Here is a 56,181-nt window from a genome sequence, read left to right as displayed (position 1 = left end):
GGTTGTCACTGTCACCGTCCTCGAAGTCCGCGATGGCGGCCTCGAAGTTCAGGTCGGCGAAGATGGCGCAACTGGCTTCGTCAAGCGTTCGGACCTCGGCCGTGATCGTGACGAGCAGCGTCCCGATCGCTTCCAGCCGGGTGCGAAAATCGATGCGATGGTCACTGGTTTCGACCGTTCGAAGAAGCCTACCTTCTCGATCAAGGCGCGTCAGATCGCCGAAGAGAAGGAAGCAGTTCAGCAGTTCGGTTCGTCGGATTCGGGTGCGTCGCTTGGCGACATCCTCGGCGAAGCGCTGAAGAAGAAGGAAGACTAAGCTCGAAAACGAGCTCCTTCGGGTACGCAGAAAGGCCCGCTTGCCATACCGGCAGGCGGGCCTTTCTTATGCGCCGGATCAAGGTTAGGCTGCGCGTTGAGTTTCCGAAAGCGATAGGGCAGCCCGACCACCATGCTTGAAGTCCACCAGTTCCCTTGCCTGTCCGATAACTACGGCTTCCTGGTCCATGATCCGGATAGCAAAGAGACCGCCGCAATCGATACGCCCGACGGTGCCGAATACCTCAAGCAGGCCTCGCTCAAGGGCTGGACGATTACCCAGATCTGGAACACCCATTGGCATCCGGACCATGCCGGCGGGAACAAGGTGATTGTCGAAGCGACTGGCGCCGCGATCATCGCCCCGCAAGAGGTGGAGAAGCTTTCCCCCATCGACCGCGTAGTGGGCAATGGCGACACCGTCGCACTGGGCGATTGGCAAGCACGGGTGATCGACGTCTCCGGTCACACCAACGGGCATATCGCCTATCATCTTCCCAAGGCCGACATCGCATTCGTCGGTGACAGCGTATTCGCACTCGGCTGCGGGAGAATGTTCGAAGGCGAACCACATCAGTTCTGGAACAGCCTCGACCGTATCCGCCAATTGCCCGCAAACACCCAATTGTTCTGCGCGCACGAATACACGGCGGCAAATGCGAAGTTTGCGCTCCATGCCGATCCGGACAATGCCGAACTGCGACTCTATGCAGCGCGCGTGGAGGAAAAGCGTGCGAAGGGCGAACCGACAGTGCCCACCCTGCTCTCCCGCGAACTTGCGACAAACCCTTTCCTCCGCGCCGACAACGCCGATTTGCGGGACCGCTGGGGCGGCAGCTCACCGGCAGAGACCTTTGCCGCGCTCCGAGCGGCCAAGGATGCGTTCTGATTACAATGAAGGCGCTCACGGTTCGGATGCTGTCAGACGACCTGTCAGGCGCAGCTCTGGAGGACCTGCCCAAACCTCAACCGCTTGAAGGCGACGTTCTGGTCCGTGTCCGGGCGGCCTCGCTCAACTATCCAGACCTCTTGATGACGCGCGGAGAATACCAGTTCAAGCCAGCGCTCCCCTTCGTGAGCGGGCTGGAGATGAGCGGTGAAGTCATCGAAGCATCGGCAGGATGCGAATTTTCGAAAGGCGAGCGGGTAATGGGCGGTGCAAAAACCGGTGCCTTTGCCGAGTTCATCGCCCTTCCCGCACAGTCACTGCGCACTGTGCCCGAAACCCTAAGCTACGAAGAAGCGGCGGCAATGGGCGCCGCCTATCACACAGCCTATGTCGCACTGGTCGAACTAGGCGGTCTGGAGCCCGGGCAGACTGTCCTGATACACGGCGCGAGCGGCGGAGTAGGCCTCGCCGCCTGCGATCTGGCGAAGGCGCTGGGCGCGCGAGTGATCGCGGCAACCCACAGGGCTGACAAGCTGGAAGCGCTCAAACGCGCTGCGAGGCCCGACGCGGCAATCTTGAATACCGGACGGTTCCGCGACGAAATCGCTGATTTGACAGATGGCCGCCTGTGCGACCTGGTTTTCGATCCGGTTGGCGGAGACGTGTTCGACGAGAGCACACGCTGCGTAACATTCGGAGGCAAGCTGCTCGTCGTGGGATTTGTAGCGGGACGCATTCCGGAAATTGCAGTCAATATCCCGCTGATCAAGGGTTTTTCCGTCGTGGGAGTCCGAGCAGGTGAGTACGCTCGACGTTTTCCTGAACGCGGTAAACGGATTGCTGAAACCCTGGACGCACTGGCAAACGATAGGAAAATTACACCTCACATCGATAGCACGCTGCCCCTCGCCAAATGGAGAGAGGCGTTCGAAGCGATGGACAGGGGCGAGATCATCGGAAAAATCGTGCTGACGCCCTGAAGCCTCAGCCCAAGGCAACAAATCCAGCGAATGCAGCAAGCCCGACAATGCTCGACCCGATAGTCAGCTTGCGGAACGCCTTGACCTGAAGGCCCATGATTAAACCGCTGAGAACAAGCATGAACAGGACAACCGCGAGCAGTGTTGCATAGACCTTGAAGACTGTGCTGCCCTTTGCCTTGTGAAGCTGGACCAACCAGCGGTGGAAGGTCGCTTCCTTGATTGCAACTTCGGCCACCATCGGATCTTCAGTCGCCGTGACAGATGCCTCGCTGCGCGCGCCGGTCCACGCGAGCGAGATATCATCGCCTTCGCCGCTTACGCTCGCTGACCCGCTCGGTGCTGGCAGGCCCCTTTGCGCGAGCGCTTCGATAGCTATGCCCCTAAGTGCCGCTTCGTCTGCCTGCGCTATCGGTTGCTCGAGGGTCACCATCACGGTGTCCTCGCGCCATTCGCCCTTGTTGCCCCAAGTGTAGAGAGCGCCAGTAATCAGGAACATCAGCACCGCAGGAAACATGAAGGCGGCTGCTATTAGGTGGAGTTTGGTCAGGGTTGCGCGATTCACGTGGAGCCTCTTTTTTGATAACGCCTCGCAATAGCGAGAAATCGAACTATGGAAAGAAAAAAGCGCGCGATACCCACAGGCAGCGCGCGCTTCTATAAATTTCGATTAGTTATTGCCGCTTAGATGTCGGCGATCACCTTGTCAGCCAGTGCACGATCAGCAGCAGCGTCATGCTTTTCTGCGATCAGCTTGCGGCTGGCCGAAGTCGCGGCCATCGCAGCGCGATTACGCACATCATCAATGGCTTCACGTTCCGCTGCGGAGATCTTGTCTTCCGCCATACGCTTACGACGCTCGACCATCGCCTTGCTGTCGGCTTCCGCCTTTACGAGCAAAGCGTCCGCTTCATGCTGGGCATTTTCCAGCATGGCTTCCGCGTCCTTTTCGGCGCCAGCAATCTTGTCAGCATACTCTTGACGAAGAGCCTCGGCCTCGGCCCGGAGCTGCTTCGCTTCGTCGAGCTGCTGCTTGATCGCTGCGATCTTGCTGTCGAGACCGGCGGCGATCGTCTTGTGAACCTTCGCGCCCAGGAAAGCGATAGCCAGCAGAACCAGCATCGAGATCGAGACCCACTGGTAAGGCGCCAGGCCCAACAGTTCGGGTTCGACATGTTTGCCTGCACCGGCATCGACTTCGGTATTTACCTGAGCCGCTTCGGTGGCGAACACTTCTGGCAGTTGGGTATTAGCCATTGGCCATCGCCTCCTTGACCGCTTTGCTGGCGGCGGGCTTGGTTACAGTGACGCCGGCAAGCGTTTTTACGATGTCCTGCGCCGCCTCGACAGCAACGTTTTCAACTTCGGTCAACGCTTCGCTGCGAGCCTCGTCGATGCGGGCTTCCGCGTCGGCGAGCTTCTTGTCGATCCGTGCCTGTGCAGCCTTTAGCTTCTTGTCGGACTTGGCAGCAGCCTCGTCCTTGGCCTTGGCAACGATTGCCTGTGCGGCAGCACGGTTCTCGTTCTCACGCACACGCCACGCTTCTTCCTGTTCGTCGGCTGCATCGCGCGATGCCTTGGCAGCGGCGAGGTCCGAAGCGATCTGGCTGTCGCGCTGGGACACGGTTTCCATTACCTTGGGAACCATGGTCCGGCCGACGACGAAGAACGTAATGCCGAAGAACACCAGCAACCAGAAAACCTGGCTGGACCATGTGTCGGCAAGCTGTGCTATCTGTGGCATTGCAGCTCTCGAAAAGCGGGTACGGGAAATTCAATGCACCGGCCGGGAATATCCCGACCGGTGCGATCACGATTGTCGTCGATTAAGCGACGAAGATCAGGATCATGGCAACGACGAACGCCAGCAGGCCGAGAAGCTCGGCAGCGGCGAAGCCGATGAACAGACGGCCCTGCTGGCCGTCGGCAGCGCCAGGATTGCGCAGCGCGCTTTCGAGGAACGAACCGAAGACGTTACCAACGCCGATCGCAGCCATACCGGCACCGATTGCAGCAAGACCAGCACCGATGAGCTTTGCAGCTTCTTGTTCCATGACAAACTCCTTTGGGAAAAACTTTGGTTAAATTAGGATCTTAGTGAAGGTTTTCGGCGTCGTTGATATAAAGTGCAGTCAACAACGCGAACACGTAGGCCTGGATACCGGCAACGAGCAGTTCGAGCGCGCAGATACCGATCATCAGGATAAAGCTTGGAAGGCCGACAAGCAGGCCAAAGCCTACACCGGCATTGGCACCGTCAATCACGAAGCTGGAGAGAACTTCCAGCAGGACGTGGCCGGCCATCATTGCAACAAACAGTCGCAGGGCCAGGCTGAACGGACGAACCATGAAGGAGATGAACTCGATCGGCGCGATGATCGGGATCATCGGCAGCGGCGTGCCTTGCGGCACGAACAGGCTGAAGAAATGGAAGCCATGCTTCCAGAAGCCGACCAGCAAGACGATCGAGAAACTGATAATCGCGAGCACGCCGGTGACGGTGAAGTGGCTCGTGAAGGTAAAGGGATGCACGCCTGCGATGCCCAGCGGCAGGAGGCCGAGGAGGTTCGCAAACAGAATGAACATGAAGAGGCTGAAAACATAGGGCACGTATTTGCGCCCGGCTTTGCCAATGTTCGCCTCGAGCATGTCGTCGATGAAGCCGGTGAAAGTTTCCACCATCATCTGCCAGCGCCCGGGCACCAGCTGGCGCCTCATGCCGCCAAGCACGAAGAGAAACAGCACCACCGTAGTGATGAGCATCCACCACGCGCTGTTGGTGAAAGCGATGTTGTAACCCGCAACTTCCCAGCCATCAGTGCCGGCGAGCGGCTTGATGGTGAACTGGTACATCGGATCGACTTTGGCCTGTTCGGCTGCCACGTCTTTAAGGTCCCTAAATCCTGTAACTAACGCCCCGAAAACCCCTTGAGGGTTATTCATCGGGACGCCGATTTGCCGCGCGGATGACGTTCCTGAAGGCGACGATTATCCCAAGGAACAATCCCACCAACAGACCCCACGGATTGGTGCCGGTAAAATAGCCAATGGCATAACCGATCGCCGTTCCGCCAAGAATCCCCCCGAGCAGGTCCGCCAACACCCGATTGCCGCTGCGATAGTTCGCGTCAGCTCCAGAGCCTTGCGGGCGGTTGCGTTGCTCTTCGCGCTGCTGGGCGGCTGAAAGCCGCTTTTCCAGCGCGTCGATCCGCGCATCCTCCTCGATTGGTTCCCGTGCGGGTTTGTCATCGCTCATGCCATGCTCCTTTTTCTAAGGGGTTTGCGCGGCACGCGCAGGGACTTGCCCGCCAAGGGCGCCGCCCCCTTAGAAGGGGGGCTTTTGCGAGTCAACATGAAGGACCCGCGAATTGCGCCTTTCTGAAGGTTGCCACGACGCTGCGCGACGAAGACGAGCCTGCCCCACTTACCGGGAATGACTACGGACAGCGCGAATCGCGCATCGGGGCGGCGCTGGTACGCGTCTGCCAGGTGCCATCAGGCGCCTGGTATTTTTCGCCCGGTGTCGTCGCCAGAATTGCCTGGCAACCTGCCGTCAGGGCATATTCTTCAAGCGTCGCATTATTAGCCTGTGCGCGTTCCGCATAAACGGCACGCCGCTTGATGTTGATGTCGTTGACGACCCGGCGGAGTTCGGGCGTTTCAGCGCCGACAATACCCAGATATCCGTCCATCTTCTCGCCAACCTGGCCAGATGCACGAGCTGATGCATAGGCCGGATCGCGCTGGGCGAAAGCCGGGGATGCAATTCCGCCCAGAGCCACAGCCAGTGCCGCAGCACCCAATGCTGTCCTGGTAATCGACTTGCTCATAAAATCACCCATCAGAAAATATCCGCATTATCTTCGATCGTATTGCCTGCATCTTCTGCGAGGCGGTAGATCACTTCCTGCCGGATATTGACGTTAAGCTCGATCACGATCGGCTCGTCGGGGGCTTCGATAGTAATGCACCCGGCCAACGCGAGCGGGAATGCCGCAACCGCCAATTTCCGCCAACTCTTCATCCCTTGTGCATTCTGCATGGCGCGTCTTGTTGCAAGGGGCGAAGGGTCAGTCAAATATGCTCGTATCATCGCGCATCCTCGCTTTCCTGGTCCTGAATGGTGGGTTCATCCGGAATAATGTCTTCCGGGTCGATTTCGGGTTCGGCTTCTTCGCCGGTGATTGAGCGGCGAAGGAAACGTGTGCCATCGTCACTGAGCAGGCCCAATTCGCGCGGGTCACGCACCGCAGATGGGTCGTACAGCGCCTTCATGGAGGTCAGCAGTTGATAGAATTGAGCGCGGATATTGATCCGGAACTGGATGGGTAGCTTGGCAATCTGCCGCGTGATCAGATTGCTGTCAGCGCCCTCTCCCTGCCGCACACCATCGAAGCGAACGCGGGTCACGATTTCACCCGCCAGCGGGCCTTCCATGACGACGCTCATCTGGGAATAATCCATGCTGCGAAGCGCCTGGAATGCATAATTCGCGATGGCAGACAGGTCTTCGTAGGTGAGTTCGCCCACATACGACAGATTGCCGCCCGGCGCACGGGAGATGAGCACGCCCTGATCAATGCGACCATTCCCGTCGGCGTCGAATACGATCGGCACCGTTCCATCGAAAATGCCGGTCGCCGAAATGTTCTCAAGCTCCATCTCGGCAACGAACTGCGCAGCATCGAGTCCGACGATCTCAAAAACGTAATTGCGCTCTTCACTTACACCGAAACGGAAATCCACTTCGCGCAGGATGAGCTCGCCGCCCATGAATGGCCAGCGGCCTCCTGCCACTGACAGGAGCTCGCCATCGCGCAAATCAAACTCAATTTCGCCGCCGAGCACCTCGATACCCGGATTAACCGAAGCCACCTGCAAGGTCTGGCCGGGTGCCGTTGTCAGGCCCAGCAGGTCTGTGAACCGGATCGTCCCGCTTGCGCCCTTCACCGGACCGAACGCGGCCGCAAAGTCGACGCCGTCGCTGGAGAATTCTCCGGTGCTGGTCACCTCACCTTCGCTTGACCAATTAATTTGCCCGTTTCCGGTTACGGTGCCTTCGGCATTGGCGATCACGCCGAGCGCCAGAGGTGTCAGGTCGACCGGCTGAAGTCCGTCATCGAACCGCAATCCGGGCACATCCAGCAAAGCATATCCCGCCCCGCTCGACAGATTGTGCTCAAGATCTACCGTGGTAACGAGCTGATCGCTTGCCGGGTGATACAAGGCAGCTTTCGCCGTGATGATATTGTCCATCAGGACGAGCGATGCATCGCGCGCAGAAAGCGGCTCGAACCGGTCAGGCTCTTCTTTATCCAATAACCGGAAGGAGGCTCCTGCGATCGTGAAGCGGCTGTCGGTATAATCCCACTCGCCCGAGGCATTCGCGATGTCCAACGGCACCGATGAGAGGTCGATTTCTGCGTCGGAGAAGGTACCGGCAATATTATCTCCCAGCGTCGCATCGAGATCGGTGATCGCAAAGCGGCTCGCGGAGTCGGATGGGCCGAGCGTGATTTTCAGGTCGCGGGCTCGCAAGGTGCCGGGCCAGGCAAAGGCCACCGGCCCGCTGGCAATCCGAACCGGCGTTTCTGCAAGGGAGCCAGCCAGCTCGAGCGAGGGTGCTCCTACCGCAAGCTGTAATCCATTCGGTCCATAGCGAAGTATGGTTCCTCCAGGTGGCGGGCACAGTGTCAGCCCGGGACCGGCAATGTTGAGGTTGGAAAATGCAAGCCGTCTGAAGGAAACGCGCGTGCAATCGCGCCATAGAGCCAATGCGCCGCCGGGATCATATCGTCCGCTTACCGGAAGCGACAAGCCATCGACCATACCGCCCTGAAGCGGACCGCTCGCCTCGATTGATCCGGCAAAGCCGAGCGCCCCATTGGCCCCCTGCGAAATGGTCATGCCCGGTATCGCCAGCCTGGAACCGCCAGCTTCGTATGGCATCATGGAAAGGCGGAATACCGGCCCTGCCGCGCCAGCGCGTTCCATTCTGCCGGTGATCCTGGGGAGGCCTGGCCCGGCCATTGCAAGATTGCCCGAATAGCGCGGCGCATTGCCGGACTTTGCACTTAACTCCACTCTCGACAGTGACGCGATCCGGGCGCCGGTGCCGCCAGTAAGCTCGGCTTGCGGCACGACCAGCGAGTATCCCTCTTGATCCGCCCTGTAACGCACCCTTGCCTGAAGCGCGCTCCCGCGGGTCTGGGCTTGCAAGGCCGAAGCCATTTGCTTTGCGAGCGGTTCCAGGAGAGTGCCCTCGCCTGATGTCGCCAGACCTTCGACACCGGCGATAAAAGTCCGGCCCGGCCTCAGCCCATTCCCTTCTATGTCTCCGTCCAGGTCTATGCGGGAAAGGTCGGTACGGGCACGCAGAAGACCCTCAGCCGTGAGGACGGCAGCATTCGCATGAGGCGTCTCGACGCCGCGAGCCGCGATAGAATAGCGTGTCGTGGCTGTTTCATCGCCAAACCGCATTCGCATATTACCCGCGAGGGATTGGATATCGACGCCTGGAACGCGGGCCTGCTTGGTTCCGATACGGGCCCGGAGCTGCGGGTCGGCAAATTCTGCATCAGTCTCACCCACCAATTCCGCGACGAGGCCGCCGAGCATGACATTGGAAGCCGGACAACGCAGGCTATCTTGCCGCAGAGGACCCTCGAACCTTGGGCGTCCGGAGCTGGTCGTTATCTTGCCATACAGTGTGGTGCCTTGCGCACTACATTGGCCGAAGGACAGCTCTGGCGCCGTTGCAGCCAGAATGCCCGCGAAACCGTCGTCAACGCGGCCCTGGCCTTCAATCTTGAGCCCGACGGGCCCGTAGTCCGTTTCGATCAAGCCCCGGCCATCACGGATGGTCATCTCTAATGCGGGTAGTCCCGGCTCGTCGCTCCCCTCACCGAACACGAACGGGTCAAGCGAGCCGAAACTCAGCGTTCCGTCCACGAAGGTCCCGTAAAGCCGCGGCTCGACCAAGGTTATCGATCCGATTTTCGGCAGTCCGAACTGGTGCTCCAGTTCAACAATAACCTGCCGTGCAGTCAGGTCGGGCGCATCTGGGTCGCCGACAAGCAGATTGGAAAGTACCTGCGTTTGACCGCCGATCCGTTCAATTTCGTACTCAGCGGGGATGCCATACGCATCCAATTGCTGGCGTATCAGGTCGTCGGCGATCGTCTCCCTACTCGACCACGCGGTGAGCGAGAGCGCGACCAGCAACAAGAAGGTCAAGCCGGGCACGGCATAACGCTTCTTGCGCCAGCGCGGCCGGTAATCAGATCCTGAGTCTTGCGCGACCTCTTCCATCGCGTGCACACTTGCGCGCATCGAGCTGCGAAGGCAATGCAAGCCTTTGTAAGAGCGCAAGATGGGGTCGAAATTTGTCAGACAGCGGGACTAAGCTGAAAGACCACTCGGGTGCCGGGCATAGGGAACGGCTGAGGCAGCGCTTGCTGAAAGGCGGCGCAGAGGCGCTCGCCGATTATGAACTGCTCGAATATCTCCTGTTCGGCGCCTTCCGCCAAGGAGACACCAAGCCGCTCGCGAAGCGGCTTATCGAACAATTCGGGTCATTTTCGGGCGTTCTCAATGCGGACCCGCAAGCGCTGGCCCGGGTGAAAGGCATGGGCGAATCGAGCGCGGCGACACTGAGTGCTGTTGCTCTATCCGCACGCCGAATGGCGCGCGGTCAGATCGAAGATCAGCCCGTTCTCGGCAGCTGGCAATCGCTGCTCGATTATCTTGCGATCGACATGAGCCATTTGAAGCATGAGCGCGTCCGGGTGCTGTACCTCGACACGCGCAACCGCCTGATCCTCGATCACCTGGCTGCCGAGGGGTCGGTCGATGAGGCCGCGATCCATCCGCGCGAAGTGATCCGCAAGGCATTCGACATAGGGGCGACCGCACTGATTCTCGTACACAATCACCCAAGCGGCGATCCTGAGCCGAGCCGCGCCGATATTCAGATCACCAATCGGATCGCGGAAGCTGGCAGATTGCTCAACATCACGGTCCACGACCACGTCATCGTAGGGCGCGGCAGTCATGTATCCTTGCGAGCGAAAGGACTCATTTAGCCCCTCGGCTGGAAGCTCTACTTTTTCGGTGCAACACCATGAGCTGCATAACGTTCGGCCAGTTCAGGTGCCATACGCAGCGCGCGCTCGACATCGGTGCGGCCATCCTTGTCGCCCTGCTCGAGACGCACGATACCGCGAAGGTAAAGCGAGGCCGACAGTGCCGGCGCCAATTCCAGCGCGCTATCGAGGTCCTTCAGCGCCGCATCGTAATCACCCATGCGGTAGCTGACCATCGCACGGCTATCCAGCATCGGAGCGCTGTTTGAAGCGCGCTCTATCGCCTTGGTGCACGAAGCGAGCGCCCCTTCCGGCTGGACATTGAACAGTCCGCGGAACCAGCAATCGGCATTCAGGACGGAAGCGTTGGTCGGCTTTGCCAAAACCTGCTCCGACAGGATCGCCAAGGCATCATCGGTTCGGCCCGCAAGACCGGCCACCGTCGCATATGTGCTGGCGTAAGAACCTTCTTCTTCATCGCTGACAGGCACCGTTTCCAGCAGCGCGAGAGCCTCGTCGCGCTGGCCGCCATAGGCCATCATTTCAGCCAGATTGAACGCATAGGCGCTTGATGGATCGAGATCATAGGCGGCACGGGCATCCACAATTGCCATGTCGCGATTTCCCAGCGCTTCATGGACGGCTGCCCTCCAACTGTGAAGATACGCGCTCGGCTGGTTTTCAATGAGCGTCCCGAGATCTTTCAGAGTGCCTTCCCAGTCAAAAACCTGCGCGCGGAAACTGGCACGTTGTGTCAGCGGTCCCCAATCGTCTTCATCTGCGAAATCGACAGCGTCATCATAGGCTGCGAGCAAAGGAGCCGCGCGCCTGGCAAGTTCTTTCGGCTCAATCTCCCAACGCCACGCGAAATCTTCAGGAGCGATCAATTCTGCATTGATTGCGTTGATCTTGCGGACCTTGCGCTTTTGCTCGGGAATATCTGCGGCGGAAACTTCGCCGAGGTCTTGCCAAATATCGACCGTCGACAACATTCTGTTGCCGTCAAAGACCGTCTTCGTCTTGAGTGAAGTGTTGGCAAAGCCGTCTTCAAATTCAGCGGGGCCGGTATTCTCGAAACCATCCAGTCCTTCGGGGAGGATCAAGCCAATCTGCATACGGTTGTACTGCGGTCCCGGCGTCTGAACCGGTATGCCGCGCCATTCCGAACGCGCACGGTCAGGGTTGAACGAGAAGCTTTGTGTCTGGTCGCCAGACATCCGCATCCGGCCCTCGCTCCAAGCGAAATCACTTGTCGTGATGCCTTCGACTTCCACAATGCCGACCGCTTCTTCATCATCATATGAGAGAGACACGGAAGTCACTGCACTTCCTTGCCCAGACGCAAAATTCTTGCCGAGCTGCTTCAGGCGCTCGTCATTGGCTTCGTCGGCAGCAGCTCGCAGACCGGCGCCTTGCGTGCCGTAAATCTTGACCTTGAGCGTGAACAAAGCGGGGAAATCGATCCCGGCGGAATAATCGCTCGTCAGGTCCATGGAGACATCCGGCGATGTCTGACGGCGCTGGGTCATGGGGACGAGGTCTGCGCCGGCGGCGGTAAGCGGCAGCGCGTGATAGAATGCAGGCACCTGGGCAATATTGCTCAGGCGCGTTGCCGTGCTGGTCCCATCCAGCCAGTAGTGTGTTCCATCGATCGTCGCACGAACAATCATGTGGTTGAAGACGCCGGGTATCGGGAGCAATTCAGGCAGCGCATCTCCGCCGCCCGTCACGACGAGGACAGGAACCGCGTCGATCCCCATGCGCGACAGCAGAGAGAACAGCAGGACCGACTTGGCCTTGCAGTCTCCATAGCGCTTTTCCCAAGTGTCAGACGCACTCTGCGGCATGTAATTGCCGCCATCCAGCCCGTTGAGCAGGTAACTCACCTCATCCTGCACCAATCGCAGGGCAAGGGCTGCGCGTTCAAGCGGATCGGTTGTCTGAGCCATGATTGCCGCGGCCTTCGCTGCGACTTCGCTGTCGTCCGCAACTTGCGCAGCTTCGGCGTAGTGGGGTGCAAACGAACGAGACAGGTCCTGCCAATCACGGTAGCTGCCAACCCTAAGAATAGGATCGCGATTGAAGCGCGAGGGCGCATCGCCCGGCATTTCCTTGAACTTCTCGATGGGCAAATCGACCGTCATTTTACGGTAGCCATTTTCGACGATCGGAGGCTGGATAATGGCTTCCTCTTCCGCACGCCAATAAATCTCGGCGTTCTCGGGCCAGCTGAAGATCGCCCGCGAGAAGCCAACCTGCCAAGGCTCCTGGATGAGGTATTGCGAGGCCTGCATACCGTCGCCCAAAGCCTGGTCGTCGATTGTCTTGGAATGCGTGACGCGGAGGATGTCACCGACCTGCAGGCCCGGAACTGCGAGAGTGGCGGTAAGCTGGCCATCAAGCAGGCGCTGTTCGAGGCCCTGTTCGCGCCGGATCACTTCAAATTCAGCGCCGGTGGAGATGACATCGATCGATTCGTCATCGCGCAGGATCTCTACCTTGTGGACGGTCAGATCGCCCTTGTCCGGCAGCCAATCGAGCGAGATCGTGCCGTGCTGCATGAGCAGATCAGGATTATCGATCCTGATCGCCACGTCGAAATATTGACTCACAACGCCGTTTTCGAGGCGGTGCTGCCAGTCGTAAATCAGCGCAGAGGGATCATTTTCCAAATCGACATCGGATAATGATGCCGCCTCCACCCAAGTCGGCGGCATATTATAGAGAATTTCTTCACCGGCATTGGCCGGAGCAGCTAGAACCACCAGCATGGCTGCCGATGTCGCAAGAGAAATACGTGATGCGGATAATATCGATTTGTCGCTCATGTAGAACAACTTACCGCAATTCGAAGTACTTGCAATGATAGATAGGTGCTTCTGGAAACTCTGTGTTGACCGTAATTGGTGGGCCATGGTGGAAGCGCCCTTGCCAGCGCCAGCGCCGCCCCCTAGCGCGCTGCGCGAACCCCATTTTTCCTCAATCGGAGTCGACCAATGGTCCCCCGCTATGCCCGCCCCGCCATGACCGCCATCTGGGAACCCGAAGCGAAATATCGCATCTGGTTCGAGATTGAGGCGCATGCCACGGAAAAGCTTGGCGAACTGGGCGTGGTGCCGAAAAGCGCGGCAAAGGCACTGTGGGACTGGTGGGCCACAAATCCCAAGATCGATGTCGAAGCGATCGACGCGATCGAGGCTGTGACCAAGCATGACGTGATCGCATTCCTGACCTGGGTTGCCGAAAACGTCGGCGATGAAGCGCGCTTCATGCATCAAGGCATGACCAGCTCTGACGTGCTCGACACGACCTTGGCCGTTCAACTCGTCCGCTCGACCGACCTTCTGCTCGAAGATCTCGACGCGCTGCTAGCCGCGATCAAGCGCCGCGCGGAAGAGCACAAATATACGCCCACCATCGGCCGTAGCCATGGCATCCACGCCGAACCGGTGACATTCGGACTTAAGCTCGCACAGGCCTATGCCGAGTTTGATCGCTGCAAAACCCGCCTGATCAATGCGCGAGAAGAGATCGCCACCTGCGCGATCTCGGGAGCCGTCGGCACATTCGCGAATATCGATCCGTCGGTTGAAGAATATGTTGCCGAGAAACTCGGCCTGAAAGCAGAGCCAGTCTCTACTCAGGTTATCCCGCGCGACCGGCACGCCATGTATTTCGCCACGCTGGCAGTCATTGCCGGATCGATTGAGCGCGTCGCCGTAGAAGTGCGCCATCTTCAGCGCACCGAAGTTCTCGAAGCAGAAGAATACTTCTCGCCCGGCCAGAAGGGTTCGAGCGCGATGCCGCACAAGCGCAACCCGATCCTGACCGAAAACCTCACCGGACAGGCACGCATGATCCGTGCCTATGCCTTGCCCGCGCTCGAAAACGTAGCGCTGTGGCATGAGCGCGATATTTCGCACTCCTCGGTTGAACGCTTCATCGGCCCCGACGCGACGATCACGCTCGACTTTGCCCTCGCGCGCCTGACCAGCGTGGTCGACAAGCTGCTGATTTATCCGGAGCGAATGCAGGCCAACATGGACCGGATGGGCGGGCTGATCCATTCGCAGCGCGTCCTGCTCGCGCTGACCCAGAACGGCGTTAGCCGCGAAGATGCCTACCGCCTCGTCCAGCGCAACGCGATGAAAGTCTGGGAATCCGACGGCAAGATGATGCTGCTCGATCTGCTGAAGCAGGACGAAGAAGTCACGGCAGCTCTGACCAATGAGCAGCTCGAAGAGCGCTTCGACCTCGACTACCACTTCAAGCAAGTCGACACGATCTTCGACCGGGTGTTTGGCTGAACTTGCCGCAACCTGCCTGCACGCCTAGCATCAAATAAATCGACGAAGGGTATCGAAGATATGCAGATCATCAGGACGCTCCTCTGGATATTGCTGCTGGTTGGAGTGCTTGCGTTCTCCTTCGGCAATTGGGACAAGCAGATTGATGTGCGCATCTGGCCCGGCATTGTCTGGGACACCCGCGTACCCGCCTTGGTCATCGTGTCTTTCCTGATCGGCATTGTGCCTATGTGGCTGTACCACCGCGGTGTCCGCTGGCGCCAGGAGCGGCGCATTTCGGCGCTCGAACAGGCCACAACCACAATGGCCGGCAACAAGGCCGTTGCCACCGCTCCAGCTGAAACCGCAGCGGCCCCTGTCGCGGCCCCCGCGCCTGACACTGCCTCAGCTGAGCCATCAAATCCGGTCGATCCGGAGCCACAACCGAAAACATGACCAATCCCGTCTATCTCGCTCTCGACGTTCCGCGCCTGCGCGACGGCGTCGACCTGGCCAAGAAGGTCAAAGCCCATGTGGGCGGAATAAAGCTGGGGCTGGAGTTCTTTTGTGCCCACGGGGCGCACGGCGTTCATATGATCGGGCAACTGGGTCTGCCGATTTTTCTGGACCTCAAACTGTACGATATCCCCAATACAGTTGCAGGTGCCATGCACGCGATCCATGCTTTGGAACCTGCTATCGTGACGATCCACGCAAGCGGCGGGAGGGCGATGATGGAAGACGCCAAGGCCGCCGCGGGAGAACATACCAAGGTTGTTGGTGTGACGATGCTTACCAGCATGGACGACCGCGATCTCCAGCGTACCGGTGTAGACGGCACCGCCCACGACCAGGTCATGCGTCTGGCCGAACTGGCCAAGGACAGCGGGCTCGACGGGATCGTTTGCTCGGGACACGAGGTCAAGGCGGTCCACGACCAGTGGAGAGACGGCTATTTCGTTGTGCCGGGCCTCAGGCCGGCCGGAAGCGCTGTCGGTGATCAGAAACGCGTGGTGACGCCGCGCCAAGCACGCGACGATGGGGCCAGCGTCCTTGTTATCGGTCGCCCGATCAGCCGAGCCGATGATCCGGCCGAAGCTGCGCGCGCTATCGAAGCCACTCTTTAAGCGATTACTGTCATGCTGATAAAAATTTGCGGGATCTCTACCCCTGAAACCATGGATGCCGCTGTAGAGGCAGGCGCGACCCACGTCGGCCTGGTCAATTTCGAGGCTTCGCCGCGCCATGTCACGCTGGAGGCCGCAGCCTCTCTCAGGGCGAGAGTCCCTGCTGGTGTGAAAGTGGTTTTGCTGACAGTCAACATGGCGCCCACCGATCTTTCGCGGGCGGTCGATCTCGTGCAACCGGATGTCCTCCAGTTTCATGGTAGGGAAACCCCTGATTGGTTGGCCAAGCTGCGCGAGACCTTGGAGTGCGAAATCTGGAAAGCGGTCGGGCTTCGCGATCAGGGCACGCTTGAACGCTGCCGCCAATGGATCGGCAAGGCTGACCGGATCCTGTTCGACGCTCCAGCAAAAGCGTTGCCAGGAGGAAACGGAGAGGCATTTGACTGGCAGTTGCTTGCAAACCATGACCACAAGATGGATTGGGGGCTGGCAGGCGGCCTCGGGCCGGATAATGTCGCGGAGGCGATACGGCTGACGGCTGCGCCCCTAGTGGACACATCATCAGGGGTTGAAACCGCGCCCGGCCAAAAGAACCCTGCGTTGATACAGTCTTTCTGCGAAGCTGTCCGCGGCGCTTGACGCGCTGCACAATCCTGCTATTCGCGCGCCTTCGTTAATTGGCTCCGCACCCCGGTGAAGCGGTAGCCGCGCTGGAACAACCTTCCAGCGGAGCGATGCCGGGTTGAATGGCCACGCTCGATTCGATTGGCGGATCGAGGGATGGCTCAGCAAATTGAAGGAAAGACTTATGTCGAAGCGCAAAAGCGCCAAGTACAAACTCGACCGCCGGATGGGTGAAAACATCTGGGGTCGTCCGAATTCCCCGGTAAACAAGCGTTCGTATGGCCCCGGCCAGCACGGTCAGCGCCGCAAGAGCAAGATGAGCGACTTCGGCCTGCAGCTGCGCGCCAAGCAGAAGCTCAAGGGCTACTACGGTGACGTTACCGAGAAGCAGTTCAAGCGCACCTACAAGGAAGCGTCCGCGATCAAGGGCGATACCGGTCAGAACCTGATCGGCCTGCTCGAGCAGCGTCTGGACATGGTTGTCTACCGCGCCAAGTTCGCTCCGACCATCTTCTCCGCCCGTCAGATCGTGAGCCACGGCCACATTTACCTCAACGGCGTGAAGACCAACGTGGCATCGGCCCGCGTCAAGGTTGGTGACGTTGTCAGCCTCGGCGCCAAGGCCAAGGACATGGCTCTCGTCATCGAAGCGCAGAGCCTGCCCGAGCGTGAAATTCCCGACTACGTCGCGCCCGACGGCACCGACAAGGTGACCTTCACCCGCGTACCGAAGCTCGACGAAGTGCCCTACCCGGTCACGATGGAACCGAACCTGGTTGTCGAGTTCTACTCGCGCTAATCGGTCCACTACGGAACAAGAAAGGGCGGCCTTGCGGGGCCGCCCTTTTCGTTTGTGCCGCCGATTACGGCCCAGTCAGCGCCGGTGTGCGACACGCAATGACCAGAACACCATCGCTGCGATCATCGCAGAGATCACTCCGCCCCAGAACCAGTACGGCAGGAACAATGCCTGGGCGATGTGACCGGTATCGGAGATCTGCGGCATCCCGCCCAGCATCCCGCCTTCACTGAACATATACCCAAAGTCCCGGTAGATGCTGATGCAGCCCTGGACACCGATGAACTGTACAGCAAAGTGCTTGTGTTGTGCGCTGGCAAAGAAGGCGAGCCACAAGCTAAACGCCCCGAGTGCCGGCAATACCAGCCAACCAGTAATCGACCGGACCCAGATCAGCGTCGAGCCGAGCAGGACTGCGCCTAGAACTGCGAGCGCGACCTTCGTCGCGCGCTGCGTCCGTGAGGCGAGTATCAAGAGGCACCCGGCAACCGTGGGGCCCAAAAGACCGGCAGCCGCGATCGACGCCATCGCGATCCGCGGCGGATCGCCCTCGGCAAGATGGAGCGCATATCCCGAACCGTCGGGATAAATTACCAGGCGTTCGAACTCATGGCCAAAGGCCATGGCCGCAAGCCCGTGACCCATCTCGTGAAACCAAGTCGACAAGATGGTGAAAGGATAGAGCAGGTATCCGCCGTAGGGGGAATGCCACAGCAAGACCGTAATTACGGCAATCACCACTAGCGCCGTGATTTCTTCACGGTCTGTCCGCGATGAGGCAGAACCGAACCCCGCGCCTGTTCTGCCTCCCCAATTTGCCATATATCAGGCTGTCCTTACTTACCGAGCGACCGAGCCAGGAACCCGTCGATCGCGATCAACATTTCGGTACGCACCTTGCTGTCACGCAGGCCATGGCGCAAGCCATCATATTCGGCATAGGTAACTGACTTCCCCGCATCCTTGAGCCGATCGGCCATGGCACGCGAATGGCGGACATCCACGTTCACATCACGCTCGCCGTGGAACAATGCAACCGGTGCCTTGAAGCTTTCGGAATGCTGCAACGGACTGCCTGCGACGATATGCGGGCCGCTGCCAAGCTGCTTATCGCGCAGTTCGTAATGCGTGTAGGCGCGGGCATCTTCGCGAAGATATTCCAGGTCTGTCACCGGCGCGATGGCGACGACCGCTTGGTACAGGTCCGGATCGACGACTTGCGACTGCAATGCCGCATAGCCTCCGTATGACCAGCCAACGATCGCCAGCCTGAAAGGATCGGCAATACCCTCGGAGATCATCCACTTGCCAGCGTCATTAACATCGCCGATCGCGACATCCCAGGCACGGTAGCCATTATTGCCGAACCAAGCCTCGCCATATCCCGCCGAACCGCGATAGTTCGGCTGCAAGACGGCATATCCGCGCGCCGCGAAGAATTGCGCCAGCCAGTCGAAGCCCCAAGTGTCCCGGGCAGCCGGTCCGCCATGGGGCAATACGATGGTCGGTAGATTCTTGCCATCCGACCCCGAAGGCAATGTCAGGTAGCCAGGGATCTGGGTTCCGTCCGAAGCGGGAAACGAAATCGGTGTGACCTTGGCCAGTTTCTGATCCACCAGGAACTCGCGCACTGCCAGCAGCTGCTCCAGCTGGCGTGTGCCTTTGTCATACAGGTACACCGTGCCGGGATCGGTATCGCTCGACGCAATCAGGAGCAATTTGGATTCGTCCGCGCTGGCGCTGACAATGCTGACCAGCGGTTTGTTCGGCAAGGCGTTTCCAAGCGCCTTGGACAGCGCATCCAGTTCGCTGTCGAAATACTGGATCGTGCGCTTCTCTGTCTGGAAAGTACCGCCAACAACCCGCTTCTGCCGTCCGATCTGGATCAGAGATCCGACATCGACATCATCGCGGGCCATGATCACCCGACCTGTGTTGCTCCCGTCTAGGGGCACTTCGATCAAGGCAGAATAGCCGTTCAGCGTTTCATAGCCGTATGCGACGTTGCGCGGACCATCGACTGCCACCGGCTCGAATTCCTTCAGCGGTTTTCCGTCGACGATGATTTCACCCATCATCTTCCAGCTCCGCTTGCCGGGCTCCCGGTACATATACACCGTCTCGCCTGTAAGAACGCCGCGATTGTCGGAAAGCTGGCGAACCTTCAGACGAACTTCGCCATCCTGGTCTGCTACGTAAGTTTGGGCCATGGGATCGGGCTGTTCCGCCACCTTGCTGCGGCCGTTCAACACGTCAATCTCGTCCACGCCAAGGCCGTCCTTGTCATTGGCCAGCCTCGTGCCAATGGTGCGTTCCTTGACGTACTGTTTCGTCATCAGGATGCTCCCATCATCGCCCTCGATATCGAACGCGATGACATCGCCACCGTCTTGGCGAAAGTAGAGCTGCCGATCGCTCGTGCGCTCGGAAAGCTCCAGCACTTCGCTGCCATCGTCGTTAATGGCGAGCATTCGTGTAAATGGCAGCAGAACAGAACCCCGGCGGCCTATGCCGTACAATCTGCAGACCAGCCGAGTTTCGGTCGCCCATTCGCAGTCGTCGAGGTCACCGTTCTGTTCGGTGTTCGAAATGATAGTGCGGATGGCGCCCCCGTTTCGCAGATCGACCACATTGAGCACTTCGCTGTGTTCCGCACCGGGTGCGATGAATGCGACTTTCGTCCCCGACGGCGAGAGCGAAATGTCCATGACCGACTGACGGATACCAAAACGCGCTGCAGTTTCCTCAACCGTTTCCGCAGCGGCGGGTACATTAACGGCCAGCGCGCCAAGAGCGACGCCAAGCAACAATTTTTTCATGGAAAACGACCCCCAAAATCCAAATTCGAAGGGTCAGCCTAGCAAGAACACACCCCCTTACAAGGACCAAGTGCCCGCATTGCTCAAACTCGTCAGTTAAATGCAAAGCATTGTATAAAAACGGCAAATCAGGGGGCGATCTCCTCGCCGTCATAGGCAAATAACTTGCCTGACTGCTCGTTGGTTATCTTGCCGAGCGTTGCAAGGAGACTGGCGGCAGAGTGCTGTGCAGTGAAGAGCTTCCCATCAGGCACATTGCGCTGAAACGGCTCGCTGAGAGCGGTGTCGACGGTGCCCGGATGTATTCCGACGCAAAATGCATCGGGCTTCTTGCGCGCCAGTTCTACCGAAAGGGTGCGTATGATCATGTTTAGCGCAGCCTTGCTTGCGCGGTAGGCATACCATCCGCCGAGCCGATTGTCGGATATGCTCCCGACGCGGGCGGATAATGCCGCAAATCCCGCCCGCCCGTGGTCGGGGAGGAGCGGCAAGAAGTGTTTGGCCACTAGCGCGGGGCCAGTCGCATTGGCCGCGAAACTTTTCGCAAAATTGTCGGCGGAGAGTTGGCGCCAGTCCTTTTCAGGGCCTTCTCCGTCTTCATGCAGGAAACCCGAAGCCACAATGATAAGATCGACATCGCCGCCTGAAGCTGCATGCCGAGCAGCGGCCTCGATACTTGCTTCATCCTCCAGATCAATTCGAGCTTCCGGATCCTGTGCAGATCTGGAGTATCGCAGTACCTCAGTCCCGCCAGCTTCCAACTGCAGGGCCAATGCAGCCCCGATCCCGCCCGATGCCCCGATAATGACGGCACGACGCCAGCTCATGACTTTCCTGTCTGCTGGTATTCACGTCGGAAATCAGCAGCAAAACCGGCAAACGTCCCTGCCGAAATGGCGCTGCGCATTCCTTCCATAAGCTGCTGGTAGAAGGCGATGTTATGCTCGGTCATCAACATAGCCCCCAGGATCTCGCCAGCCTTCTGCAAATGATGGAGGTATGCGCGCGAATAGTTCGCGCAGACCGAGCACGCGCAGCGATCATCCAGCGGCGCAGTATCTTCTGCGAAACGCGCATTGCGCAGGTTTATGGGACCGTTCCATGTGAAGGCCTGGCCGTTCCTGCCCGAGCGACTGGGAAGGACGCAGTCAAACATGTCTACGCCCCGTTCGACCGCTCCCACCAGATCATCGGGCTTGCCGACACCCATGAGATAGCGCGGCCGATCCTCGGGCAGCTGCTGCGGAGCAAAGTCGAGCGTGGCGAACATCGCCTCCTGTCCCTCGCCTACTGCCAGGCCGCCGATGGCATATCCGTCGAAGCCGATGTCGGCGAGTTTCTGTGCGCTGATTTTGCGCAAATCTTCATCAAGCGCGCCTTGCTGAATGCCAAACAGGGCTGAACGCGCGGCGTGTTCACCGCCAGCGTCGAATCCTTCGCGGCTACGCTTTGCCCAGCGCATGGACATTTCCATGCTGGCAGCAATTTCGTCGCGCGGGCGGTCCGCGCGGGGGCATTCATCGAATGCCATCACGATATCCGAACCCAGGAGCCGCTGGATCTCCATCGAACGTTCCGGTGTCAGCATGTGCTTTGAACCATCGATATGGCTCCGAAACTCGACACCCTTTTCGGTCAGCTTGCGGAGGTCAGAAAGGCTCATCACCTGATAGCCGCCGCTATCGGTCAGGATGGGCCGATCCCAGTTCATGAATTTGTGCAGGCCGCCCAGCCGGGCAACGCGCTCGGCTCCGGGGCGAAGCATCAGGTGGTAGGTGTTGCCGAGAATGATGTCGGCACCTGTCGCGCGGACAGTCTCCGGCTTCATAGCCTTGACCGTCGCCGCAGTGCCTACGGGCATGAACGCAGGCGTGCGAATATCGCCGCGCATCATCGAGATACGTCCCGTGCGCGCTCGCCCGTCGGTCGCGTCGATCTTGAAGGAAAAGCGTTCGCTCACATCAGAAGCCGTAAATCAGAGTTGCACGGGCCAGGGCATCGGTAGACACCTTCCCCACCGGAGGGTTGCTGTCATAGTCGATCTGGTAGGAAAAACGCGAACGCAGGCGGTCGCTGACCTGGAAATCGAGCCCGCTCACGAAAGTGAGGCTGGTGTTCGAGCCGTCGACGATAAGCTGTGCCTCGCCCCCGGTCTCCGCAAGGGCGCTGGCATCCTGGGTGAACGAAAGCCGCTCGAATATCTGCCAGTCGAAGTCCAGGCCGGCGAGGCCTGCAATCTGCTTTTCTGTTCGGCCATCGGTGTATTCGGTAATTCGGTATGCAGGTCCGGCCTTCAACGACAGCGACACTGTGTCGCTGTCCAAGACCTTGTATCCAAGCCCGCCGGATACCGCGTACCGCCCCGAGAACCCCTGGATTCGGTCGCTCTCATATTGGGCAAGCCCATAAATGAACATCCGATCATCGAATTTCCACCGGGGCTCGTAGGCAAAGAGAAATTGTTCACGGCTCGTCTGGCCGTTCTGGCGCTGGTAGTCCGCACGCCCTGTCAAACGGTGGCTCCATTCAAGCCCTTCACGCTTGAGCTTGAGCGAGGCGGTTACGCCAACACTCTCGGTATTGCCGGCGGACTGAAAGCCGCCAAGTTCGCCCTCGCCCGTCCACAAATCGAACAGTCCCGCCTGCTCGATATTCGCGACCCTTTCGGCTTCTTTCGCGGCATCCATTTCAGCCTTCGCCAGCTTCCATCCGCTTTCCAGAGCATCAATTTCAGCGGAGTCATCAGGAAAGGAAGTCCGCGCCACGGCAAGGACCGCATCAACCTTGACCGGATCACCCGTGGCAATAGCGGCTTCGATCAGCGTGCGAGCGCCTTGCGGCAGTTCGGCATGCGCAGGTACCGTGATGAATGCGAGCGCAAGTGCGGAGGTTATGAAGCGTAGCGTTGTCATGCCGCCAGCGCCTAGCGTGTCATGCGCGCAGTCGCCAGCCTGTCTTGAAAATGTAGGCAATCACCGCCGTGCAAGCTGCGAGGAAGGCCAGCGTAATGCCAAAGCTGACCCAGATGTTCACATCGCTCGAACCATAGAAAGTCCAGCGCAGGCCGCTGACGAGGTAGACGATCGGGTTCAGCAACGCGATCGTGTCCCACGGCTTGGGCAGCATATCGATGGAATAAAAGGTCCCGCCCAGGAACGTCAGCGGAGTGAGGAATAGCATCGGTATGATGCCGAGCTTCTCGAAATTGTCGGCCCAGATACCGAGGATGAAACCGAACAGGCTGAATGCTGCTGCCACCAGCATGATGTACACCACGGCAAGCAGCGGATGAGCGATCGAATAATCCACGAACAACCGCGCAGTGAGCAGGATGATCGCGGCAAGGATCAGGCTCTTGGTCATGGCAGCGCCAACAAATCCGATGAGGGTTTCAGCGACACCGACCGGCGCGCTCAGCAGCTCGTAAATCGTGCCGGTGAAACGCGGCATGTAGATACCGAAACTGGAGTTGCTGGTCGTCTCGCCCAGCAGGGTCAGCATGAGCAGGCCGGGAATGATGAATGCACCGTAATCGACCCCGCCAAGATCGGGCATACGCGATCCGATGGCAGCACCGAAGACGATGAAATAGAGCGACGTCGTAAGAACTGGTGCCAAGACCGATTGGAATGCGGTTCGCAGGAAACGCATCAGTTCGCGGATGTAAATCGACCAGGTGGAGCGCCAGTTGATCATGCTGCGTCCCTCTCTTCTCCGAGAAGGGAGACGAAAATGTCTTCCAGGCTGCTCTCCCGGGTTTCAATGCCGGTATAGTCGATCCCTGCCGCAATCAGCGCCTTGGTGAGGTTCGCAACCTCGGCCTTCCCCTTGCCCGTACCATCGCCGCCGCGATAACAGAGCGAGGTTCCGCCTTCTTCCAGATCGATGGGGAATGCGGCCAACGATGCCGGTAATTCAGCGAGCGGGGATGCCAGCGAAATATGCGCCTCCGTGCGCCCGAGACGCGCCATCATGGCCTCTTTTTCATCCACCATCAGCAGTTTGCCGGCGCTGATGATCCCGACCCGGTCAGCCATCAATTCGGCTTCTTCGATGTAATGGGTCGTGAGGATCACGGTCACACCCTTGTCGCGCATCTCGTCGATGATCCGCCACATGCCCTTGCGCAATTCCACGTCGACACCGGCAGTGGGCTCATCGAGAAACAGCAGGTCGGGTTCGTGCGCCAGTGCCTTGGCGATCAGTACGCGCCGCTTCATGCCGCCGGACAGCGCCATGATACGCTCGTCACGCTTGTCCCACAGGCTGAGCGAGCGGAGGATTTCCTCGATCCGTGCAGGGTCAGGCGCGAGGCCAAACAGACCCCGTGAATAGGCAACAGCGCGTTTCACAGGCTCGAACATGTCGGTGCTGAGTTCCTGAGGCACCAGCCCGATACGGGCGCGTGCAGTGCGCCAATCTTTCTGCATGTCATGACCGAACGCACGCATCGTGCCCGATGTCGGCCTCACCAGGCCGCAGACGGCTCCAATCAGCGTAGTCTTGCCGGCACCATTGGGTCCAAGCAGCGCAAAGATTTCACCCTGGCGGATTGTCAGGTCGACATTGTCGAGTGCCTTGAGGCCGCCGGAATAAACCTTCGTGAGGCCTTCAAGCTCGAGGATGGGTTCGCTCATTCCCATCGACTAGGGCAGGAGGAGGGACGAGTCACCATAGGAATAGAAGCGGTACTCGTTCTCGATAGCGTGCGCATAGGCAGCCATCATCCGGTCGCGGCCCATCAGGGCGCTGACCAGCATCATGAGCGTCGATTTCGGCAGGTGAAAATTGGTCATCAGTCCGCCGACTGCCCGGAATTGATACCCCGGCGTGATGAAAATGTCGGTGTCTCCGGCGAACGGCCTGACTACACCGTCCTCGCCAGTCGCGCTTTCCAGCAGGCGCAGGCTGGTCGTACCGACCGCGATTATCCGGCCGCCCTTCTGCTTCACGGCATTCAGGCGATCAGCGGCTTGCGGTTCGATGCGTCCCCATTCGGAATGCATCGCATGGTCATCCGTATCATCAACCTTGACCGGCAGGAACGTGCCGGCACCCACGTGCAGCGTGAGCGTTTCGCGCCCTATGCCGGCTTCATCCAGCGCCGCCACCAGCTCGGGCGTGAAATGCAATGACGCAGTGGGCGCTGCCACCGCGCCATCTTCAGCTGCGAACATGGTTTGATAATCTTCGCGGTCCTGCGCGTCAGTGTCGCGCTTGCCTGCAATGTATGGCGGCAGCGGCATCCGCCCTGCCCGTTCCAGCAAGACCTCGACTGGTTCTTCACCTTCGAATGCGAGGATGAAACTACCGTCGAGCAATCGCTGTTCGGCAATAGCAGTCACGCCGCCGCCAAATTCGGCGCGGTCACCCGGGCGCAGGCGCTTCGCATTGCGGATGAATGCCTGCCAGCGCCGCAGATCGACCCGCTTGTGAAGGGTCGCACCGATTTTCGCTTCACCGCGCCGCCCTTCAAGCTGAGCGGGAATGACGCGAGTATCGTTGAAGACAAGCACATCACCTGCACGCAGCAGGCGCGGCAGATCCCGTACACCGCAATCCGCGAAGGGAGTGTCCGCGCCTTCGACAACCAACATACGCGCGGCGTCGCGCGGGCGTGCCGGACGCAGCGCTATCCGCTCTTGCGGCAAATCGAAATCGAACAGGTCTACCTTCATGGCTGGCGCCCTTAGACGCCTCACCTGCGCAGGAAAAGCGCTTAGCTGATCGGAGCGTTCAGGTCTGCAGTCGTCACATCGGGTTCGGCGCCGATACGCGGACCGGTCGGCACGGGCCGGTTGTCGGCAGCAATCGACGCCTGAAGGATGCGTGTCGGATCCTGCGGCGGTTCACCGCGATTGATCGCATCGACTGCATCCATGTTCGAAATGACGCGGCCGAAATTGGTGTACCGTTTGTCCAGGCTGAAGCGGGGGTAGAAAACGATGAAGAACTGGCTGTTAGCGCTGTCTTCGCTGGAAGCACGCGCCATCGAAACCGTGCCGCGAACATGCGGCATGTAGTTGAATTCCTCTTCCAGATCGGGGAGCTGCGAGCCGCCCTGTCCGGTACCGGTCGGATCACCGGTCTGCGCCATGAAGCCGTCGATCACGCGGTGAAAAATGACCCCGTCATAAAAGCCTTCTCGCGTGAGCGTCTTGATCCGGTCGACATGATCGGGGGCCCAGCTCGGCATCAAACGTATAGCGACCCGCTCTCCGTTGGAGAGATCGAGCAGGAGAATGTTCTCCGGATCTTCCTGAGCGCTGTAGTTGATGGGCAAAAGCGCCTGGCGCTGGGCCGGTGCCTCTGCTTCCTGCGCCGTAGCAGCGACAGGTGCGAGCGCGGTCAGTGCAGCGGCAGCAAGGGCAAGGGTATTCTTGATCATCGTTTTTCCGTCGATATATCTGAGTTGAGCTTGCCCTAGCGAGCGGGCGCTGTCGGTTCAATGAATAGCTTAGGCGCGCTCAATAGTCGCCCAGCCGCCCCTTTTCATCCACACGCGCGATTACGTCCTCGCACACGGCCTTGCTGACGAAGGGGCCAATGTCGCCGCCAAACAGCGCGATTTCCTTGACCAGGCGGGAAGCGATCGGCTGGAGCGAGACGTCCGCCATCAGGAATACCGTCTCGATATCGTCATCGAGCTGCTGGTTCATTCCCGCCATCTGATACTCGTATTCGAAGTCAGCCACTGCACGAAGGCCGCGGATCAGGACGTTAGCACCCATTTTCTGGGCAAACTTGACGAGCAAGGCGTTGAAGCCGACCACCTCCACGTTCTCGATACCCATCTCAGCGATCTCTCGCTCCACCATGGCGAAACGTTCTTCGGTCGAAAACATGGGGTTTTTCGATGGGTTGGTCGTCACCCCGATGATGAGCTTGTCGACCAGCTTGCTGCCCCGGCGAATGATGTCGGCGTGCCCCAGCGTGATGGGATCGAATGTCCCGGGATAAATTCCGATGCGGGTGCTCATCAATGATCCCTCTTCACAATGAAGCGTGCCAGTTCGACCAGCAGCGTCGCGTCGGCTCCGTGGCTCGCCAGGTGTTGCCCGGCCTGTTCGACCAGTATTTCAGCCTGCGCCCGTGCAGCATCGCGGCCCATGAGCGTGACGAAGGTCTGCTTGCCCTGCCCTTCGTCCTTGCGCAGCGCCTTGCCAGCCTTTTCCTCGTCACCTTCGACGTCGAGGAGATCGTCGGCGATCTGGAAAGCCAGGCCGATATCGCGGGCATAGGCGCGCAGATGCGTGCGGCCTTCCGGCGGGACGCGTCCGAGAATGGCACCCATTTCGACGCTGGCGGCAAGCAAAGCACCGGTCTTTAGCTGCTGCAGCCGGGTTACCTGCTGGAGATCATATTCCTGTTCGTCCGAGACGATATCCATCATCTGGCCGCCAGCCATGCCTTCGTGCCCGCTGGCGCGCGACAATGCCGCAACCAGTTCAGCACGAACGAATGGATCGTTGCTGGTGTCGGACATCGTCAGGATATCAAACGCCAGCGCGTGCAGGCAGTCTCCGGCCAGAACCGCGGTCGCCTCGTCATAGGCCTTGTGCAAAGTGGGCTTGCCGTGACGCATTTCGTCATCGTCCATGCACGGCAAATCGTCATGGATAAGCGAATAGGCATGGATCGCTTCGACAGCGCATCCCGCATTGACCGCCGCCTGCCGCGTGACCCCGAACAGCTGGGCAGTGGCGCAAACCAGCAGAGGCCGCACTCGCTTGCCTCCGCCAATGACCGAGTAGCGCATCGCTTCGACCAATCTGGCACGGGTGTCTTCAGGAACGGGCAAAAACGCGTCGAAAGCACCGTCAACCTCGCGCTGGACCTGCTCCAGCGCTTCAGCAAGAACGTCGGGCATCGCGGTCATCGCGTTCACGCCTCAGCCTTCGGCATCGAAAGGAGCAGTGCCGGACGGCTTGCCATCTGGCCCCTGGACGATCTTTTCTATTCGTGCCTGCGCAGCATCGAGCCGCGCCTGGCATGCCTTGCGCAGTTCCTCGCCGCGTTCGTACAACGCGATGCTGTCATCGAGCGGTACTTCGCCGCTTTCAAGATTGCGCACCACATCTTCGAGCGCGCGTAGCGCTTCCTCGAAGCTCATTTCGCCAATCGGCTTTTCTTGACCCTCTGTCATATTCGGTGAGCATTGACGGGGCACAGCCGCGCGGTCAAGAAGGCGCAAAAGCGGGGAGGCACTTATGACGTGGATTATAGCAGTTATCGCAGCGGCTTTGGCATTCGGTGCGCTGGATGCTCTCTGGCTCGGCTGGGCCGGAAATAATTTCTACCGCCCCCGCCTCGGCGATATGCTGGCCGACAGTTTCCGGATGGGACCTGCCCTGGTTTTCTACGCCGCATATATCGCAGCAATCGTATGGTTTGCCGTGCGCCCCGGCCTCGCTGGCGGACTTGGCAGCGCTGCCTTGAACGGGGCACTGCTCGGCGCGATTTGCTATGCGACTTACGACCTGACCAATCAGGCAACGCTGCGCCAATGGTCGACCACCGTTACAATCGCAGACATTATCTGGGGGGCATTTGCCACTTCGGTAGCAGCGACAATCGCCACCTACGCAGCCTCGAAGCTCGCTTGAAATAAACTGGCAAAATCATGTTCATAGGTCACTTTGCGCCAGCTCTGGCGGCGTGCGCAGCCACTGAAGAAGCACCCAAGCTGGGCACGATGTTCATCGCAGCACAGCTCACCGATTGGGCATTCTTCCTGTTTGCAATGGGCGGGATCGAGCACCTCCGGCTAACACCGGGCATCACCGCGATGAACCCCTTGGACTTCTACCACTACCCGCTCACACATAGCCTCGCCGGGACATCTGCTTTCGCCATCGGTTTTGCGCTGATAGTAGGAATTGCGCTGCGAAACTTCATCGCAGCGACCTGGGCTGGCCTGGTGGTGATGTCGCATTGGGTGCTAGACTTCGTGTCGCATCAACCCGACCTGACGATAGCAGGCGGCGAGAAGCACTACGGCCTTGGACTGTGGAATTATCCGATAGCGGCCATAGTTGTCGAATTGCTTATCATCGGCCTTGCGTTCTGGTGGTATGTAAGGCGAACGAAAGGGCCGATAGTCCCACCACTCGTGTTGCTCGCCTTCATGCTTGTTTTCCAGGCCGTGAACTGGTTCGGTCCGGAGCCTCAGACCGTCGGCATTCCTTTCCTCGCAACCGGCCTTGCCGCCTTCGCAATTCTGACGCTCATCGCATCATGGGTGGCCAGCACGAGATGGCACCGGAACGAGGTTGGACTGCACCGCGCGAGTCCTCCTCTCTAAGGAAAAGCTGGACAGGACATATTGCACCGGCGCGCGCGGGACCGTAAGGCGCGGCGCATGAGTGAAATCACCCCTGACATCGTTGCCCAGCACGGCCTCTCAACCGAAGAATACGACCGCGTGCTGCATGCGCTCGGCCGCGAACCGAACCTCGTTGAGCTCGGTATCTTCTCGGTAATGTGGAGCGAGCACTGCAGCTACAAGAGCTCGCGCTTGCACTTGAAGAAGCTTCCGACCGAAGCTCCGTGGGTGATTTGCGGACCGGGCGAAAATGCCGGGATCATCGATATCGGTGATGGCCAGGCGGCCATTTTCAAGATGGAGAGCCACAACCACCCCAGCTATATCGAGCCTTACCAGGGCGCAGCGACAGGTGTTGGCGGCATCTTGCGCGACGTGTTCACCATGGGCGCGCGACCTGTGGCCAATGCCAACGCACTGCGTTTCGGGCGGCCCGACCACCCCAAGATGAAGCACCTTGTCCAGGGCGTTGTCGCTGGCATCGGCGGCTATGGCAATTGCGTGGGCGTGCCGACCGTGTGCGGGGAAACGAATTTCCACCCTGCGTATGATGGCAACATCCTCGTCAATGCGATGACGGTCGGCGTCGCCGATAGCGACAAGATATTCTATTCTGCGGCGACAGGTGTCGGCAACCCGATTGTCTATGTCGGTTCGAAGACCGGCCGGGACGGGATTCACGGCGCAACCATGGCGTCTGCCGACTTCGAGGAAGATGCAGACGCGAAACGGCCCACTGTACAGGTCGGCGATCCCTTCACCGAGAAATTGCTTATCGAGGCATGCCTCGAACTGATGGCCACCGATGCCATCGTGGCAATCCAGGATATGGGCGCAGCAGGCCTGACCTCGTCGAGCGTCGAAATGGCGACCAATGGCAAGGCCGGCATCCGGCTTGATATGAACCAGGTGCCCTGCCGCGAAGAAGGCATGACCCCTTACGAAATGATGCTGAGCGAAAGCCAGGAGCGTATGCTCATGGTCCTGAAGCCCGGCAAGGAAGCCATGGCTGCCGAAATTTTCGAGAAATGGGAGCTGGACTTCGCGGTTATCGGCGAAGTGACCGACACACGTCACATGGTGCTGGAATTCAATGGCGAGGTGGTGTGCGACATCCCGCTCGGCCCGCTTGCTGCCGATGCCCCGGAATATGACCGCCCCTACCTGACCAAAGAAGAATACACCCAGTGGGCCGGCATCAAGCCGATGACCAGCCGTCCGGATACCGAAAATGTCGGCGGCGATCTGCTCACGCTGCTTGCATCGCCCAACCTTTCGTCGCGCAGCTGGATTTCGCAGCAATATGACAGCCAGGTTGGCGCTGACACGCTCCAGACCGGCGGCGATGCCGGGGTTGTTCGGGTGCATGGCACGAAGAAGGCATTGGCGATCAGCACCGATTGCACGCCGCGCTATGTCCACGCCGATCCATACGAAGGCGGCAAGCAGGCGATTGCCGAAGCTTATCGCAATCTGTGTGCCGTAGGCGCTCGTCCACTGGCGGTCACCAACTGCCTGAATTTCGCCAACCCGCAGCGACCTGAGATCATGGCGCAATTCGTTTACGCCCTCGACGGAATGGGTGCCGCTTGCCGCGCGCTGGATTTCCCGATCGTTTCAGGCAACGTCAGCCTCTACAACGAAAGCAAGGCGACGGGTGGCGGCAGCGCCATCCTGCCGACTCCCGCGATCGGAGGCGTCGGCTTGATCGACGACTACGCCAAGATGATGACGATGCCATTCAAGGCGGCGGGTGAGGCAATCTACCTCATCTGGCCGGAAGAATGGGCTACCCCCGATCCAGAACGCTCGCACATCGGTAAATCGCTGTGGCTTTCCGAAGTCCACGGACGCGACGAGGGGCGCGCGCCCCCCGTTGACCTCACCCTAGAGAAAAACGCGGGCGAAGGTGTGCGCGAACTGATCGGCGCCGGTCTGGTCAGCGCGGTCCATGATGTGTCGGACGGTGGCCTCGCAGTTGCGCTTGCCGAAATGGCTATCGCAAGCGGCCTCGGCGCAGAGGTCCTTGGCAACGATGACTATACGCAGGCACAGTGGTGGTTCGGAGAGGACCAGGGCCGTTATGTCATCACGGTGCCAGATACGGAGGCATTCAATGCCTATCTGGCCAAAGGCACCGAGAATGAAGACACCGCCCGTGTCGGTTTCCGCCGGTTGGGCACCGTAGGCGGAGGCAGCCTGTTCGACGTGCCAGTAGCCAAGCTTCGCGAAGCCCATCAAAGCTTCTTCAGCGATTGGATGGAGGGCTGAGGAAGCGCTAATGGCGCTGCTCCAGTTCGTACTCCATTACGGCGGACACTGGCTCTTCCCATTCTTGATCGCGCGCCTGATCTGGGCAAAGCATTGGCTTCGGGTCGGCTGCGTAATGATCGCGGCCAATTTAATCGATCTGGATCATCTATTGGCTGATCCCATGTTCGATCCGGATCGGTGCAGCATCGGATTTCATCCGCTCCACGGATGGATTGCAGCAATCGCCTACCTAGTGATGCTTGCGGTCCCGCGGTGGTGGGTTCGCGCCTTTGCCATCGGTGCGCTATGGCACCTGGCAGTAGATTTGGGTGACTGCACAATGCAGGATTGGAGCCGATAGGATGACCGCAGGATATTCGGAAACACCTCTGGCGAGGAAGCTATCGCTGCGAGACGGTCAACTTGTCTGGTTCGACGCGATGCCCGAAAACATTCAGGACGAAATCGACGAATACGCTCTGGAGTTGACCTTTGTGGGCGGCCCCGAGGAAGGGCCGGATGCTGCACATATCTTCGTAACCGAAGCAGCGGACATGATGCAAAAGCTCGTCATCCTGCGCCAGAACCTGGCAGCCGATGGTCACGTCTGGGTGAGCTGGCCTAAACAGGCATCAGGCGCCCCAACCGAAATCGGCGAGCACGATGTCCGCGCTGCCGGGTTGGAACTGGGTTTCGTGGACACAAAGAAATGCGCGGTCGACGAGACCTGGTCAGGCCTCAAGCTCGTTATCCGGAAAGAACTGCGCTGACCCTCAGGCGGTTTTCGCCTCGGGCGGCAGGAACTCGTCTTCGGCCAGACCTTCTTCGCGCATGATCTCCAGGCAGCGGAAATAGGTCTCCGGCTTGCCGACATTGAGCCGGGCGCGCGCTTCATCAATATCTTCGCGCATGACCCGTGCAACGTCCATGTGTGCCAGCTTCGCAGCCTTGCGGCCCAGTTCGCGCCCTTCACGAATAGCGGCAAAAAGCGGCGCGCTCGTCCCAGTCGATTTCTTGATCTCACGCGCACCGGCATAGGCGATGAACAGTATCCCGCGATTGTGGTTCTGTTCGTAGCTGAAGCCCAGAAGCGCCGCCTCCCCCAGTGCATCTCGGCCATAGCCGGTCAGGATGTGGAACAGGTCATGCGTGTCCCGCAGGCGGTTGAAATACCATTCGGTAAGATCGTTGTATCGCTTTGCAGGCGGCAGGAAGCGGTGCGATTCTTCGACGAGTCCTGCCGCGGACAGGCCCTCGCGGCGCATGAAGGCGATGTAATGGGACGCGACGCTATTGGGGGCGCAATCTTGCCAGCGGCCGTGATCGTCGAGCATTTCCGGGATCTCGCTTCGGTCGGCCAGATAGCGCTGCCCCGTTTCCGATGCGATGAAGTCCCAGGCCTGCCGGTGGCTGCGCTTGCCCTTCATGGCTTCGATAATGTGGAAGACCTGCGCTGTGTCCTCCTTGTCCGCAACGAGCTTGCGAAAATGACGCCACGCCTTGATCGGGCGCATGCCGCTAGTCTTGCGGTTGGGATGGACGAGGGGTTGGTCTGCTTTTGCCATGTCGCACTCCATTGCAGGCAGCAACTTACAACACTGTTAATTGACTGTCCACGTAACCGCTTTCCTTCCGCGAGCGAAACGGGAATAGGAGGCGGCATGAAAGACCACGACGAAATTCCCTATTCCCTGCCCGAATTATCCGGCGATGCCCGTATCGAACGCGCCCGATCGATGCGCGATCGACTGAAGGAACGGCGCACTTGTCGCTATTTCTCGGAAAAGCCTGTGCCGCGCGAAGTTATCGAAGCCGCAATAGAAGCCGCCGGAAGCGCGCCCAATGGCGCCAACCACCAGCCGTGGCATTTCGCCGTAGTCGCCTCGCCCGACAAGAAGCGCGCAATTCGCGTTGCTGCAGAGGAAGAAGAACGCGCGTTCTATGCCGGCAAGGCCAGCGATGAATGGCTGGAAGCACTTTCCCCACTCGGCACTGACGCGGACAAACCTTTCCTGGAAACAGCTCCGTGGCTGATCGTCGTCTTCGCCCAGCGCAAAGGTGGGATCGCCGAGGACGGCAAGACGCAGAATTACTACGTTAACGAGAGCGTCGGCATTGCCTGCGGGATGCTGATCTCAACCTTGCACAGCGCGGGGGTTGCCACATTGACCCATACGCCATCGCCGATGGGCTTCCTGCGCGAGCTTTGCGGCCGGCCAGACTACGAAAAACCATTGATGATCGTGGTAGCAGGACTGCCAGCTGAAGGGGCGACCATTCCCCGGTACGCGCTCGAAAAGAAGCCGCTTTCCGTGATTTCGAGCTGGCTCTAATTCAGGCAGCAGCGGCAAGCAAATCGTAAGGGTCGATCCGCTCATCCTGCCAGACCTCGTGACACGCATGATAGGCGTGTGGCCTTTCGATGCCGAGCATCTGCCGCGCTTCGTCGATATTCATCCTGAGCAGGTCACCGATGTGGAAGCTCGCTGGAGCTGGCACGCTTGCTCCGCTGCGGTGCGCCTCGCGTACTGCTTTTAAAACAGGGGCGCGGGTCTTGACCTTGCGGCGAATATTGATGGCGGCGGAATAGCCGAGCAGCAAGTGCGCATGGCTGGGCGCATGGCCGTGGGTAAACAGCAGATTACACGCCTCGCCCAGCGCATCGCGGCCATAACCGGTCAGGACATGCAGAAGATCGTGCGTGTCGCGCTGCCGCCAGCCGTACCATTCGATGAGATCGCCGTACTTCGGACGCCCCATTTCTTCTGCTGCTTGCACGAGGCCGGATGCCGTTAAACCTTCTTCCTCCATGAAGTGGCAGTAAGCCTGACCAACACTGCCTTTGGGGAGATTGCGCAATGCCTCATGATCATCGAGCACGGGCGGAAGAAAAGGCTCACGCTCGCGCAGGGACTGGCCATGCTCGCTAAGCGCCAATTTGTGTGCATGAGGCCAGAAATGCCGTGATGGCAGGGCATCATAGATATGGAAGACACGCGCGGTGTCTTCCTTGTTCCGCACCAACGCCATGTAATGCTTCCAGGCTCGCCTCAAGCTGCGCTTCGGCAAAGGTCTGGACGGATGACGGAAAGGCGTTCCGTCAGGAGCGTATTCCAGATGCTCCAAATGCGTAATGACGAACTCCAGTGCATCTCTCGGCAAGTACCGGGATATGTATAGATATTAATCAAAAATACCGATTGGAAGAAATCGTCACGGAAGTATTTATATGGAACTATTCGATCCAATTCTCGCGCGGGATACCCAATAGCGAAAGGATCGAGGTGAGGTTTTCGCTGACGATCCTTCCATTGGCAGCATCGCGGGCCTTGGGCTTCGCGCGGTAGGCTATCCCGTAGTCGGCCGCCTCGATCATCGGAATGTCATTGGCACCATCACCTGTTGCCAAGACCCGCGCACCTTCACCCAGTGCGGAACGTTCATTTTCCAAGGTTGCCAGCTTGGTCGACGCATCGCTTACTGGTCCGGCGAGCTTTCCGGTCAAATGTCCGCCGGAAACGGCAAGCCTGTTCCCAACCGTTCGCTCGAACCCCAATTGTTCTGCGACCCTGTCAGCAAAGTGATGGAAGCCGCCAGTTACCAGCACAGTGCGGCATCCGTGGTTCTTGAGCGTCTGCACAAGCGTGCGGGCACCGGCAACCGGCCTGATACGCTCTGCAAGGCAGCGGTCGATGGCGGGCTCACCCAGCCCCTCGAGCAAGGCCACCCTCTCCCGCAAAGCTGATTCGAAATCCAGTTCGCCCCGCATTGCGCGTTCTGTTATTTCGGACACGCGCTCCTTGAGCCCCGCATAATCGGCCAGCTCGTCGATACACTCCTGTCCGATCATGGTGGAATCCATGTCCGAAACGAACAGGCGCGGTATCTCGATATCGTGATCCGCAACCAGCATATCGCTCTCGCCGAAATGCTCGGCCAGGATGTTTGTGACATGGCGCAGATCGCCGTGGGGAAGCGAAATCTGCAGGACGTCGCCGCAGAAATCCAGCATGGCGGCCGCCGCAACGGGCATGCCTGCGGCATCCAGTGCGGCACTTGCCGCATCCAGACGGGTTTCCAGCCTGTCCTGCTCTGCTATCAGCCGGGCGATGAGCACAAATAATTCCCCTGACAATCGACCTGTAGCGCTCATTGCAGGGCCGACCGCGAGCGGCAAGACCGATCTGGCGGTGCAGTTGGGGAAGACGCTGGAGAAACATGGCCGCCGCGCGGTGGTCATCAATGCTGACAGCGCCCAGGTCTATGCCGATCTCCGCGTGGTATCAGCCCGGCCAACCGATGAAGAAATGGGCGGTATCGAACACCGCCTGTTCGGCGCCTGGGACGGTGCCGAAGCGTGCTCTGCAGCAGACTGGGCAGATGCTGCCAAGAAAGAAGTGGCTCAGCTCCATTCGGAAGGTGCAGTTCCGATATTGTGCGGCGGCACCGGCCTTTACATGCGCACATTGCTTGAAGGGATCGCCCCTGTACCCGCCATCGATCCTTCCATTCGCACGCAAGTCCGCGAGCTTGGCAAGGAGGATGCGCGCGCTGCCCTGGAGGCAGAAGACCCCGAGGCCGCAACTCGCCTCGCTCCGGCTGACGTGGCACGCACTTCGCGGGCGTTGGAGGTCGTGCGCTCGACCGGGCGGACCTTGAAAGAATGGCAGGCCCGCAAACAAGGCGGCATTGGCGCAGGCGTCAGTCTGCACCCGCTGATCCTCCTGCCCGACCGTGAATGGCTGTTCGAGCGCTGTGACCGCCGCTTCACCATGATGATGGATGGCGGCGCGGTCGAAGAGGTTTCCGCCCTCCTTGCACGCAATCTTGATACTGCACTCCCGGTCATGCGCGCCATCGGCGTGCCAGAGATTGCAGCCTACCTCAAAGGCGAACTATCGCAGGCTCAAGCCATCGTCGCTGGCCAGACCGCTACACGGCAGTACGCAAAGCGGCAGTATACCTGGTTCAGGCATCAGCCGCCGGACTCATGGCCGAGACTGGAAAACAAAATGATCTCAATCGAGGACATTTTTGTTTCTTTGTTACGCGAACCGAGTTGACAACGTTCCTTTCGTTACTCATACGGAAGGTCCAGTCGGCCCGGTGCTATGACCCCAGCGCCGGGCCGATTTGTGACTCGTAACGGAGGAAATACTCGTGTCGGAAGAGCGCAGCGGCGCCGCGATCCTGATTGAATGCCTGAAGCGGCAGGGTGTCGAATTCGTATTCGGCTATCCCGGCGGCGCAGTGTTGCCGATCTACGACGAGCTTTTCGCTGATGATAATCTGCGTCACATACTCGTGCGTCACGAGGCCGGCGCAGCACACGCTGCCGAGGGCTATGCCCGGTCCACCGGCAAGCCTGGTGTCGTTCTTGTCACCAGTGGCCCCGGTGCCACCAATGCAGTGACCGGCATTGCCGACGCTTACATGGATTCCATCCCCATGGTGGTAATCACGGGTCAGGTTCCCACCGCGCTGATCGGAACAGACGCATTTCAGGAAGCCGACACTGTCGGTCTGACGCGCCACTGCACGAAGCACAATTACCTCGTCAAAGACCCCGAGCGCCTGCGCGCCACGATTGAGGAAGCGTTCCGCATTGCGACCACCGGCCGGCCCGGCCCCGTTGTCATCGACATTCCGAAAGATGTTCAGATCGCCCTCGCATCCTGGGACGATCAGGACGAGGCGCCCCTGCCCTCGCACCGCTACCAGCCGCAAGTGGATGGCGGTGCCTCCGAGATCGAGCAGGCAGCAGCCATGCTTGCTGCGGCCGAGCGTCCCATTTTCTATACCGGCGGCGGGGTCATCAACGCCGGCCCGCGCGCCACCGAATTGCTGCGCCGACTCCAGAAGGCAACCGGTGCACCGGTCACCAGCACACTGATGGGTCTGGGCGCATTTCCAGCCGATCATCCCGACTGGCTCGGAATGCTCGGGATGCACGGAACTTACGAAGCCAATATGGCGATGAACCGGGCCGACCTGATCGTAGCGGTTGGCGCGCGCTTCGATGACCGCGTGACCGGCAGGCTCGATGCCTTTGCGCCGCAAGCCAAGAAAATTCACATCGACATCGACCGGGCGCAGATCAACAAGATCGTGCCAGTGGATCTTGGCATCGTTGGCGACTGCGCCAACGTCCTCGACCAGATTCTGCAGCAATGGGGCAGCCGGAAGGCAAACGACCTGTCGGAATGGCAGGCCCGCATTCTCGGCTGGAAAGCGCGCGATTGCCTTGCCTATCCGGAACGCAGCGATGTGATCATGCCGCAGAAGAGCATCGAACGGCTCTTCGCGCTGACCAGGGACCGCGACCCGATCATCACCACCGAAGTCGGCCAGCACCAGATGTGGGCGGCGCAGTATTTCGGATTCATGGGCCCGAACAAATGGCTCACCAGCGGCGGGCTTGGCACGATGGGATACGGCCTGCCCGCAGCCATCGGTGCGCAGCTCGGCAATCCCGACAGCCTTGTGATCGACATCGCCGGCGAAGCCAGCATCCAGATGAATATCCAGGAGCTCGGCACTGCCAGCCAGTTTCGTCTGCCGGTGAAGGTCTTCATCCTCAACAACGAGTACATGGGCATGGTCCGCCAGTGGCAGGAACTGACCTATGAAAGCCGCTATTCGAACAGCTATTCCGATAGCCTGCCTGACTTCGTGAAGCTGGCCGAGGCTTACGGCTGGAAGGGCATCCGCATCGAAGATGAAAGCCAGCTCGATGACGGTATCGAAGCCATGCTCGCGCATGATGGTCCGGTGATGGTGGATTGCCAGGTGGCCAAGGATGCAAATTGCTTCCCGATGATCCCGAGCGGCGCAGCACATACGGAAATGCTGCTTTACGGCGACCACGTAGGCGGCACGATGGACGACGAAGCAAAGGCGCTGGTTTGATGGGTATGCTCGCAAGAATCCCGACCGAATTTGAGCAACGCGCAGAGCGTCGTCGCTGGTTCAGCCGCGAGGATGCCGGGCGATTGCTCGACTGGCTGGAAGACAACGGACACCGCTTCATCGGCCTAGACGTCGCTGAAAAGCGCGACGACGGGAACTGGGCTCTGCTCCCCGATCAGCTGGACCTGTCGCGCCAGACCGATAATTTCGAGGCGGTTCGGATGGGCCGCGTGTTCCTCAATGAATACGACGGCGATGGCCGGATGTTCGAGCCCGTTTGGCAGGAGCGCAGCGAGTGAAGATCGCAGAGCAAGCCAGCGAACGGCACGTCCTCAATGTGATCGTCGACAACGAGCCGGGTATCCTTGCCAAGATCACCGGCCTGTTCACCGCTCGCGGTTACAATATCGACAGTCTGACCGTGGCCGACATTTCGGAAGATCACGCTATCAGCCGGATTACTATCGTCACCCGCGGGCCGGAACCGGTAATCGACCAGATCCGCTCGCAGCTTGAACGGCTGGTGCCGGTGCACAAGGTCATCGATCTGACCGAAGAGGGATCGCACGTCGAACGCGAACTCGCCCTCGTGAAGGTGGCGGGCAAAGGCGATAACCGGGTCGAAGCACTGCGTATCGCCGAGCTGTTCCGCGCCAACGTCGTAGACACGACTACCAGCAGTTTCGTCTTCGAACTGACCGGCGCGCCGGACAAGATCGACAGTTTCATCGCCCTGATGCGCGAACTCGGCCTCGTCGAGGTCGGCCGCTCGGGGATCGTAGGAATGATGCGCGGTGAAGGCCGCGTCTAATATGGGGTTAGAAATGCAAGTCTATTACGATGCCGATTGCGACCAGCAACTGATCAAGGACAAGAAGGTCGCCATCGTCGGATATGGCAGCCAAGGCCACGCCCATGCCCAGAATCTGCGCGACAGCGGGGTTGGCGAGGTCGTCATCGCGCTGCGCGAAGGTTCTGCAACGGCGAAGAAGGCCGAAGGCGCAGGCTTTACCGTCAAAACGGTTTCGGAGGCGGCAGAGTGGGCCGATGTCCTGATGATCCTCGCACCTGACGAGCATCAGGCTGCGATCTACGCGAACGAAGTTTCCGGCAAGATGAAGCCCGGGAGCGCGCTAGCATTTGCCCACGGCCTCAACATCCACTTCGGATTGATCGACCCGCCCGCAGACGTCGATGTCATCATGATCGCGCCCAAGGGCCCCGGCCACACCGTGCGCGGCGAATACATCAAGGGCGGCGGCGTTCCGTGCCTCATCGCGATCCACCAGGAAAGCAGCCAGTCCGGCGACAATGGTTTCGCCAAACAGCTCGCCCTTTCCTATGCCAGCGCCGTCGGCGGCGGCCGGAGCGGCATTATCGAGACCGATTTCAAGGAAGAATGTGAAACCGACCTGTTCGGCGAACAGGCAGTCTTGTGCGGCGGCATCACGCATCTGATCCAGGCCGGGTTCGAGACGCTGGTCGAAGCAGGCTATGCGCCGGAAATGGCCTATTTCGAATGTCTCCACGAAACCAAGCTGATCGTCGACCTGCTTTATGAAGGCGGCATCGCCAACATGCGCTATTCGATCTCGAACACCGCCGAATACGGCGATATCAAGACCGGCCCGCGCATCATCACGGAAGAAACCAAGGCCGAGATGGGCCGCGTGCTCAAGGACATCCAGTCAGGCCGGTTCGTGAAGGATTTCGTGCTCGACAACCAGGCTGGGCAACCCGAACTCAAGGCCAGCCGGAAAGCTGCTGCTGCCCATCCAATTGAAAAGACCGGTGCGCAGCTGCGCGCGATGATGCCGTGGATCGGGGCGAACAAGCTGGTCGACAAGGACAAGAACTGAACGATAGGTACGCGCTCATGGGAATTTTCTTGTGAGCGCGTCTATCGAACTGCCCTTTGCCTGTCGCTGCGGCGAGGTCACGGGTGTGATTGAACACGCGACCGCCGCACAAGGCGATCACGTCGTCTGCCATTGCACCGACTGCCGCGATCTTGTTCGCCATTTCGGTCAGGAAGATCGCATTCTCGACGAGCATGACGGCACGGCCTTGTATCAGTCCCGCTGCGCAAGGATGCGCATTCACCAAGGCAAGGACAAGCTTGCCGGGCTGCACATGACGAATGGTCCGACACTGAGGTGGTACGCGTCCTGCTGCGGAACACCGATGTTCAACACCTACAAGAATGCGCGCATTCCCTATGTCACAACCATATTGGCGAATTGTGATGCGGAGGGCAGAAAACGCCTCGGCGAGCCGCTCGGTCATCTCTTCCTCGGCGATGCCAAGGGAGACACCTCCAATTTGCGACCCTTGTCCATGAACAAGTTGCTGCGCCGCTTCTTGCCTCGCATGATCAAGGATATGCTGTCGAAGGATCGCCGCCGCACCGAGTTGTTCGATGCCATAACGCTGGCTCCCATCACCGAGCCTTGCCATCTGACCGACATCGAGCAGAAACATTTGGGTCGGAGTTGATCGTATGCGCCTGACAGACTGTCACAATATCGATGACTTCCGCCAGCTTGCGCGAAAGCGACTGCCATGGCCGGTGTTCGACTACATCGATGGCGCAGCAGACGATGAAATCACCAAGGCGCGCAACACAAGCGCCTTCGACCATGTCGATCTGGTACCTGATGTTCTTGCCGGAGTGGGAGAGATCGACACATCCTGCACCATTATGGGCCGGCAAAGCGCCCTGCCCCTGATGCTCAGCCCCACCGCTCTCCAGCGAGCATTTCACCGGGACGGTGAGCGCGCCGTTGCGCTCGCGGCGGAAAAATTCGGCTTGTGGTTTGGTATCTCCAGCCTCGCGACCCATTCCATCGAAGAAATAGCCAGCCTCACGAGCGGCCCGAAGCTGTTCCAACTCTATGTTCACAAGGACAAGGGCCTCAACGCCTCGATGATCGAGCGTTGTCAGGAGGCAAAGTTCGATGCGTTGGCGTTAACCGTGGACACCATCGTTTCAGGCAAGCGCGAACGGTGCCTGCGTTCGGGCTTCACTACCCCGCCCCGCTTTTCCGCGTCGTCTTTGTGGAGCTATGCCACGCGGCCCTACTGGACGCTGAATTACCTTTTCTCGCCCAAGTTCCGACTGCCGAACCTCGATGACCACGTGCGGGAGGGGACCGGCAAGGCTGTCAGCATTCAGGACTATTTCAACACCATGCTCGATACGAACATGGACTGGGATACGGCGGCCCGGATCAGACAGGACTGGGGCGGCACTTTTTGCCTCAAGGGCATCATGAGTGCGGCCGACGCACGTCGCGCGGTGGACATTGGTGCCGACGCGATCATGATTTCCAATCACGGCGGCCGACAGCTCGACGGGAGCCGCGCACCTTTCGATCAATTGGGCGAAATCGTTGACGCTGTCGGCGGCGAAATCGAGATTATCTGTGACGGCGGCATCCGGCGCGGCACCCATGTGCTGAAGAGCCTGTGCACAGGGGCAACGGCGGCCTCTGGCGGGCGGCTCTACCTCTACGCACTAGCTGCTGCGGGCCAGGCTGGTGTCGAGCGGGCACTCGGCATCCTGAAAGACGAGATAGAGCGCGGAATGCGTTTGATGGGCGTGACCAGTGTGAAACAATTGACCCCAGACCGCCTACGCTGGCGTTAGAAATGCAAACTACACCTTGTCGCCAGCGCAAATATGCGCAATGTCTCATCCCATGAACGGCATCGGACTCATTCTGCGACTTACACGCCCTTGGGCGTGACCTTGGCGTGCCGACAGGGTGCGCCGCGCACCCAAGGGCTAAACTGACCTTCGCAGACCTTCCGATACGAGTACCCCCAATGTCCATGCTTAGCGATCCAAGCGCCAAATATTCAGCATTTCCGCAGGTCCCGATTACTGACCGCCAGTGGCCAACCCGCACCATCACTGCTCCGCCGCGGTGGCTGTCGACCGATCTGCGCGACGGTAATCAAGCGATTGTCGACCCGATGGATGCGCACAAGAAGAACCGCTTCTTCGACCTGCTGGTGGAAATCGGCGTGAAAGAAATCGAGGTCGGCTTTCCCAGCGCAGGTGCGACCGAGTTTGATTTCATCTCCGGCCTTGTCCAGTCAGGCCGTGTGCCGGACGATGTTTTGGTTCAGGTCCTGACACAAAGCCGCGAGGATCTGATCCGCACCAGCTTTGCCAGTCTCCAAGGCGCAAAGCAGGCAATCGTGCATCTCTACAATGCGGTCAGCCCGGCATGGCGAGAAGTCGTCTTCGGGATGACCAAGGACCAGGTCCGCGAGATTGCTGTTACAGGCGCGAAGGTCATGCGCGACGAGGCTGCCAAACAGCCCGGTACAAAATGGACCTTTCAATACTCACCCGAAACATTCTCCACTGCAGAACTCGATTTCAGCCTCGAGGTTTGTGAAGCTGTCATGGGCGTGCTGGCACCCACTCCCGAGCATCCGATCATCCTCAACCTGCCCGCAACAGTCGAGGCGGCAACGCCCAATATTTACGCCGATCAGGTCGAGTACTTCATCCGCAACCTCCCAGACCGCGACAGCGCCGTGATCAGCCTGCACACGCATAATGACCGCGGCACAGGCGTTGCAGCGGCTGAGCTCGCCTTGATGGCAGGCGCAGACCGCGTCGAAGGGTGCCTATTCGGAAATGGCGAGCGGACGGGCAATTGCTGTCTCGTGACGATGGCACTCAACATGTACACTCAGGGGATTAATCCCGATCTCGATTTTTCGAACATCGACCGCGTGATCGAAACGGTCGAGTATTGCAACGAGCTCCCCGTCCATCAGCGACATCCCTATGGCGGCGAACTGGTCTACACCGCGTTTTCCGGCAGCCATCAGGACGCAATCAAGAAAGGCTTCGGCGCCCACGAGGTCCAGAACGACCCGCAGTGGCGCGTCCCTTACCTTCCGATCGACCCTGCCGATCTGGGCCGCAGCTACGAGGCCGTAATCCGCGTCAATTCACAGAGCGGCAAAGGCGGCTTTGCGTGGGTACTGGAACAGGACCAGGGCCTCAAATTGCCCAAGAAGATGCAGGCCGACTTCAGCCCGCATGTCCAACGCATGGCAGATGAACTGGGCCGCGAACTCAACGCGTCAGATATCTGGCTGGCATTCCAGCAAGCCTATCATGTCCAGACCAGCGGCAAGCAATTCCAGCTGGTCGACTACGAAGAGAGCCGAACGAGCGACGGTACGCGCATTTTCACTGGCCGGATCGAAGTCGGCGGAACCCCGCAAAGCGTTTCGGGGCGGGGAAATGGCCTTATCTCCTCGGTCCTCTCGACGATCGAGGACGCGTTCGGTCTCCAGCTTGAAATTGTAGACTATAGCGAACATGCGCTGACGGCCGGCCGTGACAGTAGGGCAGCAGCCTATCTGGAATGCCGCACCAATGACGGCAGATCACTGTGGGGCTGCGGAATCGACGAAGACATCGCAACCGCCAGTGTCAGGGCAGTTCTTAGCGCCGCAAATTCTGCTCACCTTCTTGCCCAAGCCGCGAAATAACTGACAACGTTGAGAAAAAATTACGGCGTTTGTATACAATCCGGTCGCTTCGCTTATACTTAGAGAGTGGTCGCAATCGCATACATACAGCCCCCCAAGGCTGCCGTGAGAAAGCGTGTCCGTGGAAGAGCCGTCCTTCGTAGTTAGAGCCGATCAGCTTCCAGCGCTGTACTATCTGGACCGCAACCACCCGCGGCCGGAACGCCTCGAGTGGATCAATCGAGGCACCGATTCCAAGCTCAGACCCTCCAATGTCGACATGCTGCTTCGCACCCTCTTTCGCGGATCAGGCTCGCCAAGCTTGAAGAAGCTGCACGAATCTGCGGGACTGCGCGCTGTTTTTTCGAACGAAAGCCAGCGTGAACGATTTGCGCGAGCCTTCGTGGACGCGCGGCGTCAGCTCTATTCCAAGTCCACGCACATGGTGACCGCCATTTTCGACAGTCCTGAAATTGCCGAGAAAGCGGTTGAGGAACTGGGCAAGATGGGAATTACGGATGAGGCGATTTCGCTAGTCTGGCGAACCAGTCAATATCTCGACACACAATACGAGACAGCAGATGGCCACGGTTATCTAGGTATTGCGTCCGCGATGGCTGGGGGCGGTCTTGCCGGCGCCATGCTCGGCACCGCGATCCTGCTCATTCCAGGGGTAGGACCGGTCGCCGTGGCAGGCGCACTGACAGGCTCGGCTTTTTCCTCCATTGCGACGGTTACAGGCATCATCGGCGCCACCGGTAGCGGCATTGCCAAGATGTTGACCGATCACGACGTCGACGGCGTTTCTGCGACCCTTTACGAACAGGAAATAAGGCAAGGCAAAGTGTTCGTGTCGGTCGATTGTGTCGAAGGGGGATGCGATCCCGATGCGATTCATGCCATGATGCAAAAGGCCGGAGGAGAGACGGCAGGGATGAACGCGGGGAGCCTCGCGTAGCCCGGTGAAAAAGGAGAGTCAGAATGCCCGAAGCAATTCTCGAACCCGACCTGCCGATCATCGATCCGCATCATCACCTTTGGGATCTACGGCCGCTAATGCCTGCGTTCCCTGAACCCCGGCACGATTTCATCGAAGCAATCGCGGGCGCTGCGTACTACACATTCGACGAATTGCAGGCGGACACAGGTAGCGGCCACAATATCGTCGGCACCGTTTTCATGGAATGCGGCGCATTCTACGATGCCAGCCGCGACGAAGCCATGAAGCCGGTAGGCGAAGTGGAGTTCGTCAACGGGGTCGCCGCGCAGGGCGCTAGCGGACTATACGGCGACTGTAGGCCTTGTGCCGGCATTGTGGGTCATGCCGATCTTACGTTGGGCGACAAGGTCAAACCGGTCGTCGAAGCACTGATTGCAGCAGGCAATGGACGCTTTCGGGGAATCCGGCACGCTGCTGCATGGGATGCTGATGCCGACGTACTCGGCCCTCCGTTTCACGCGCCCGAAGGCCTTTATTCCAGTGACGCCTTCCGCGCCGGATTTGCGGCATATGGCGAATACGGCCTGACATTCGATGCCTGGTTGCTTGAATCACAATTAGGCGACGTTCTCGAACTGGCAAAAGCATTTCCTGACCAGCAGATCATTCTCGACCACTGCGGAACACCGCTGAACATCGCCAGCTATCGGGGCAAATTGCACGAGAATTTCGACCGCTGGCGCGCTTCAATTCATGCGCTGGCAGACTGCCCGAACGTCGCGGTCAAGCTGGGCGGCCTGGCAATGGCTTTTTGCGGTATGCCCGAAGAAGGCCCTGCCCGTGGTTACGGGTCCGAACATCTCGCCGCCTTATGGCGTCCATATATTGAAACCTGCATCCAATCCTTCGGTCCGGAACGGGGAATGTTCGAAAGCAATTATCCCGTCGACAGATGGGGTGCGAGCTATCCTACCCTTTGGAACGCGTTCAAACTTCTGGCCCAGGGACACAGTGAAGACGAGAAAGCGGCCCTCTTCGCAGGCACTGCTGCGCGGATCTATGGGATCGAGCACGTGCTGCCGAGCGGCTGACCTTTACGTAACGTCACCCTCGACAAGGACGACGCTGCACCATAGGCGTTCCCTCACAATTCGTGAGAGGAGCCTACCCGCATGAGCCTGCCCGCACCCTTCGACAAGCTTCGCATTCCGGTCATCGGATCGCCCCTGTTCATCGTTTCAGGTCCCGAACTGGTCATTGCGCAGTGCAAGGCAGGAATTATCGGCAGTTTTCCGGCACTCAATGCTCGACCACAGAGCGAGCTGGACGAATGGCTTCACCGCATCACCGAAGAACTTGCGGCGCATAATCGCGATAATCCGGATCGTCCCGCAGCGCCCTTTTCGGTCAACCAGATCGTTCACCGCTCGAATGACCGGATCGAGGCGGACATGGAAACCTGCGCCAAGTGGCAGGTTCCGCTCGTCATTACTTCGCTCGGTGCGCGCGAGGAAATCTTCAATGCCGTCCGCGGATGGGGCGGCATCACGATGCACGATGTGATCAACAACCGCTTCGCCCGCAAGGCGATCGAAAAGGGCGCCGACGGCCTCATTCCCGTCGCGGCCGGGGCTGGCGGCCATGCCGGAACGCTCAGCCCGTTCGCATTGATGCAGGAAATCCGAGAATGGTTTGACGGGCTCATCGCACTTTCAGGCTCGATCGCTCACGGTCGTTCAATCCTTGCCGCGCAGGCGCTCGGTGCAGATTTCGCGTATATCGGTTCACCGTGGATCGCGACTGAAGAAGCCAATGCAGTCGATGGCTACAAGCAAGGCATCGTGGAAGGCAGCTCAGACGGCATCGTCTATTCCAACCTGTTCACCGGCGTGCACGGCAACTATCTCCGCTCTAGTATCGAGAACGCGGGCCTCGACCCTGAAAACCTGCCGCAAAGCGACCCGAGCAAGATGAATTTCGGCAGCGGCGGCAATACCAAGGCCAAGGCCTGGAAAGATATCTGGGGATCGGGCCAAGGCATCGGGACAGTCCGCGAGGTTGCGCCTGTCGAGGACATGGTCGCGCGTCTAGAGCGTGAATATATCACCGCGAAGGAAGAACTGGCTCAGCGTATAGCTTAGGCGGCAGAACGCCATAAAATCTCGGCCATTGCGTCGAGGTCGGAAAAGTCGAGATCTGCGCCAACAGGATCCCTGCGATTGAGCCTGATTGGCCGCCCCTCATCCAGCAGGCGGCGGCGCAAGGCTTTTTGAAGCAGCCCAAGTCGCAACAAAGCCTCACTTGCAGCTATGTCCGCATCCGCAAGGCGTGCCTTTGACCATTGCGCTTCAACCGATCCGACCCGGTCTATCACCATCGCATTATAGTCCCGGTGCGGGCCGCGGTGAAGCGGAAGCAATGTCCGCTTGGCGGCTGGTTCGCTGGAAGGCAGGAGCAGACCATTGATGCGGAAATCATCAAACCCGATCCGCTCACGCCCCAGCACTGCAAACATGGAACCGAAGCAATCGGCATTCAGCAGCTGGCGCGGCAATATGTGATGGCGTTGCAGAAAGGGATCGTGCCCCGGAAACCCGCGGCGATTGACCGAACGAAACGGCAGGCTGGCCCTGAGACCAGCACCTGATTTGCGACCCGGTAGTGTCACGGATTACATCAGCGTAACCTCGATGCGCCCACCCGGCATTGGTTGAAGGATAACTTTGTGATCGCGGTCGATTTGGAGTTCAGCGATATCCCTGACCGGACCGTTCGCCACCAATTCGTGCACCAATCGCACAATCAGGCGCGTGGCGGCGACGCGATCTTCAGACAAAGCGTAATCCAGAACCAGCTCTTGCCCGATAAACCAGTTCAGGCCGGTTGTTTCCAATGTGCCCGCCTCGCTCATGCTCAGGCCGGTCAATCCAAGAGCGGGGAATGGTCCGCCATCAATCCAGTTTCGCACCGCACCGCTGAAGAAACTCGGGGCGATGGCAGACTTGGCAGGAGACCAGCAGATGGCCTGTACTGCATCCAACGTATCAGTAAGCGTGGCGGCGATATCGAGCATGGATCGGACCACAGGCAAACTGTTCGCGGCATCTGCGAGATGCGGTCCCGGAACCAGCGCCACTGCATCCAGCGACCCTGTCTCGAGATCGGCCGGCAAGTTGAACCGTTGGACCACATCAGGCACGGCGACTGCAGGTCCCGGAGCAAGTCCGAGGCAGTCGAACGTCATTCCCCAATGCAAGACCTCGAGCCAGTCACCCGAGCGATTTGCATTCGCGGCACTGGAGGATTGCACGTGCGGAACATCGTCCCGGAAAGGATCGTGACTGATTGAAATTCCGGGATTTGCGCCAAGCGCATCGATCAAGGCGGCGCGACCCGGGCGAGCACCTTTGTCGAACAGGAAAAACAGGCCATCGGCGCTATGCGATGGCCCAATAGGCACTGCCTTTCCCCGCCGCATTTTCCGAACCCGTCCCCAATCGCCCTTCAGTCTCAGACCCTTAGCGCAATACTGAAATCCGTCGAGGGCTTGCGAGGATTTTACATCCATTAACGACCTAGTTCAGTTCAGAAGATTCCTTCGGTCAACCCTTCTGCAAACCCTTGCCCCAGCTGGAAAGCCTGCTCGATATCGGCTTTGCCGAGAGACTTGTGAGCCATAATCTCCTCAGGGGTTTGTGCGTATGTCTTCACGATTACAGGTTCAGCGATGCGCTTCAGCCGCCACCCCTTGGCAATGCGATCGATTTGTCGCTGGGCGCCTTCGCCATCGGAACCCGCTGCAATCAAGGTTGCAAATGGGCGACCTTCGATACGGCCCAACACCGGATAATAACACCGGTCGAACATCTCTTTCATCAGCCCACTCATGGTGGCCAGGTTTTCCGGACACACGAAGAGGTATCCCTGCGCCTCCAGCAAATGCTCCGGCTCTACATCTCCCGCCCAAAGAAGGTTGCCGGCCTCACCGGCGCCATCCTTCGCGGCGCGGGCAAGCGCTTCGCTGGCACCGGTACGGCTATGCCAGGCTATGAGGAGGGATGGAGGCGTCATGACACCTTAGAACATCGCTTACCGCTGTAGATTGTCAATGCCGCGGCGCTTGCCGCCAGTCCTGCCGTCACAGTAAGAAGGGTAATGGCCACTTCTGCCCTCCCCCATGTGTTCGGTGTCTCTCAATCTCTGACAGGGCGCGCATGGCGATGGCGGGGCGGCAACATGGACCTTGGTCAGGGTAACTTCGGAAATGGCGAGGATATCGTTCGCCAGATACTGCTGGCGCGGGGTGTCGATCAGGATGACTTGAACAGGCATCTCTCGCCAACCCTGCGCGACTTTCTTCCCGATCCATCCGAGTTCAACGACATGGACGTGGCCGCAGAACGAATTGCACAGGCCGTGCTCGGACAGGAAAAGATCACGGTTTACGGCGATTACGACGTCGACGGCGCGACAAGTTCGGCGCTCCTGATCCGTTTGCTACGTGATCTTGGTGTGGACGCTGACTATTACATCCCTGATCGCCTGCTGGAGGGTTACGGGCCGTCTGGCGAGGCATTGGTCAAACTGGGGCAAACCGGTTCGAGCCTTATCGTTACAGTCGATTGCGGCGCCATGGCACACGAGGCGCTCGGCATGGCCAGAGATGCCGGGATCGATGTCATCGTGGTGGATCACCACAAGTGTGCTGCGGATCTTCCCCGCACTGCCGCTCTCGTCAATCCGAACCGCCTCGACGAAAATGATCTGGCTGCGGCACATGGCCACCTGGCCGCCGTCGGCGTCGCCTTCCTGCTGGCAATTGCCTTGGTCCGCACCCTGCGTGCGCAAGGCCATTTTGACGACCGGAAGGAGCCTGATCTTCTTGCGCTGCTCGACCTGGTGGCCCTTGGAACTGTCGCCGATGTCGCGGCTTTGCATGGCCTCAACCGAGCTTTCGTTGCGCAAGGCCTGAAGGTCATGGGCAAACGCGCGAATATCGGAATGTCCGCCTTGATCGACGCCAGCCGGTTGAAGCGGGCACCTGCCTGTTCAGATCTCGGCTTCGCACTGGGTCCCCGCATCAATGCAGGGGGGCGTGTGGGCGAATCCACACTTGGTGTTCGCTTGCTGACGACCGAGGATGCAGAGGAAGCTGCCGCGATTGCCGATCAGTTGTCGGCGCTCAACGAGGAACGCCGCGCGATAGAGGCGGAGGTCCAGCAGGCTGCGGAGGAGCAACTCGGCGCGCAGCACAACCGGGCGGTTCACGTGTTGGCGGCAAACGGCTGGCATCCAGGCGTGATCGGCATCGTTGCCGGACGCATCAAGGAAAAGACCGGCAAACCTTCTGTGGTTATCGCGATCGACGAGCAGACCGGAGAAGGAAAAGGTTCGGGCCGTTCGATACCCGGAGTCGATCTTGGCGCGGCAATCATCCGGGCGAGCGAGGAAGGGTTGCTGGTCAAAGGCGGCGGGCATGCCATGGCAGCGGGCCTTACGGTTGCAAGTGACAAGCTGGACACCTTTGCCGAATGGCTTGACGCGCATCTGGAAGGAGCGGTTTCACGGGCAAGCGGCAACCGCGAAATGCTCCTCGATATCGCAGTAGCCCCGGGCGGCCTGACCCCCGAACTGGTCGAATCGCTCGATGGCGGCGGACCTTACGGCGTTGGCTGGCCTGGACCGCGGATAGCGGTTGGCCCGGTGCGGCTGGTAAAATGCGACATCGTCGGGACCGATCACGTCCGCCTGATCGCCAGCGGCGATGACGGCCGCAGTTTCAAAGGCATCGCGTTCCGCGCGGCGGAAAGTGATATGGGTCAAGCGCTGCTTCATGGATCCCGAGGGCGGCGTCTGTGGCTCGCAGGCCGCGCGAAGATCGATGACTGGGGCAGCCGACGGCAAGCTGAACTCCACCTTGAAGATGCCGCTTTTGCGGACTGACAGCCGGTCCGGGCATTTGAAGGGTTGACGCCCCGAGCGCCCCCGCATATGTGCGCCGCCACGCCACCGACCCGGTAACGGGTATGGCCCCTTCGTCTAGCGGTTAGGACGCGGCCCTTTCACGGCTGAAACACGGGTTCGATTCCCGTAGGGGTCACCATCGGTGGCGTTTTTGCGTCTGTGGCTTTGCTGCAGCAGGCAAGGCCCCTTCGTCTAGCGGTTAGGACGCGGCCCTTTCACGGCTGAAACACGGGTTCGATTCCCGTAGGGGTCACCACCTCTCCCCATCTTCCGGCACATTGCCGCTGGCGCTGCCCGAAATCGCTCGCTAAGCGCGGCTTCATGAGCGCCCGCTCCTTTCCATGGTCGGCTTTCTCGTTGGCTCTTGCGACCGCTGTTGGACTTCTCGTCCTTGGCGTCGATTTCCTCGTCGTTGCGGTGATGCTGCTGGTGTGGGCAGGATCGCTTTGGCTGGTGGGCGGCACGCCGCCGCCGCCGGTCGAGAAGCAGTCCAATGGCTCTATCTCGCGCGAATCGATGGGCGATCTCTTCGAGCATTCCGAAACGCCAGTTTTGCTCACCGAAGGCGGGCGGGTAATCATCGCCAATATCGCTGCACGCCGATTGCTGGGTACGCACATACTTGGTCAAGACGTAAGAATGGCGCTGCGCCAGCCCGAAGCGGTGAAGCTGCTCGATAGCAACGAGGACGGCGCTGCCGTGATCCGCGGCCTTTCCAGACGCCGCGACATATGGCGAATAAACCACAAGCGACTCAACGGCGATCTTTCGGTCATCGAACTGGTCAACAAGACCGCCGAGGCGGATATCAGCCGCGCCCATACCGATTTCGTTGCCAACGCCAGTCACGAATTGCGCACGCCGCTGGCGTCAATCCTTGGGTATGTCGAAACGCTCCGCGAAGACGGGGCCGACATTGATCCCAAGACAGCCGACAAATTTCTCGGCACGATCCAGCGCGAGGCAAAACGGCTCCAAGATTTAGTCAGTGACTTGATGTCACTGTCGCGGATCGAAGCGGAACGACATGAACTGCCGTCCGAAGTGGTAGACCTTACAGCGCTAGTCAAACGAGCCGCTCAGGACGGAGCCGGGAGCGAGCGCTCGAACAGGCTCGATTTCGAATCCCACGGTGACTTCGCTGTCCAGGGAGACGAAAGGCAGTTGGAGCAACTGGTTCGTAATCTCGTCGATAATGCGATGAAGTACGGCGCGGCGAATAGCAGCGTCACCGTCAGACTGGCACCGCAGGGCGATTCCCGCGTCGTGCTGAGCGTGACCGACCGCGGCGACGGGATCGCGCCGGAGCACCTACCCCACCTCACCCGCCGCTTCTACAGGACAGATCCCGGCCGCAGCCGCGCATCCGGCGGCACAGGACTTGGCCTCGCAATCGTAAAACACATCGTCGAACGCCACCGCGGCAAACTATCGATCGACAGCACGTTGGGCGAAGGAACGCGGGTCAAGGTCTCGCTTCCGCTAGCCGACTAACCGCCGGCGCGAGTTCGTCACCACCCGCGATTCACAGCTTCTCCACAGCGTTTCCACAGGCATTGGTGGCCGCCGCACGGGCTGTCACAAAAGCGTAATGACGTGGTCATAGAGGCGTCATCAGAACGTAACCAAATCCGGATTCTTCGACATGAACTCCTCTATCCGCCTTTCCGTCCTTGCTGCCGCAATGAGCTGCACATTTGCCACCCCCGTTTTTGCGCAAGACGCCTCACCCACTGCTGCGCAGCAGGATTTGGCCGAAATGCGCGCCCAGCTTGCGACCTTGGCAGCGCGCATCGACCAACTCGAGGGCGAACTGGCACAGGAAAAGGCTGCCAACGTCGCGCAAGACGCAACGATCGCCGCCACCGCGGAAGCTGTCGCCACTCCGGCACCCGCTCCCGAACCGCAGGTGGCGGCCTTGGAAAAGAAGGATGGATGGAGTTTCAAGCCGCGCGGACGTCTGATGTATGACGCCGGTTTCACCAGCGTTCCGGATTCGATCGGCCGCGATGATGGGTTCCAGAATGAAGTCCGCCGCGCACGTCTCGGTGCTTCGGGTGATGTCGGCGGCGGTTTCGGATACAAGTTCGAAATCGATTTCGCCGGCAATGAAGTTGAGGTCGCCGACGCTATCCTGACCTACGGTCACGGCGATCTGGAAGTCGCCATCGGCCACCACAACAATTTTCAGTCGCTGGAAGAACTGACCAGCAGCCTGCACACCACCTTTATCGAGCGCGCAGCGTTCACTGATGCATTCGGCTTTGAGCGCCGCATCGGTGCATCGGTTAGCTACGAGAAGGGTATCGCCATCGCCCAGGCAGGCGTGTTTACGGACAATTTCGACGACACCGGCACCAATAATCGCGGGTTCGACGGACGGCTGGTCTTGATGCCTAAGTCTGGCAATACACAGTTCCACTTCGGCGGATCGATCCACTTCAACGAACTTGGCGAAGACGATGCGACGGTCCGCTATCGCCAGCGCCCGCTTGTTCACTTCACTTCCGAGCGCTTCGTCAACACTGGCAATATCGATGCCGAAAGCGAATTTGGCGCTGGTATTGAAGGCGCCGTTATTTCGGGCCCGTTCCACGCCGCGGCCGAAGGCTATTGGCAGAACGTCGATATTCCAACGATGGGGGATAATCCCACGTTCTTCGGTGGCTATGCCGAAGTAGGCTACTTCCTGACCAAGGGCGACACCCGCGGGTACAAGGGCGGCAAGTTCGACCGTACCAAGCCTGAAAATCCGGTCGGCGAAGGTGGCACAGGGTCGGTCCAGCTGAACCTGCGCTATGACTACCTCGATCTCAACGATGCCGGCATTATCGGCGGGAAACAGAACGGTTACCTCGCATCGCTGATCTGGAAGCCGACCGATTACACTCTCTTCAGCCTGAATTACGGCAAGATGGACTACACCGATGCCGTCTACGCAAAGGCCGATGGCGACACCGATTATACGGTGGATGCATTCGGTGTGCGCGCTCAGGTCGATTTCTGATCCATATCCCGCTAGGGGCACGAACATCGATTCGAACCCCTTTTGCGGAAGTCACACTTTTGTCGTCAGTATGTAACAATTTCCCGCTCTTGCGCGGCTAGTTGGACAACCAAGGGGTTTTCAAATGACCAAGACTTTCAAATTCGCTCTCGCTGCAGCTTCGGCTCTGGCCCTCGCCGCATGTGGCGACAATTCTGCTGGCGGCGCCTCGCGCGACCAGATCAAGGCTGTCGGCTCCTCGACCGTATTCCCGTTCTCGAAGGCCGTTTCCGAAGCATTCGCCCGTGACACCCAGTTCGCTTCGCCGATCATCGAATCGACCGGAACGGGCGGCGGCATGAAGCTGTTCTGCTCGGGCGTCGGTGCCGACACGCCGGACATCGCTAACGCCTCGCGCCGCATGAAGGCGAGTGAGTTCGCCAGCTGCCAGGAAAACGGCGTCACCGACATCATCGAAGTCCAGGTCGGCCTTGACGGTATTGCGCTTGCCTCTTCGAAGGGCGGGATCACGATGAACCTCACGCCGAAGATGGTTTACGAAGCTCTTGCTGCTTCGCCCTATGGCGGCGAGCAGACGACCAAGAACTGGTCCGATGTCGATGCCTCGCTCCCGAACGAACCGATTCTCGTTTACGGTCCGCCCAGCACCTCCGGCACGCGCGATGCTCTCAAGGAACTGATCCTTGAAGCTGGCTGCAAGACTGATGCGGCTACCAAGGCGCTGAAGGAAACCGATGAAGATCGCTACGACCAGGTTTGCACCGAAGTTCGCAGCGATGGCGCCTATGTCGACCAGGGCGAGCAGGACAATCTGATCGTCCAGAAAATTGAAGGTAATCCCAACGCAGTGGGGATTTTCGGATATTCCTACCTTGAGGAGAACCTCGACAAGGTGCAGGGCCTTCCGATGAACGGCGTCGAACCGACCTATGCGAACATTTCGAACTTCGAATATCCGGGTGCACGCCCGCTCTACATGTACGTGAAAAAAGCACACCTCGATGCCATTCCCGGCCTCAAGGAATTTCTCTCGACCTGGGCGACCATGTGGAGCAAGGACGGCGCGCTGGCCAAGATCGGTCTTGTCGCCAATCCTGATGATGCGGCAGCCGCAGCCAATGCTGCAGTCACCGAATACACCACGCTCGACGGTTCCGAGCTGAAGTAAGGGTATCAACGCACGTAATGTCGCCAACCATTCTGCTCCTCCTTGCCCTCGGGCTCGGGCTCGCCGGATGGTTGGCGGCTCGCGCGCGTGCGTGGACATTCCGCAAGGAAAGCGCTGACGGACGTCTCGCCAGCCTGCCAAGCTACCATGCCTGGTATGTTGCGCTCTGGATTGTCCTGCCAGTGGCTGCCTTCATCGCCATCTGGAGCGCTGTCGCGCCCGGGCTGGTTACCCAGTCAGTGATGGCTTCCCCCGCCGCGGACCAGCTTCCGGCATTTGGGTTCCAGAGGCAGACAATCTTGAACGAGGCCCGCGCAGTAGCGACAGGTGCCACGCAAGCCGTCTTCAATCCCCTCGCCCGCGAATTTGTCGAACCTTACCGGCAGGCGCTGTCATTCTATAACTGGATTGGCATCGCCGCGACGCTTGTGATCGCCTTCCTCGGCGGCGCTTGGGCCTTCCTGCGCCTGAAGCCCGATTTCGCGGCTCGCACGCGAGTCGAGAAGATCGTCATGGCGATCCTTCTGGGTGCGTCGCTGGTCGCAATCCTGACGACCATCGGCATCTTTGTCAGCCTGGTATTCGAGACCTTGCGCTTCTTCGGCATGGTCAATCCGATCGACTTCCTGTTTGGGACACACTGGGCCCCCGACCCGATGAGCAATCCGGAAAATCCGGATGCTTCACGCTATGGCGCGATCCCGCTTTTCTGGGGCACTCTGTTTATCGGTGCGATCATCGCGATGATCGTCGCCATCCCGCTCGGCCTGATGAGCGCGGTCTACCTCACGCAGTATGCCAACCCGCGGCTTCGTGCCTGGGTCAAGCCGACGCTGGAGATTCTCGCGGGTGTACCGACCGTCGTTTACGGCTACTTTGCAGCCCTAACCATCGCACCGGCAATCCGCGATCTTGCAGTCGATCTGGGTGCCTCGAACCCGTCGAGCGAGAGCGCCTTGGCCGCAGGTCTCGTCATGGGTGTGATGATTATCCCGTTCGTATCGTCGATGGCCGACGATTCCATCGCAGCAGTGCCGCAAGCCATGCGCGATGGCAGCCTGGCAATGGGTGCGACCACCAATGAAACAATCCGCCGCGTACTGGTGCCAGCCGCGTTGCCGGGCATCGTGGCAGGCGTAATGCTCGCGATCAGCCGCGCCATCGGGGAAACCATGATCGTGGTGATGGCA

The 56,181-nt window shown here is 59.5% G+C and carries 59 protein-coding genes and 2 tRNA genes (2 of these 61 running past the window's edge); 33 read left to right on the top strand and 28 right to left on the bottom strand.

The genetic code is table 11. The features are described 5' to 3' along the window. From rpsA to K3166_RS05035, 3 genes are all read left to right on the top strand, one after another. Positions 1 to 316, top strand: partial view of a 30S ribosomal protein S1 gene (gene rpsA / locus K3166_RS05045; RefSeq protein ID WP_221423578.1) — the 3' end only. Its footprint begins 1,388 nt before the window's first position; only the last 316 of its 1,704 coding nucleotides appear in the window; its start codon lies beyond the left edge, outside the window; its stop codon occupies positions 314 to 316. Between the two features lie 132 nt (positions 317 to 448). Beyond that, positions 449 to 1,204 (top strand): hydroxyacylglutathione hydrolase, encoded by a 756-nt coding sequence (gloB, locus tag K3166_RS05040; RefSeq protein WP_221423577.1) that lies wholly within the window; start codon positions 449 to 451, stop codon positions 1,202 to 1,204. Positions 1,205 to 1,209: 5 nt separating this feature from the next. Further along, positions 1,210 to 2,184: an NADPH:quinone oxidoreductase family protein gene (locus K3166_RS05035; RefSeq protein ID WP_221423576.1), complete on the top strand. Its 975-nt coding sequence runs from the start codon at positions 1,210 to 1,212 to the stop codon at positions 2,182 to 2,184. Positions 2,185 to 2,188: 4 nt separating this feature from the next. On the opposite strand, the gene K3166_RS05030 is transcribed toward K3166_RS05035, so the two are convergent. The 9 genes from K3166_RS05030 to K3166_RS04990 all read right to left on the bottom strand — a co-directional run bounded on the left by K3166_RS05030 (position 2,189) and on the right by K3166_RS04990 (position 9,516). Then, on the bottom strand, positions 2,189 to 2,749 hold the full coding sequence (locus K3166_RS05030; RefSeq protein ID WP_221423575.1) for a PepSY domain-containing protein: 561 nt from the start codon (positions 2,747 to 2,749) through the stop codon (positions 2,189 to 2,191). Between the two features lie 119 nt (positions 2,750 to 2,868). Next, positions 2,869 to 3,441 (bottom strand): F0F1 ATP synthase subunit B family protein, encoded by a 573-nt coding sequence (locus tag K3166_RS05025; RefSeq protein ID WP_221423574.1) that lies wholly within the window; start codon positions 3,439 to 3,441, stop codon positions 2,869 to 2,871. Continuing rightward, a complete protein-coding gene (locus tag K3166_RS05020; protein WP_221423573.1) occupies positions 3,434 to 3,928 on the bottom strand; it encodes a F0F1 ATP synthase subunit B family protein in 495 nt (164 codons plus the stop codon). The genes K3166_RS05025 and K3166_RS05020 overlap by 8 nt, the downstream gene beginning before the upstream one ends. A gap of 82 nt (positions 3,929 to 4,010) precedes the next feature. Next, entirely contained in the window at positions 4,011 to 4,238 is a 228-nt protein-coding gene (locus K3166_RS05015; protein ID WP_138615694.1) for a F0F1 ATP synthase subunit C, read from the bottom strand. A 40-nt stretch (positions 4,239 to 4,278) separates the two neighbouring features. Then, the gene (locus tag K3166_RS05010; RefSeq protein WP_282098808.1) at positions 4,279 to 5,067 is read right to left on the bottom strand and encodes a F0F1 ATP synthase subunit A; all 789 of its coding nucleotides are present in this window, start codon (positions 5,065 to 5,067) and stop codon (positions 4,279 to 4,281) included. 52 nt (positions 5,068 to 5,119) lie between these two features. Further along, entirely contained in the window at positions 5,120 to 5,440 is a 321-nt protein-coding gene (locus K3166_RS05005) for an AtpZ/AtpI family protein (RefSeq protein ID WP_221423572.1), read from the bottom strand. A 181-nt stretch (positions 5,441 to 5,621) separates the two neighbouring features. Further along, positions 5,622 to 6,026 (bottom strand): YdbL family probable chaperone protein, encoded by a 405-nt coding sequence (locus K3166_RS05000; protein ID WP_247714743.1) that lies wholly within the window; start codon positions 6,024 to 6,026, stop codon positions 5,622 to 5,624. Further along, positions 6,026 to 6,208: a YnbE family lipoprotein gene (locus tag K3166_RS04995; RefSeq protein ID WP_247714742.1), complete on the bottom strand. Its 183-nt coding sequence runs from the start codon at positions 6,206 to 6,208 to the stop codon at positions 6,026 to 6,028. The genes K3166_RS05000 and K3166_RS04995 overlap by 1 nt, the downstream gene beginning before the upstream one ends. Before the next feature lie 65 nt (positions 6,209 to 6,273). After that, a complete protein-coding gene (locus K3166_RS04990) occupies positions 6,274 to 9,516 on the bottom strand; it encodes an intermembrane phospholipid transport protein YdbH family protein (protein ID WP_247714741.1) in 3,243 nt (1,080 codons plus the stop codon). 53 nt (positions 9,517 to 9,569) lie between these two features. Between K3166_RS04990 and radC the strand changes: the two genes are divergently transcribed. Next, positions 9,570 to 10,268, top strand: a complete 699-nt coding sequence (radC, locus tag K3166_RS04985; RefSeq protein ID WP_221423570.1) for a RadC family protein — start codon at positions 9,570 to 9,572, stop codon at positions 10,266 to 10,268. A gap of 17 nt (positions 10,269 to 10,285) precedes the next feature. Here radC and K3166_RS04980 read toward each other — a convergent pair whose 3' ends face one another. Continuing rightward, the gene (locus K3166_RS04980; RefSeq protein WP_221423569.1) at positions 10,286 to 13,096 is read right to left on the bottom strand and encodes a DUF3857 domain-containing protein; all 2,811 of its coding nucleotides are present in this window, start codon (positions 13,094 to 13,096) and stop codon (positions 10,286 to 10,288) included. Between the two features lie 168 nt (positions 13,097 to 13,264). Here K3166_RS04980 and purB point away from each other — a divergent pair, with 168 nt between their 5' ends. The 5 genes from purB to rpsD all read left to right on the top strand — a co-directional run bounded on the left by purB (position 13,265) and on the right by rpsD (position 17,104). Further along, complete coding sequence (purB, locus tag K3166_RS04975; protein WP_221423568.1) at positions 13,265 to 14,575, top strand: adenylosuccinate lyase; 1,311 nt, start codon at positions 13,265 to 13,267, stop codon at positions 14,573 to 14,575. Between the two features lie 60 nt (positions 14,576 to 14,635). Next, a complete protein-coding gene (locus K3166_RS04970) occupies positions 14,636 to 15,010 on the top strand; it encodes a DUF1049 domain-containing protein (protein WP_221423567.1) in 375 nt (124 codons plus the stop codon). Beyond that, a complete protein-coding gene (gene pyrF, locus K3166_RS04965) occupies positions 15,007 to 15,681 on the top strand; it encodes an orotidine-5'-phosphate decarboxylase (protein WP_221423566.1) in 675 nt (224 codons plus the stop codon). The genes K3166_RS04970 and pyrF overlap by 4 nt, the downstream gene beginning before the upstream one ends. A gap of 12 nt (positions 15,682 to 15,693) precedes the next feature. Beyond that, positions 15,694 to 16,320, top strand: a complete 627-nt coding sequence (locus K3166_RS04960) for a phosphoribosylanthranilate isomerase (protein ID WP_221423565.1) — start codon at positions 15,694 to 15,696, stop codon at positions 16,318 to 16,320. 169 nt (positions 16,321 to 16,489) lie between these two features. Continuing rightward, positions 16,490 to 17,104 (top strand): 30S ribosomal protein S4, encoded by a 615-nt coding sequence (rpsD, locus tag K3166_RS04955; protein WP_221423564.1) that lies wholly within the window; start codon positions 16,490 to 16,492, stop codon positions 17,102 to 17,104. A 75-nt stretch (positions 17,105 to 17,179) separates the two neighbouring features. Here rpsD and K3166_RS04950 read toward each other — a convergent pair whose 3' ends face one another. The 12 genes from K3166_RS04950 to K3166_RS04895 all read right to left on the bottom strand — a co-directional run bounded on the left by K3166_RS04950 (position 17,180) and on the right by K3166_RS04895 (position 28,069). After that, positions 17,180 to 17,926 (bottom strand): M50 family metallopeptidase, encoded by a 747-nt coding sequence (locus K3166_RS04950; RefSeq protein ID WP_221423563.1) that lies wholly within the window; start codon positions 17,924 to 17,926, stop codon positions 17,180 to 17,182. Positions 17,927 to 17,940: 14 nt separating this feature from the next. Continuing rightward, positions 17,941 to 19,923: an alpha/beta hydrolase family protein gene (locus K3166_RS04945; RefSeq protein WP_221423562.1), complete on the bottom strand. Its 1,983-nt coding sequence runs from the start codon at positions 19,921 to 19,923 to the stop codon at positions 17,941 to 17,943. 128 nt (positions 19,924 to 20,051) lie between these two features. Further along, positions 20,052 to 20,750 carry an SDR family NAD(P)-dependent oxidoreductase gene (locus K3166_RS04940; protein WP_221423561.1) on the bottom strand — a complete coding sequence of 233 codons (699 nt, stop codon included), beginning with the start codon at positions 20,748 to 20,750 and terminating at the stop codon, positions 20,052 to 20,054. Beyond that, on the bottom strand, positions 20,747 to 21,883 hold the full coding sequence (tgt, locus tag K3166_RS04935; RefSeq protein WP_221423560.1) for a tRNA guanosine(34) transglycosylase Tgt: 1,137 nt from the start codon (positions 21,881 to 21,883) through the stop codon (positions 20,747 to 20,749). The genes K3166_RS04940 and tgt overlap by 4 nt, the downstream gene beginning before the upstream one ends. A gap of 1 nt (position 21,884) precedes the next feature. Next, positions 21,885 to 22,835 (bottom strand): DUF481 domain-containing protein, encoded by a 951-nt coding sequence (locus K3166_RS04930; protein WP_221423559.1) that lies wholly within the window; start codon positions 22,833 to 22,835, stop codon positions 21,885 to 21,887. Between the two features lie 19 nt (positions 22,836 to 22,854). Beyond that, entirely contained in the window at positions 22,855 to 23,619 is a 765-nt protein-coding gene (locus K3166_RS04925; RefSeq protein WP_221423558.1) for an ABC transporter permease, read from the bottom strand. Continuing rightward, positions 23,616 to 24,560 carry an ABC transporter ATP-binding protein gene (locus K3166_RS04920; protein ID WP_221423557.1) on the bottom strand — a complete coding sequence of 315 codons (945 nt, stop codon included), beginning with the start codon at positions 24,558 to 24,560 and terminating at the stop codon, positions 23,616 to 23,618. Before K3166_RS04920 ends, K3166_RS04925 begins: the two co-directional genes overlap by 4 nt. A gap of 9 nt (positions 24,561 to 24,569) precedes the next feature. Next, a complete protein-coding gene (gene queA / locus K3166_RS04915; RefSeq protein WP_221423556.1) occupies positions 24,570 to 25,601 on the bottom strand; it encodes a tRNA preQ1(34) S-adenosylmethionine ribosyltransferase-isomerase QueA in 1,032 nt (343 codons plus the stop codon). A 41-nt stretch (positions 25,602 to 25,642) separates the two neighbouring features. Next, positions 25,643 to 26,311 carry a peptidylprolyl isomerase gene (locus K3166_RS04910; protein ID WP_221423555.1) on the bottom strand — a complete coding sequence of 223 codons (669 nt, stop codon included), beginning with the start codon at positions 26,309 to 26,311 and terminating at the stop codon, positions 25,643 to 25,645. Between the two features lie 79 nt (positions 26,312 to 26,390). Next, positions 26,391 to 26,903 (bottom strand): pantetheine-phosphate adenylyltransferase, encoded by a 513-nt coding sequence (coaD, locus tag K3166_RS04905; RefSeq protein WP_221423554.1) that lies wholly within the window; start codon positions 26,901 to 26,903, stop codon positions 26,391 to 26,393. After that, a complete protein-coding gene (locus tag K3166_RS04900) occupies positions 26,903 to 27,802 on the bottom strand; it encodes a polyprenyl synthetase family protein (RefSeq protein ID WP_247714778.1) in 900 nt (299 codons plus the stop codon). Before K3166_RS04900 ends, coaD begins: the two co-directional genes overlap by 1 nt. A gap of 12 nt (positions 27,803 to 27,814) precedes the next feature. Beyond that, positions 27,815 to 28,069 carry an exodeoxyribonuclease VII small subunit gene (locus K3166_RS04895; protein ID WP_221423553.1) on the bottom strand — a complete coding sequence of 85 codons (255 nt, stop codon included), beginning with the start codon at positions 28,067 to 28,069 and terminating at the stop codon, positions 27,815 to 27,817. Positions 28,070 to 28,133: 64 nt separating this feature from the next. On the opposite strand from K3166_RS04895, the gene K3166_RS04890 reads away from it, so the two are divergent. Genes K3166_RS04890 through K3166_RS04870 form a run of 5 tightly spaced genes read left to right on the top strand, consistent with a single transcriptional unit; the run spans position 28,134 to position 32,271 of the window. Then, positions 28,134 to 28,529: a DUF2177 family protein gene (locus K3166_RS04890; protein ID WP_221423552.1), complete on the top strand. Its 396-nt coding sequence runs from the start codon at positions 28,134 to 28,136 to the stop codon at positions 28,527 to 28,529. A 17-nt stretch (positions 28,530 to 28,546) separates the two neighbouring features. After that, positions 28,547 to 29,227, top strand: a complete 681-nt coding sequence (locus K3166_RS04885) for a hypothetical protein (protein ID WP_221423551.1) — start codon at positions 28,547 to 28,549, stop codon at positions 29,225 to 29,227. A gap of 57 nt (positions 29,228 to 29,284) precedes the next feature. Then, a complete protein-coding gene (gene purL / locus K3166_RS04880) occupies positions 29,285 to 31,519 on the top strand; it encodes a phosphoribosylformylglycinamidine synthase subunit PurL (protein ID WP_221423550.1) in 2,235 nt (744 codons plus the stop codon). Between the two features lie 10 nt (positions 31,520 to 31,529). Then, positions 31,530 to 31,862: a DUF6122 family protein gene (locus K3166_RS04875; RefSeq protein ID WP_221423549.1), complete on the top strand. Its 333-nt coding sequence runs from the start codon at positions 31,530 to 31,532 to the stop codon at positions 31,860 to 31,862. Between the two features lies 1 nt (position 31,863). Next, the gene (locus K3166_RS04870; RefSeq protein ID WP_221423548.1) at positions 31,864 to 32,271 is read left to right on the top strand and encodes a DUF3052 family protein; all 408 of its coding nucleotides are present in this window, start codon (positions 31,864 to 31,866) and stop codon (positions 32,269 to 32,271) included. 3 nt (positions 32,272 to 32,274) lie between these two features. Here the strand turns inward: K3166_RS04870 and K3166_RS04865 are convergent, their stop codons facing one another. Beyond that, entirely contained in the window at positions 32,275 to 33,066 is a 792-nt protein-coding gene (locus tag K3166_RS04865; protein WP_221423547.1) for a ubiquinone biosynthesis protein COQ4, read from the bottom strand. 96 nt (positions 33,067 to 33,162) lie between these two features. Here K3166_RS04865 and K3166_RS04860 point away from each other — a divergent pair, with 96 nt between their 5' ends. After that, positions 33,163 to 33,834, top strand: a complete 672-nt coding sequence (locus tag K3166_RS04860; RefSeq protein WP_221423546.1) for a nitroreductase family protein — start codon at positions 33,163 to 33,165, stop codon at positions 33,832 to 33,834. Between the two features lies 1 nt (position 33,835). Here the strand turns inward: K3166_RS04860 and K3166_RS04855 are convergent, their stop codons facing one another. Beyond that, positions 33,836 to 34,531 carry a Coq4 family protein gene (locus K3166_RS04855; RefSeq protein WP_221423545.1) on the bottom strand — a complete coding sequence of 232 codons (696 nt, stop codon included), beginning with the start codon at positions 34,529 to 34,531 and terminating at the stop codon, positions 33,836 to 33,838. 205 nt (positions 34,532 to 34,736) lie between these two features. After that, on the bottom strand, positions 34,737 to 35,618 hold the full coding sequence (gene serB, locus K3166_RS04850; protein WP_247714739.1) for a phosphoserine phosphatase SerB: 882 nt from the start codon (positions 35,616 to 35,618) through the stop codon (positions 34,737 to 34,739). On the opposite strand from serB, the gene miaA reads away from it, so the two are divergent. From miaA to K3166_RS04795, 11 genes are all read left to right on the top strand, one after another. Further along, complete coding sequence (gene miaA / locus K3166_RS04845) at positions 35,611 to 36,564, top strand: tRNA (adenosine(37)-N6)-dimethylallyltransferase MiaA (protein WP_221423543.1); 954 nt, start codon at positions 35,611 to 35,613, stop codon at positions 36,562 to 36,564. The two genes, serB and miaA, sit on opposite strands and share 8 nt — an antisense overlap. A gap of 97 nt (positions 36,565 to 36,661) precedes the next feature. Beyond that, the gene (gene ilvB, locus K3166_RS04840; RefSeq protein WP_221423542.1) at positions 36,662 to 38,410 is read left to right on the top strand and encodes a biosynthetic-type acetolactate synthase large subunit; all 1,749 of its coding nucleotides are present in this window, start codon (positions 36,662 to 36,664) and stop codon (positions 38,408 to 38,410) included. Further along, positions 38,410 to 38,709, top strand: coding sequence for a hypothetical protein (locus K3166_RS04835; protein ID WP_221423541.1), 300 nt, complete (start codon positions 38,410 to 38,412; stop codon positions 38,707 to 38,709). The genes ilvB and K3166_RS04835 overlap by 1 nt, the downstream gene beginning before the upstream one ends. Continuing rightward, the gene (ilvN, locus tag K3166_RS04830; RefSeq protein ID WP_221423540.1) at positions 38,706 to 39,221 is read left to right on the top strand and encodes an acetolactate synthase small subunit; all 516 of its coding nucleotides are present in this window, start codon (positions 38,706 to 38,708) and stop codon (positions 39,219 to 39,221) included. The genes K3166_RS04835 and ilvN overlap by 4 nt, the downstream gene beginning before the upstream one ends. A gap of 13 nt (positions 39,222 to 39,234) precedes the next feature. Continuing rightward, positions 39,235 to 40,269, top strand: coding sequence for a ketol-acid reductoisomerase (ilvC, locus tag K3166_RS04825; protein ID WP_221423970.1), 1,035 nt, complete (start codon positions 39,235 to 39,237; stop codon positions 40,267 to 40,269). Between the two features lie 31 nt (positions 40,270 to 40,300). Further along, positions 40,301 to 40,906, top strand: a complete 606-nt coding sequence (locus tag K3166_RS04820) for a DUF6151 family protein (protein ID WP_221423539.1) — start codon at positions 40,301 to 40,303, stop codon at positions 40,904 to 40,906. Between the two features lie 4 nt (positions 40,907 to 40,910). Continuing rightward, positions 40,911 to 42,059, top strand: a complete 1,149-nt coding sequence (locus K3166_RS04815) for an alpha-hydroxy acid oxidase (protein ID WP_221423538.1) — start codon at positions 40,911 to 40,913, stop codon at positions 42,057 to 42,059. Positions 42,060 to 42,238: 179 nt separating this feature from the next. Continuing rightward, complete coding sequence (gene leuA, locus K3166_RS04810) at positions 42,239 to 43,933, top strand: 2-isopropylmalate synthase (protein ID WP_221423537.1); 1,695 nt, start codon at positions 42,239 to 42,241, stop codon at positions 43,931 to 43,933. A gap of 121 nt (positions 43,934 to 44,054) precedes the next feature. Then, entirely contained in the window at positions 44,055 to 44,870 is an 816-nt protein-coding gene (locus K3166_RS04805) for a hypothetical protein (RefSeq protein WP_221423536.1), read from the top strand. A gap of 23 nt (positions 44,871 to 44,893) precedes the next feature. Next, a complete protein-coding gene (locus tag K3166_RS04800) occupies positions 44,894 to 45,943 on the top strand; it encodes an amidohydrolase family protein (protein ID WP_221423535.1) in 1,050 nt (349 codons plus the stop codon). Between the two features lie 81 nt (positions 45,944 to 46,024). Beyond that, positions 46,025 to 46,993, top strand: a complete 969-nt coding sequence (locus K3166_RS04795; RefSeq protein ID WP_221423534.1) for an NAD(P)H-dependent flavin oxidoreductase — start codon at positions 46,025 to 46,027, stop codon at positions 46,991 to 46,993. On the opposite strand, the gene K3166_RS04790 is transcribed toward K3166_RS04795, so the two are convergent. The 3 genes from K3166_RS04790 to K3166_RS04780 form a co-directional block, all read right to left on the bottom strand. Further along, positions 46,990 to 47,520, bottom strand: coding sequence for an AHH domain-containing protein (locus tag K3166_RS04790; RefSeq protein WP_247714738.1), 531 nt, complete (start codon positions 47,518 to 47,520; stop codon positions 46,990 to 46,992). The two genes, K3166_RS04795 and K3166_RS04790, sit on opposite strands and share 4 nt — an antisense overlap. 3 nt (positions 47,521 to 47,523) lie before the next feature. Continuing rightward, entirely contained in the window at positions 47,524 to 48,312 is a 789-nt protein-coding gene (locus tag K3166_RS04785; RefSeq protein WP_221423533.1) for a hypothetical protein, read from the bottom strand. A gap of 125 nt (positions 48,313 to 48,437) precedes the next feature. Further along, the gene (locus tag K3166_RS04780; RefSeq protein ID WP_221423532.1) at positions 48,438 to 48,923 is read right to left on the bottom strand and encodes a flavodoxin family protein; all 486 of its coding nucleotides are present in this window, start codon (positions 48,921 to 48,923) and stop codon (positions 48,438 to 48,440) included. Positions 48,924 to 49,007: 84 nt separating this feature from the next. Here K3166_RS04780 and recJ point away from each other — a divergent pair, with 84 nt between their 5' ends. The 7 genes from recJ to pstC all read left to right on the top strand — a co-directional run. After that, positions 49,008 to 50,795 carry a single-stranded-DNA-specific exonuclease RecJ gene (gene recJ / locus K3166_RS04775; protein ID WP_221423531.1) on the top strand — a complete coding sequence of 596 codons (1,788 nt, stop codon included), beginning with the start codon at positions 49,008 to 49,010 and terminating at the stop codon, positions 50,793 to 50,795. An 85-nt stretch (positions 50,796 to 50,880) separates the two neighbouring features. Beyond that, positions 50,881 to 50,955, top strand: a tRNA-Glu gene (locus K3166_RS04770). Between the two features lie 42 nt (positions 50,956 to 50,997). Continuing rightward, positions 50,998 to 51,072, top strand: a tRNA-Glu gene (locus K3166_RS04765). A 65-nt stretch (positions 51,073 to 51,137) separates the two neighbouring features. Further along, positions 51,138 to 52,310, top strand: a complete 1,173-nt coding sequence (locus K3166_RS04760; protein WP_221423530.1) for a sensor histidine kinase — start codon at positions 51,138 to 51,140, stop codon at positions 52,308 to 52,310. Positions 52,311 to 52,461: 151 nt separating this feature from the next. Continuing rightward, positions 52,462 to 53,823 (top strand): porin, encoded by a 1,362-nt coding sequence (locus K3166_RS04755; RefSeq protein WP_221423529.1) that lies wholly within the window; start codon positions 52,462 to 52,464, stop codon positions 53,821 to 53,823. A gap of 124 nt (positions 53,824 to 53,947) precedes the next feature. Continuing rightward, complete coding sequence (locus tag K3166_RS04750) at positions 53,948 to 54,991, top strand: substrate-binding domain-containing protein (RefSeq protein ID WP_221423528.1); 1,044 nt, start codon at positions 53,948 to 53,950, stop codon at positions 54,989 to 54,991. Positions 54,992 to 55,008: 17 nt separating this feature from the next. Next, positions 55,009 to 56,181, top strand: the 5' portion of a protein-coding gene (gene pstC, locus K3166_RS04745; protein WP_221423527.1) for a phosphate ABC transporter permease subunit PstC. 213 nt of this gene lie beyond the right edge of the window; only the first 1,173 of its 1,386 coding nucleotides appear in the window; the start codon lies at positions 55,009 to 55,011; its stop codon lies beyond the right edge, outside the window.

It is taken from the genome of Qipengyuania psychrotolerans, from assembly GCF_019711355.1.
Taxonomy (GTDB): domain Bacteria; phylum Pseudomonadota; class Alphaproteobacteria; order Sphingomonadales; family Sphingomonadaceae; genus Qipengyuania; species Qipengyuania psychrotolerans.
Note: the sequence above shows the minus strand (reverse complement) of the source record. Positions and strands in the feature narration are given on the sequence as shown.

What these genes read in the sequence shown, in the direction of transcription:
- miaA (WP_221423543.1), top strand. Translation starts at nt 35,611, where the DNA reads ATGAGCACAAATAATTCCCCTGACAATCGACCTGTAGCGCTCATTGCA.
- K3166_RS04800 (WP_221423535.1), top strand. Translation starts at nt 44,894, where the DNA reads ATGCCCGAAGCAATTCTCGAACCCGACCTGCCGATCATCGATCCGCAT.
- queA (WP_221423556.1), bottom strand. Translation starts at nt 25,601, where the DNA reads ATGAAGGTAGACCTGTTCGATTTCGATTTGCCGCAAGAGCGGATAGCG.
- coaD (WP_221423554.1), bottom strand. Translation starts at nt 26,903, where the DNA reads ATGAGCACCCGCATCGGAATTTATCCCGGGACATTCGATCCCATCACG.
- K3166_RS04885 (WP_221423551.1), top strand. Translation starts at nt 28,547, where the DNA reads ATGTTCATAGGTCACTTTGCGCCAGCTCTGGCGGCGTGCGCAGCCACT.
- K3166_RS05020 (WP_221423573.1), bottom strand. Translation starts at nt 3,928, where the DNA reads ATGCCACAGATAGCACAGCTTGCCGACACATGGTCCAGCCAGGTTTTC.
- K3166_RS04920 (WP_221423557.1), bottom strand. Translation starts at nt 24,560, where the DNA reads ATGAGCGAACCCATCCTCGAGCTTGAAGGCCTCACGAAGGTTTATTCC.
- K3166_RS04910 (WP_221423555.1), bottom strand. Translation starts at nt 26,311, where the DNA reads ATGATCAAGAATACCCTTGCCCTTGCTGCCGCTGCACTGACCGCGCTC.
- K3166_RS04930 (WP_221423559.1), bottom strand. Translation starts at nt 22,835, where the DNA reads ATGACAACGCTACGCTTCATAACCTCCGCACTTGCGCTCGCATTCATC.
- K3166_RS04755 (WP_221423529.1), top strand. Translation starts at nt 52,462, where the DNA reads ATGAACTCCTCTATCCGCCTTTCCGTCCTTGCTGCCGCAATGAGCTGC.
- gloB (WP_221423577.1), top strand. Translation starts at nt 449, where the DNA reads ATGCTTGAAGTCCACCAGTTCCCTTGCCTGTCCGATAACTACGGCTTC.
- K3166_RS05025 (WP_221423574.1), bottom strand. Translation starts at nt 3,441, where the DNA reads ATGGCTAATACCCAACTGCCAGAAGTGTTCGCCACCGAAGCGGCTCAG.
- K3166_RS04900 (WP_247714778.1), bottom strand. Translation starts at nt 27,802, where the DNA reads ATGACCGCGATGCCCGACGTTCTTGCTGAAGCGCTGGAGCAGGTCCAG.
- K3166_RS04925 (WP_221423558.1), bottom strand. Translation starts at nt 23,619, where the DNA reads ATGATCAACTGGCGCTCCACCTGGTCGATTTACATCCGCGAACTGATG.
- K3166_RS05015 (WP_138615694.1), bottom strand. Translation starts at nt 4,238, where the DNA reads ATGGAACAAGAAGCTGCAAAGCTCATCGGTGCTGGTCTTGCTGCAATC.
- recJ (WP_221423531.1), top strand. Translation starts at nt 49,008, where the DNA reads ATGGCCACTTCTGCCCTCCCCCATGTGTTCGGTGTCTCTCAATCTCTG.
- purB (WP_221423568.1), top strand. Translation starts at nt 13,265, where the DNA reads ATGGTCCCCCGCTATGCCCGCCCCGCCATGACCGCCATCTGGGAACCC.
- K3166_RS05035 (WP_221423576.1), top strand. Translation starts at nt 1,210, where the DNA reads ATGAAGGCGCTCACGGTTCGGATGCTGTCAGACGACCTGTCAGGCGCA.
- K3166_RS04945 (WP_221423562.1), bottom strand. Translation starts at nt 19,923, where the DNA reads ATGAAAAAATTGTTGCTTGGCGTCGCTCTTGGCGCGCTGGCCGTTAAT.
- K3166_RS04835 (WP_221423541.1), top strand. Translation starts at nt 38,410, where the DNA reads ATGGGTATGCTCGCAAGAATCCCGACCGAATTTGAGCAACGCGCAGAG.
- K3166_RS04970 (WP_221423567.1), top strand. Translation starts at nt 14,636, where the DNA reads ATGCAGATCATCAGGACGCTCCTCTGGATATTGCTGCTGGTTGGAGTG.
- K3166_RS04980 (WP_221423569.1), bottom strand. Translation starts at nt 13,096, where the DNA reads ATGAGCGACAAATCGATATTATCCGCATCACGTATTTCTCTTGCGACA.
- K3166_RS04875 (WP_221423549.1), top strand. Translation starts at nt 31,530, where the DNA reads ATGGCGCTGCTCCAGTTCGTACTCCATTACGGCGGACACTGGCTCTTC.
- K3166_RS04865 (WP_221423547.1), bottom strand. Translation starts at nt 33,066, where the DNA reads ATGGCAAAAGCAGACCAACCCCTCGTCCATCCCAACCGCAAGACTAGC.
- K3166_RS04815 (WP_221423538.1), top strand. Translation starts at nt 40,911, where the DNA reads ATGCGCCTGACAGACTGTCACAATATCGATGACTTCCGCCAGCTTGCG.
- K3166_RS04940 (WP_221423561.1), bottom strand. Translation starts at nt 20,750, where the DNA reads ATGAGCTGGCGTCGTGCCGTCATTATCGGGGCATCGGGCGGGATCGGG.
- K3166_RS05000 (WP_247714743.1), bottom strand. Translation starts at nt 6,026, where the DNA reads ATGGGTGATTTTATGAGCAAGTCGATTACCAGGACAGCATTGGGTGCT.
- K3166_RS04950 (WP_221423563.1), bottom strand. Translation starts at nt 17,926, where the DNA reads ATGGCAAATTGGGGAGGCAGAACAGGCGCGGGGTTCGGTTCTGCCTCA.
- K3166_RS04960 (WP_221423565.1), top strand. Translation starts at nt 15,694, where the DNA reads ATGCTGATAAAAATTTGCGGGATCTCTACCCCTGAAACCATGGATGCC.
- leuA (WP_221423537.1), top strand. Translation starts at nt 42,239, where the DNA reads ATGTCCATGCTTAGCGATCCAAGCGCCAAATATTCAGCATTTCCGCAG.
- K3166_RS05005 (WP_221423572.1), bottom strand. Translation starts at nt 5,440, where the DNA reads ATGAGCGATGACAAACCCGCACGGGAACCAATCGAGGAGGATGCGCGG.
- K3166_RS04995 (WP_247714742.1), bottom strand. Translation starts at nt 6,208, where the DNA reads ATGAAGAGTTGGCGGAAATTGGCGGTTGCGGCATTCCCGCTCGCGTTG.
- K3166_RS04760 (WP_221423530.1), top strand. Translation starts at nt 51,138, where the DNA reads ATGAGCGCCCGCTCCTTTCCATGGTCGGCTTTCTCGTTGGCTCTTGCG.
- K3166_RS04750 (WP_221423528.1), top strand. Translation starts at nt 53,948, where the DNA reads ATGACCAAGACTTTCAAATTCGCTCTCGCTGCAGCTTCGGCTCTGGCC.
- K3166_RS04860 (WP_221423546.1), top strand. Translation starts at nt 33,163, where the DNA reads ATGAAAGACCACGACGAAATTCCCTATTCCCTGCCCGAATTATCCGGC.
- K3166_RS04870 (WP_221423548.1), top strand. Translation starts at nt 31,864, where the DNA reads ATGACCGCAGGATATTCGGAAACACCTCTGGCGAGGAAGCTATCGCTG.
- K3166_RS04890 (WP_221423552.1), top strand. Translation starts at nt 28,134, where the DNA reads ATGACGTGGATTATAGCAGTTATCGCAGCGGCTTTGGCATTCGGTGCG.
- K3166_RS04795 (WP_221423534.1), top strand. Translation starts at nt 46,025, where the DNA reads ATGAGCCTGCCCGCACCCTTCGACAAGCTTCGCATTCCGGTCATCGGA.
- ilvC (WP_221423970.1), top strand. Translation starts at nt 39,235, where the DNA reads ATGCAAGTCTATTACGATGCCGATTGCGACCAGCAACTGATCAAGGAC.
- rpsD (WP_221423564.1), top strand. Translation starts at nt 16,490, where the DNA reads ATGTCGAAGCGCAAAAGCGCCAAGTACAAACTCGACCGCCGGATGGGT.
- K3166_RS04780 (WP_221423532.1), bottom strand. Translation starts at nt 48,923, where the DNA reads ATGACGCCTCCATCCCTCCTCATAGCCTGGCATAGCCGTACCGGTGCC.
- pyrF (WP_221423566.1), top strand. Translation starts at nt 15,007, where the DNA reads ATGACCAATCCCGTCTATCTCGCTCTCGACGTTCCGCGCCTGCGCGAC.
- K3166_RS04990 (WP_247714741.1), bottom strand. Translation starts at nt 9,516, where the DNA reads ATGCGCGCAAGTGTGCACGCGATGGAAGAGGTCGCGCAAGACTCAGGA.
- K3166_RS04895 (WP_221423553.1), bottom strand. Translation starts at nt 28,069, where the DNA reads ATGACAGAGGGTCAAGAAAAGCCGATTGGCGAAATGAGCTTCGAGGAA.
- K3166_RS04855 (WP_221423545.1), bottom strand. Translation starts at nt 34,531, where the DNA reads ATGGCGTTGGTGCGGAACAAGGAAGACACCGCGCGTGTCTTCCATATC.
- purL (WP_221423550.1), top strand. Translation starts at nt 29,285, where the DNA reads ATGAGTGAAATCACCCCTGACATCGTTGCCCAGCACGGCCTCTCAACC.